The 57,671-nt window shown below is 50.9% G+C and carries 45 protein-coding genes, 1 tRNA gene and 1 riboswitch (2 of these 47 running past the window's edge); of the genes, 13 read left to right on the forward strand and 33 right to left on the reverse strand.

The window, feature by feature from the left end; genetic code table 11:
* A protein-coding gene (locus MKY82_RS24540) for an NAD(P)/FAD-dependent oxidoreductase (RefSeq protein WP_339296715.1) crosses the window boundary here: on the reverse strand, window positions 1–1,130 show its 5' portion. The gene continues 307 nt to the left of window position 1, outside the view; only the first 1,130 of its 1,437 coding nucleotides appear in the window; it begins with the start codon at window positions 1,128–1,130; its stop codon lies beyond the left edge, outside the window.
* A 77-nt stretch (window positions 1,131–1,207) separates the two neighbouring features.
* Window positions 1,208–1,307: riboswitch (purine riboswitch) on the reverse strand.
* Window positions 1,308–1,596: 289 nt separating this feature from the next.
* Here MKY82_RS24540 and MKY82_RS24545 point away from each other — a divergent pair.
* Window positions 1,597–2,193, forward strand: coding sequence for a helix-turn-helix transcriptional regulator (locus MKY82_RS24545; RefSeq protein ID WP_194543914.1), 597 nt, complete (start codon window positions 1,597–1,599; stop codon window positions 2,191–2,193).
* A gap of 168 nt (window positions 2,194–2,361) precedes the next feature.
* Window positions 2,362–2,553, forward strand: a complete 192-nt coding sequence (locus tag MKY82_RS24550) for a hypothetical protein (RefSeq protein ID WP_194543915.1) — start codon at window positions 2,362–2,364, stop codon at window positions 2,551–2,553.
* 99 nt (window positions 2,554–2,652) lie between these two features.
* Here the strand turns inward: MKY82_RS24550 and MKY82_RS24555 are convergent, their stop codons facing one another.
* The 3 genes from MKY82_RS24555 to MKY82_RS24565 form a co-directional block, all read right to left on the reverse strand.
* Window positions 2,653–3,378 carry a hypothetical protein gene (locus tag MKY82_RS24555; protein WP_339294566.1) on the reverse strand — a complete coding sequence of 242 codons (726 nt, stop codon included), beginning with the start codon at window positions 3,376–3,378 and terminating at the stop codon, window positions 2,653–2,655.
* Window positions 3,379–3,573: 195 nt separating this feature from the next.
* Window positions 3,574–3,657: transfer RNA gene (locus tag MKY82_RS24560), tRNA-Leu, on the reverse strand.
* A gap of 343 nt (window positions 3,658–4,000) precedes the next feature.
* Entirely contained in the window at window positions 4,001–4,774 is a 774-nt protein-coding gene (locus MKY82_RS24565) for a copper amine oxidase N-terminal domain-containing protein (RefSeq protein ID WP_339294567.1), read from the reverse strand.
* A gap of 246 nt (window positions 4,775–5,020) precedes the next feature.
* On the opposite strand from MKY82_RS24565, the gene MKY82_RS24570 reads away from it, so the two are divergent.
* Window positions 5,021–5,281 (forward strand): hypothetical protein, encoded by a 261-nt coding sequence (locus tag MKY82_RS24570; protein WP_339294568.1) that lies wholly within the window; start codon window positions 5,021–5,023, stop codon window positions 5,279–5,281.
* Here MKY82_RS24570 and MKY82_RS24575 read toward each other — a convergent pair.
* The 3 genes from MKY82_RS24575 to MKY82_RS24585 are packed head-to-tail and all read right to left on the reverse strand — an operon-like array spanning window position 5,276 to window position 9,333.
* Window positions 5,276–6,397 carry a GerAB/ArcD/ProY family transporter gene (locus MKY82_RS24575; protein WP_194543918.1) on the reverse strand — a complete coding sequence of 374 codons (1,122 nt, stop codon included), beginning with the start codon at window positions 6,395–6,397 and terminating at the stop codon, window positions 5,276–5,278. The genes MKY82_RS24570 and MKY82_RS24575 overlap by 6 nt on opposite strands.
* 14 nt (window positions 6,398–6,411) lie before the next feature.
* Entirely contained in the window at window positions 6,412–7,626 is a 1,215-nt protein-coding gene (locus tag MKY82_RS24580; RefSeq protein WP_339294569.1) for a Ger(x)C family spore germination protein, read from the reverse strand.
* A 21-nt stretch (window positions 7,627–7,647) separates the two neighbouring features.
* The gene (locus MKY82_RS24585) at window positions 7,648–9,333 is read right to left on the reverse strand and encodes a spore germination protein (RefSeq protein ID WP_339294570.1); all 1,686 of its coding nucleotides are present in this window, start codon (window positions 9,331–9,333) and stop codon (window positions 7,648–7,650) included.
* A 150-nt stretch (window positions 9,334–9,483) separates the two neighbouring features.
* On the opposite strand from MKY82_RS24585, the gene MKY82_RS24590 reads away from it, so the two are divergent.
* The gene (locus MKY82_RS24590; RefSeq protein ID WP_194543921.1) at window positions 9,484–10,167 is read left to right on the forward strand and encodes a lysoplasmalogenase; all 684 of its coding nucleotides are present in this window, start codon (window positions 9,484–9,486) and stop codon (window positions 10,165–10,167) included.
* Between the two features lie 227 nt (window positions 10,168–10,394).
* On the opposite strand, the gene MKY82_RS24595 is transcribed toward MKY82_RS24590, so the two are convergent.
* The 5 genes from MKY82_RS24595 to MKY82_RS24615 form a co-directional block, all read right to left on the reverse strand.
* On the reverse strand, window positions 10,395–11,108 hold the full coding sequence (locus tag MKY82_RS24595; RefSeq protein ID WP_071223150.1) for an MgtC/SapB family protein: 714 nt from the start codon (window positions 11,106–11,108) through the stop codon (window positions 10,395–10,397).
* Between the two features lie 43 nt (window positions 11,109–11,151).
* Window positions 11,152–11,757, reverse strand: a complete 606-nt coding sequence (locus MKY82_RS24600; RefSeq protein ID WP_071223375.1) for a glycerol-3-phosphate responsive antiterminator — start codon at window positions 11,755–11,757, stop codon at window positions 11,152–11,154.
* Window positions 11,758–11,824: 67 nt separating this feature from the next.
* On the reverse strand, window positions 11,825–12,637 hold the full coding sequence (locus MKY82_RS24605) for an HAD-IIA family hydrolase (protein WP_339218895.1): 813 nt from the start codon (window positions 12,635–12,637) through the stop codon (window positions 11,825–11,827).
* A gap of 337 nt (window positions 12,638–12,974) precedes the next feature.
* Entirely contained in the window at window positions 12,975–14,738 is a 1,764-nt protein-coding gene (locus tag MKY82_RS24610; protein WP_339294571.1) for a glycerol-3-phosphate dehydrogenase/oxidase, read from the reverse strand.
* Window positions 14,739–15,063: 325 nt separating this feature from the next.
* Window positions 15,064–15,921: an AraC family transcriptional regulator gene (locus tag MKY82_RS24615; protein WP_194543925.1), complete on the reverse strand. Its 858-nt coding sequence runs from the start codon at window positions 15,919–15,921 to the stop codon at window positions 15,064–15,066.
* 126 nt (window positions 15,922–16,047) lie between these two features.
* On the opposite strand from MKY82_RS24615, the gene MKY82_RS24620 reads away from it, so the two are divergent.
* From MKY82_RS24620 to MKY82_RS24630, 3 genes are read left to right on the forward strand one after another with little or no spacing between them, the layout of a single operon-like run.
* Window positions 16,048–17,106, forward strand: a complete 1,059-nt coding sequence (locus MKY82_RS24620) for a Gfo/Idh/MocA family oxidoreductase (RefSeq protein WP_113060683.1) — start codon at window positions 16,048–16,050, stop codon at window positions 17,104–17,106.
* Window positions 17,103–17,960 (forward strand): sugar phosphate isomerase/epimerase family protein, encoded by an 858-nt coding sequence (locus MKY82_RS24625; protein WP_113060682.1) that lies wholly within the window; start codon window positions 17,103–17,105, stop codon window positions 17,958–17,960. The genes MKY82_RS24620 and MKY82_RS24625 overlap by 4 nt, the downstream gene beginning before the upstream one ends.
* A gap of 49 nt (window positions 17,961–18,009) precedes the next feature.
* Window positions 18,010–18,906 (forward strand): sugar phosphate isomerase/epimerase family protein, encoded by an 897-nt coding sequence (locus tag MKY82_RS24630; RefSeq protein ID WP_194543927.1) that lies wholly within the window; start codon window positions 18,010–18,012, stop codon window positions 18,904–18,906.
* Between the two features lie 146 nt (window positions 18,907–19,052).
* Here the strand turns inward: MKY82_RS24630 and MKY82_RS24635 are convergent, their stop codons facing one another.
* Both MKY82_RS24635 and MKY82_RS24640 read right to left on the reverse strand, forming a co-directional pair.
* Window positions 19,053–20,084, reverse strand: a complete 1,032-nt coding sequence (locus tag MKY82_RS24635) for a Gfo/Idh/MocA family oxidoreductase (RefSeq protein WP_339294572.1) — start codon at window positions 20,082–20,084, stop codon at window positions 19,053–19,055.
* A 24-nt stretch (window positions 20,085–20,108) separates the two neighbouring features.
* Complete coding sequence (locus tag MKY82_RS24640; protein ID WP_194543929.1) at window positions 20,109–20,996, reverse strand: sugar phosphate isomerase/epimerase family protein; 888 nt, start codon at window positions 20,994–20,996, stop codon at window positions 20,109–20,111.
* 219 nt (window positions 20,997–21,215) lie between these two features.
* On the opposite strand from MKY82_RS24640, the gene MKY82_RS24645 reads away from it, so the two are divergent.
* Window positions 21,216–22,121: an AraC family transcriptional regulator gene (locus tag MKY82_RS24645; RefSeq protein WP_339294574.1), complete on the forward strand. Its 906-nt coding sequence runs from the start codon at window positions 21,216–21,218 to the stop codon at window positions 22,119–22,121.
* Here MKY82_RS24645 and MKY82_RS24650 read toward each other — a convergent pair.
* The 10 genes from MKY82_RS24650 to MKY82_RS24695 all read right to left on the reverse strand — a co-directional run bounded on the left by MKY82_RS24650 (window position 22,107) and on the right by MKY82_RS24695 (window position 36,683).
* Complete coding sequence (locus tag MKY82_RS24650) at window positions 22,107–23,312, reverse strand: aminotransferase class I/II-fold pyridoxal phosphate-dependent enzyme (protein WP_339294575.1); 1,206 nt, start codon at window positions 23,310–23,312, stop codon at window positions 22,107–22,109. The genes MKY82_RS24645 and MKY82_RS24650 overlap by 15 nt on opposite strands.
* Before the next feature lie 6 nt (window positions 23,313–23,318).
* On the reverse strand, window positions 23,319–24,236 hold the full coding sequence (locus tag MKY82_RS24655) for a D-alanine--D-alanine ligase (protein WP_194543932.1): 918 nt from the start codon (window positions 24,234–24,236) through the stop codon (window positions 23,319–23,321).
* Between the two features lie 90 nt (window positions 24,237–24,326).
* The gene (locus tag MKY82_RS24660; RefSeq protein ID WP_220684315.1) at window positions 24,327–25,781 is read right to left on the reverse strand and encodes a PLP-dependent aminotransferase family protein; all 1,455 of its coding nucleotides are present in this window, start codon (window positions 25,779–25,781) and stop codon (window positions 24,327–24,329) included.
* A gap of 373 nt (window positions 25,782–26,154) precedes the next feature.
* Window positions 26,155–27,819, reverse strand: a complete 1,665-nt coding sequence (locus MKY82_RS24665; RefSeq protein ID WP_339294576.1) for a DUF4091 domain-containing protein — start codon at window positions 27,817–27,819, stop codon at window positions 26,155–26,157.
* Window positions 27,820–27,992: 173 nt separating this feature from the next.
* Entirely contained in the window at window positions 27,993–29,420 is a 1,428-nt protein-coding gene (locus tag MKY82_RS24670) for an alpha-L-fucosidase (protein WP_339294577.1), read from the reverse strand.
* 20 nt (window positions 29,421–29,440) lie between these two features.
* A complete protein-coding gene (locus MKY82_RS24675; RefSeq protein ID WP_339294578.1) occupies window positions 29,441–31,069 on the reverse strand; it encodes an ABC transporter substrate-binding protein in 1,629 nt (542 codons plus the stop codon).
* A gap of 135 nt (window positions 31,070–31,204) precedes the next feature.
* Window positions 31,205–32,101 carry a carbohydrate ABC transporter permease gene (locus tag MKY82_RS24680; RefSeq protein WP_339294579.1) on the reverse strand — a complete coding sequence of 299 codons (897 nt, stop codon included), beginning with the start codon at window positions 32,099–32,101 and terminating at the stop codon, window positions 31,205–31,207.
* Window positions 32,102–32,111: 10 nt separating this feature from the next.
* Complete coding sequence (locus MKY82_RS24685; protein ID WP_071223168.1) at window positions 32,112–33,092, reverse strand: ABC transporter permease subunit; 981 nt, start codon at window positions 33,090–33,092, stop codon at window positions 32,112–32,114.
* Between the two features lie 293 nt (window positions 33,093–33,385).
* Complete coding sequence (locus tag MKY82_RS24690) at window positions 33,386–35,632, reverse strand: helix-turn-helix domain-containing protein (RefSeq protein ID WP_194543939.1); 2,247 nt, start codon at window positions 35,630–35,632, stop codon at window positions 33,386–33,388.
* 514 nt (window positions 35,633–36,146) lie between these two features.
* The gene (locus MKY82_RS24695; protein WP_339294580.1) at window positions 36,147–36,683 is read right to left on the reverse strand and encodes a hypothetical protein; all 537 of its coding nucleotides are present in this window, start codon (window positions 36,681–36,683) and stop codon (window positions 36,147–36,149) included.
* Between the two features lie 226 nt (window positions 36,684–36,909).
* On the opposite strand from MKY82_RS24695, the gene MKY82_RS24700 reads away from it, so the two are divergent.
* The 5 genes from MKY82_RS24700 (at window position 36,910) to MKY82_RS24720 (ending at window position 43,707) form a co-directional block, all read left to right on the forward strand.
* Complete coding sequence (locus tag MKY82_RS24700; RefSeq protein ID WP_339294581.1) at window positions 36,910–37,875, forward strand: sugar ABC transporter permease; 966 nt, start codon at window positions 36,910–36,912, stop codon at window positions 37,873–37,875.
* Window positions 37,872–38,708, forward strand: coding sequence for a carbohydrate ABC transporter permease (locus MKY82_RS24705; RefSeq protein WP_194543942.1), 837 nt, complete (start codon window positions 37,872–37,874; stop codon window positions 38,706–38,708). The genes MKY82_RS24700 and MKY82_RS24705 overlap by 4 nt, the downstream gene beginning before the upstream one ends.
* 162 nt (window positions 38,709–38,870) lie before the next feature.
* On the forward strand, window positions 38,871–40,664 hold the full coding sequence (locus MKY82_RS24710) for a sensor histidine kinase (protein WP_339294582.1): 1,794 nt from the start codon (window positions 38,871–38,873) through the stop codon (window positions 40,662–40,664).
* Complete coding sequence (locus tag MKY82_RS24715) at window positions 40,639–42,258, forward strand: response regulator transcription factor (RefSeq protein WP_339294583.1); 1,620 nt, start codon at window positions 40,639–40,641, stop codon at window positions 42,256–42,258. The genes MKY82_RS24710 and MKY82_RS24715 overlap by 26 nt, the downstream gene beginning before the upstream one ends.
* A gap of 159 nt (window positions 42,259–42,417) precedes the next feature.
* Window positions 42,418–43,707, forward strand: coding sequence for a sugar ABC transporter substrate-binding protein (locus MKY82_RS24720; RefSeq protein WP_194543945.1), 1,290 nt, complete (start codon window positions 42,418–42,420; stop codon window positions 43,705–43,707).
* 194 nt (window positions 43,708–43,901) lie between these two features.
* Here MKY82_RS24720 and MKY82_RS24725 read toward each other — a convergent pair whose 3' ends face one another.
* The 9 genes from MKY82_RS24725 to MKY82_RS24765 form a co-directional block, all read right to left on the reverse strand.
* The gene (locus MKY82_RS24725) at window positions 43,902–45,074 is read right to left on the reverse strand and encodes a glycoside hydrolase family 88 protein (RefSeq protein WP_339294584.1); all 1,173 of its coding nucleotides are present in this window, start codon (window positions 45,072–45,074) and stop codon (window positions 43,902–43,904) included.
* Window positions 45,075–45,107: 33 nt separating this feature from the next.
* Window positions 45,108–47,477 (reverse strand): helix-turn-helix domain-containing protein, encoded by a 2,370-nt coding sequence (locus MKY82_RS24730; RefSeq protein ID WP_339294585.1) that lies wholly within the window; start codon window positions 47,475–47,477, stop codon window positions 45,108–45,110.
* 145 nt (window positions 47,478–47,622) lie between these two features.
* A complete protein-coding gene (locus MKY82_RS24735) occupies window positions 47,623–49,323 on the reverse strand; it encodes an alpha-L-fucosidase (RefSeq protein ID WP_339294586.1) in 1,701 nt (566 codons plus the stop codon).
* 10 nt (window positions 49,324–49,333) lie between these two features.
* Complete coding sequence (locus MKY82_RS24740) at window positions 49,334–50,212, reverse strand: carbohydrate ABC transporter permease (protein WP_194543948.1); 879 nt, start codon at window positions 50,210–50,212, stop codon at window positions 49,334–49,336.
* A 15-nt stretch (window positions 50,213–50,227) separates the two neighbouring features.
* Window positions 50,228–51,175: an ABC transporter permease subunit gene (locus tag MKY82_RS24745; protein ID WP_194543949.1), complete on the reverse strand. Its 948-nt coding sequence runs from the start codon at window positions 51,173–51,175 to the stop codon at window positions 50,228–50,230.
* A 96-nt stretch (window positions 51,176–51,271) separates the two neighbouring features.
* A complete protein-coding gene (locus MKY82_RS24750; RefSeq protein ID WP_220684304.1) occupies window positions 51,272–52,879 on the reverse strand; it encodes an extracellular solute-binding protein in 1,608 nt (535 codons plus the stop codon).
* A 230-nt stretch (window positions 52,880–53,109) separates the two neighbouring features.
* Window positions 53,110–56,412, reverse strand: a complete 3,303-nt coding sequence (locus MKY82_RS24755; protein ID WP_339294587.1) for a M60 family metallopeptidase — start codon at window positions 56,410–56,412, stop codon at window positions 53,110–53,112.
* Between the two features lie 166 nt (window positions 56,413–56,578).
* On the reverse strand, window positions 56,579–57,148 hold the full coding sequence (locus tag MKY82_RS24760) for an XRE family transcriptional regulator (RefSeq protein WP_339294588.1): 570 nt from the start codon (window positions 57,146–57,148) through the stop codon (window positions 56,579–56,581).
* Window positions 57,149–57,181: 33 nt separating this feature from the next.
* Window positions 57,182–57,671 carry the 3' portion of an NAD-dependent epimerase/dehydratase family protein gene (locus MKY82_RS24765; protein WP_339294589.1) on the reverse strand. Its footprint extends 479 nt past the window's final position, so only the last 490 of its 969 coding nucleotides appear in the window; the start codon falls outside the window, past its right edge; its stop codon occupies window positions 57,182–57,184.

Below are 57,671 nucleotides of genomic sequence, written 5' to 3' on the forward strand. Positions count from 1 at the left end.
GGCTCCAGAAACCCTTCGCGAATTCGGCCCTCGGTGGATCTCCGGCCGCGGAGCACGTCGCCGTATTTCTGTACAATAACCCCGCCGCTGGATAGGTCGTTAGCCCGCTTGCATATTTCACGCGCATATTCGTTCGGCTTGTCAAACGGCTCCGTAAACTTATGGGATACGAGCAGCGCAAAGTTCGTATTGGCTGATCCCAATGCCGGATCTTTATAAGAATGGCCATTGGCTGCCATAACCCCGCTATGGTTCTCAATCACAACATGACCGGAAGGATTGCTGCAGAACGTACGCACCCGGGTTCCCACCGAGGTGTTAAAGATGAATTTGCCTTCATACAAATGCTCATTGATCTCGCGCATGACCACATCCGAGGTTTCAACCCGAACGCCCACGTCCACCTGGTTATTATGCATTTTCAATCTGCGTTTTTTCAATACACTGGTCAACCAGGCAGAGCCGTCACGGCCAGGGGCGACCATCACCAAATTCGCCTCATGGACCTCCCCGCCTTTCATTGCGATGCCGGTAACGCGATGGGCTCCGTCTTCTTTGACGGTGACAATGTCCTCGACCTCCGCCCGAAAAGCCATATCAATTCTTGTCTTCAAATATTCATATATCGACTTCAGTATCTCCAAATTCTGCTCGGTTCCAAGATGTCTTACCTGAGCGCGAAGCAGCTTCAGGCCCGCTGCGTATCCACGCTGTTCAATATCCCGGATCGCATTTGTTGTCGGATCCGTGATGGCAGGTGTTGCTCCGTGCTCCAGATTGATGGCGTCCACATATTCGATGAGCTCCATGACTTTGGAGCCTGGCAAATAATCGGTCATCCAGCCGCCAAACTCCGTGGTTATGTTGAATTTGCCGTCGCTGTATGCTCCTGCCCCGCCAAATCCGGCTGTAATCGAGCAAGCCGGCAAACAACCGGCAAATTCCTTACGTCCTACTGCCGGTGGACAGAGCTTAATCTTCTCCTCCAGGATCGGGCAGCTTCTCCGGTAAATATCATGTCCCTTGTCAACTAATAGCACCTTGCTGCCTGGTGACTTTAACGTCAGTTCATAACAAGCGAAAATACCGGCCGGACCGGCACCAACAACGATAACATCATATTTGCTCATCATATCCCCCTGTGTGTTTGACTGTCGCTTTGCGCACACCGCTTTTCGGGCACAAAAAAATCCTGCTCCGAATAGGTATGCTTGCGCATCCTATTCGTAGTCAGGAATTTAAGGTCCCTTGTAGAAACCCCTGAACCTTATTTTCAGGGATATACGAATAAGCATCTTTTTTTCTTCATCAACCATTGTTAATATAAAACGAATTCACGAATGAGTCAAGTGGTATTTCATGAATCGTTCGTGTTTAACTCCAATAAATCTCGTTTTAAACGCCAATCGCCCCTGTATTATCCACCAAATAGCGAACAATGCTTTATAATAATCAATCAAATGAGTAGGTCTATCGGACCAATACGTCCGACTTATAAATCAGGTAACAACGAAATGGAAACAATTGTTTTATGATTGGCTATTGAAAAGTGAGTGTCGAATATTGTAGTATTGTGTTAAAAAAATCGGAGGAATTATGCCTACACAACTGCAGCAAGAAAAACACTCCATTGAGGCGTGGTCCCTGATCAATCGTAAATATTTGGGGAAAGGTGTGCGAGTCAAGCGCTTTCGCCGGCCGACCCGCTGCCAAATTCGCAACCGCGTCCTACTAGCCGTACTTATGGCCAACGATATCAAATTGTCGCAATTGGCCGAGGAACTGGGAGTATCCTCCCGTAGTGTCAGCGCCTGGGTATATGAGGGACGCGTTCCCGGAAAAAACAACCTGGAGAGGGCCTGCGACTATTTGGGTTATCCCCGTCACATTCTCTTCAGGGAGGAACTGCTGGACAAGTCACCTTTAATCTGCCAGCCGGCACCTTCCCGCTTCATGAAACGCACCCTGACACGCTCACCCGTTAGCAATCGGATTCTGACAGGCCTGTGCATGGTTCATGACTTGTCGGTAAGCGATGTTAGCCGCTGGATCGGCGTACATCCCGGCACATTCCGCAAATGGCTGCACCAGGGCACCGTACCATCCGCAGCGTTCCAGGAAAAAGCGGAACAGTTCTTCCGGATCCCTAAATCTGTTCTATTTGCAGATTGCGCACTAAAGCAAAATTCATAATTAAAACTGCTGTTATAACGTAACCATACTTATGATTCCAACCAATGCTCAGCTTGCCGGGTCGATCCGGCTAAGCCGGGCTTGTTTTCTGTAATGGCATATTTCCAGACGATCAGGGAATACAAGTAACATTCCGTTCGCATCATCCAACAATTGAGGTGAGTGAGTATGAGGTTACGTCATAAGCAGATTGGCGCTGCACTGGGATTGCTCACCGGAACAACCATGGGAAGCGGTATTGGATTCCTGCTTGGTTGGCACTCCTTTAATCTGATCGTCCTGGTGGCCCTCTTCGGCTTATTCGGAGTTGCCGCTGGTCTATGGCTGGGCTCACGAATGATATTCAAAGAGCTGCCTTAATGAACGATATGATGTTTATCGTTCTGCCTCTTTCTTGCTGAGATTGGAGGCATAACCACAAAAAGAAGACCGGAGAGCTCCGGTCTTCTTTGTTATGAATCAGTTATGGGATTTCGTGTTAACAACATACAACGATCCTGAAACAGCCTCTTCGTTCTTGGGAGCTCCTTCAGCTTCATCGGTGATAGCTCCCGTGGCAGGACTGCTGGCGGTCGTATCCGGTATATCCAGGTTGCTCCAGGTTTGGCCCCCGTCCTCGGTTTTGGCTTGCCCGCTGAATCCTGTTTCAGGCGAAATGAAATGAAGAAATCCGGCATTCGGCGTGCTTCCAATCCGAATCCACGTCTCACCGCCATCCGTTGTGCGGTACAGATCGTTATTCTCCATCACAGTCCAGGCCTGCTTGCCATTCAGTGCAAAGATTTGGCGTACGGTGCCTTTTGGCTGAGCCTGAACCTCCCATTCCGTGCCACCGTTATCACTAAAAGCAATCCAGCCTTCTCCACCAATCCAGCCCGAGCTATGATTAATGTGCCGGACCGCCGTCACATCTGCTAAATCCACATCGGGTTCAGCGGCCTGATTATCTGGAGCAACGTCCGTATCATTCTGTTCTGCGACCGCACCGCTTCCTGCGGCGTCGCTCCCTCCACCTAAATGATCTTCTGATCCGGAAGAGAGCTCTGTCTTCTGAGTATCCTCCTTCGAAGCTTCCACCGATCGCTCAGCCACATACCCCTCATCCGATGGTTGACATCCAACAGACAAACTCACAGCTACGAGCATCAACAAAATAAAGCCCAGCCCTTTTCGAGGTTTTCTCACAGGATCACACCCCTTGTATTCAAAATAACCCGCCAGTGACTTCTGCTAACAGGCCAAATATTATAAATCCACTCCATTCACCCTAAAGCTGAACGGTTCCTCCAGTTTAGTATAACGCGATTTCCACATGAAGAGGAACGAAAAAAGCTGTTCTTCAAGTTAAATTTCACTTGAAAAACAGCTTTGCTTCATAGATGCGGTCGAGAGGACTCGAACCTCCACGGGGGTTAGCCCACACGGACCTGAACCGTGCGCGTCTGCCAATTCCGCCACGACCGCATGTTATGTAAGTCGTGATCGAGTTGATCACCGTAATTAAGAGTATATAATGCACAAAGTTAAAAAGCAAGCATTTTTTTAAAAAAATTGTCGAAACCATCAGACTTCATATGGTTTCGACAGAACAGGTCTATTCTCAGATCGTCCATTGATCATGTATCACGCCAGATAACACCCAATCCTCCCCATATTGTTCAAATACAAGCCGGAGGCTTTCCCAATCCATCCCCGCATAATCAGGATGAACTCCTTCGTAATAATACTCGACGATGACAGCTGCCTTATACTGGCTGCTTGCATTATTCAGCGTATTTCCTTCGCTCTTGGATTGGTTGTAAACGATTCATGGCGCAGCGGCAAAATCAAGGGTATAGACGAATTTATGATAATAGCTCTCAAAATTCATGGAGATCGGTTCTCCGCTGCCATCATACTCGCCCCAGCGGTATAAGGTGTCGTGGTTAAATCCATTCCCCAGCTGCTGCTTGCTAAGTGTGACATCCTTCTGCCGATCAACATGCGCATAAGGGGAGAAGGTAATCCCGTTTGGATGAGCCAGCTCGGCAAGCTTCTCAAAATCCTTGTTTTTCAAAAGTGTTATCGCCTGATTACTCTTCTTGGACAGGGCAGCTTCTGCCTCCTTCGGTGTGAGCAGCGGATAGATCAACGCTTCTTTAACCTGGTTATTCCAGACAACCTTGCCTCCAAGACCCTCTGCCGAGAAGCGGAGCGGGATATAAACACGTCCCTCCTTGAGCAGAGGCGGGGCATCCAGAGTTACAGCTTTGCTGTCCTTAACGGCGTGATTCTGCCCCACGGTGTAGCTTGTCGTATGTTTACCATTACTCACAATGGCCGTCTGCTTGGCTTGATCCCAGCGAACTTCGGCTCCCATCGCTCTTGAAATGCCACGGAAAGGCACCATCACCCTGCCGTTATGAATAAAGGGAGGTGATTCCAGCAGAAGCCGACCTCCATTCACTCGAACTTCGATAGGTCTGCCTGAGGATGTGTCCGCAGCCCAAACATCTCCTCCATATGACATGTAACCGGTTATCCCTATCACTGCCGTCATGATACCGGCCAGCAGCCTTCTCACGCCTTGACGTTTCTTCATCACAAGCTCTCCCTCCCCAAGCTAAAGTTCACTATCCATTTCCATTATAAAAGATCTATAACCCTTAGGCCCATCCATAAACGGCATATTCTTCTGTTCCTGTCGGTTCATATACGCCCCTTTTCATCGCTTGGTTCAATTGGATACAACTCTCCTTTGTATGTTTATTCAATAAACCCTTCATACTAATACAACACTGTCATGGATTGGCAAGTCATAAACCATAGGAAATGCGAGGAAGTAACGATGTATATCAAAAAATATGCGATCACCCTGCTGTTAGGTACTCTCTGCCTGTCTTATACCGTGCTTACAGATTGTCTGTTCGGGTTCCCATGGTACAACTTTATGATCAATTGGCAGTTTACTCTATTCTCCATCGTAGAGAAGCTAACGGTTACGGTGCTGCTATGCCTCCTGATCCTTCCTGATTGTTACCGAGCATTCAAAAATAAAAAGCTCCGTGATTCAAGCCAAAGTCCTGGAAACGCGGGACATGGTTCATGATCCGGAGCTAGAGTCGGACTTGGTTTTTCCCTTGGAGCTTGCTCTGCGAATCAAACCGATCACGACAAGCACCAAGGGTACAGCGATTGAAAATATAGGGAGAACCATATATAGATGCTGGCTTCCTTTCATGAGATGCTCACTATACGAACGTGCGAGAATCATCGAGTTTCCAAGCATGATTAAAGCGAAAGGATAGATCAATTTTTGATAGGGAATGTTGAACAGCTCGGATGCAGAGATCAATGCGGCATAATAATACAGACTTATTTTAAAAAACACACCAATAATCAGAACCATCACGATCAAAATTTCCGTCCGCTCAATGAACTCCGAAATATTGGCTTTTCCGACCATCGTCAGCAAAGGAAAAACCGAACGCTCCACAATGTTCTCGCCAAGGACGGAAATGGTAACGGCAGAGGTTAGCGCCAGCATCGTTCCGCTGAATAAAATAGCCCAATACCCCGCCTTGATCCCGCTCTTCCGCCGGCTCAGATGTGGAAGGAGAACTGTAGCAACAATCAGCTCCCCAAATGGGAAGTGCATATTTTTTTTCACTACGGATTGAATGATGGGTTGTACGCCGTTACCCAGAACAGGAAGCAAGCGATGGACTTCCACGATTGCGGAAAATACGATAACCAGGGCGCTGAATACGCTGATCAGCAGAACAATCGCCAAGAAAATCAAAGCGGTGCGTCCAAGCACCTCCATTCCTTGGTGCAGCACAAAAGCGACGGTCATCACCATGATCAAATTGACAACGAGGAGCGGGGTCTCCTTAAGGGCTGCCGATGCCATTACCAACAGCCCTCCATCTACGATATCTCTGGAGCCTGTATACAGGTAAAACACGCAGTATGATACTCCCACCAATCCCCCTAAATATTTCCCAAGCAATATTCGATAATAAACCGTCGGCAGATGATCAGGAAACATGGTGTACAAATAAACATTCAGCGAATACATCATCGTTCCGATCACCATGCCAATCAGCAGCCCAATCCAGGAATCCTTACCGGCCTGCAGGCCCATGTTCACGACAAGCGTCGTTCCGAACTGAAATAGAACCAGCAGCGAGAAGAACTGCAGCGGACTGATTTTCACCTTCACCTTTAAGCTCCCCTTTACTGGTTGTTCATGTTGTATTTAAAGGAGCGATCTCTCATCTGAGAGTTACGCACAACGGATTTCACATGATATTCCACTTCCAACTGCGGAAAGATCACATCCCATCGACCCTTCATTTTGTGCCAGGCTTCTGGTCTGGCGCGTTCTACCGTTTGACCGAATTCGAGGATATCACTATTCGCTTTCTGACACTTCTTCACGGCTGATTTCAGAATACGACCCACCTCTTTGTTAGCAGCTGCTTCAAGCGTTCTCATCGAACTCGGATTCCGCAGGTCGATGTCGCTAATCACTTCCCGGATCGAGAAATTAGGCTCGACGAATATGTGGATAACGGGTTGAAGCGGTTCTTTAAATTTCACTTCCAGCCGGGTCTTCGATCGCATGACATCCAATGCAATTTCGCCTTGTCCGTGTTCAAGACTTATATTTAATGGCGTTGTATGCATTTTATCCTTGATCCACACGGTTCCCTTGCTCTCTTCCCTGGTCATCCAATCTATAAGTTTGTCTCCTTTAAAAATAGCCAGATTAGAAATAACACCCAGGCCTGCACTCTTCGAGCTTTCGAGATTGGATTTCTTTACGGCTTGCTGCTCATCTCCTTCGATCATGACGCCGTTAATGACAGGCCCGCCGCCGGGAACGAGCAGATCCCGAATGACATCGTCTACCTCAACACGGAAGTTCTCGCTTAACTGTCTTGAGGTTAACTCAATCTTCTGTACAAGCGCAAAAGCCGTAATCTTTCCGATAGGCGTCAGTACGGCAACCACGTCTTCTGCCTTTTGTCCTTCCGCGGCAACCAAAATTTCGGTTGTCAATCGAATATCGGAATCACGATCCAAATAATCGAATAGATCGATAATTCCGTTCCTGGCCACTTCGTCGGATATGACGATCAAACCCGTGTGGGCTAGCGACAGGATACGCGGCAATTTGCGGGACGTATTACGCATCGCTTCAACGATCGTTTTTCCGGATGACTTGTATATGGATGTAGGTGTCGCTCCCCTGCCTGTTTTGCCGGATATTTCATCCGCGATGATGGTCTGGAAGGAAATCATATATTGCTGCTCTTCTTCCTTCCAGTCAATGCCGATACCGGCGACAATGGCCCGCTTATTCAATTCAGTCGCATCCCAGCAGCCCGTTATCGTGCTCAGGCAGCAGCACAGGAGAATGCTAACCAACCATCTGAGTCTGAACATTTTCCGGCTACACCCCTAACGTTAATTACGATTGGACTCAACGGCCGGAACAGCCGTTTTCTGGTCCCCCGTATCACTGTTATCCCTTCCGGCACTCCGATTGTATAAACCGGATGATAGATTCCCGGCTTCCTGTGATGCGGCTTCCCCCGATGTACCTCGATTACTGCCCGAATGAGATGCGGACAAGGCTTCCGCTTGGAGCGATTTGAAAGGCATTCGGATGACAGCGTCTTTTTGATTCCGCAATCGAAAAGGACTGATCGGCGATAAATAGGGAACTCCGAACGAACGGAGACTATTCATATGGGCAACAAGGATGATTAATCCCAGCGTCAACCCGTAAAATCCGAACAAGCCGGCCAGTACCATAAAAGCGAACCGAATCAAGCGTCCGGCGATGGATAGGTTATAGGCCGGTATGGCAAAACTTGCAATACCGGTTAAAGCCACGACAATGACCATCGCTGGCGTAATCAGGCCGGCTTCAACGACTGCCTGCCCCAGGATCAAAGCACCTACAACCGAGACGGTCTGTCCGATGGCTCTGGGCATCCTCACCCCGGCCTCACGCAGAATTTCAAATACGATTTCCATCAGCATCGCTTCGACAAAGGCGGGAAACGGCACCCCTTCCCGTTGAGCAACCAAACTGATCAGCAATAAGGTCGGCACCATTTCGTAATGAAAGGTGGTGAGGGCTATATAAACCGATGGGCCCAGGATCAGAATAATAAAACTGAGATAGCGGACAATCCGCATCACAATTGCAATATCAAATCGCTGTGCATAATCTTCGGGGGATTGGAAAAAGTGAACAAATACCGTTGGAAGGACCAGGACGAAGGGGGTACCATCAACCAGGACGATGATCCTGCCTTCCAGCAATTTACTGGCGGCATCGTCAGGACGCTCCGTATTATAGATCGTGGGAAAAGGGGTTACCGTTTTATCCTGAATAAATTCTTCGATATAAGCCGATTCCAGTATCCCTTCAATCTCGATATCATTCAGCCGTTCTTTAATCTCCTTTACGATCCCGGGATCTGCTTTTCCCTTCACATACATAAGAGCCACGTGGGTATGGGTTACGGATCCGATTTTCATGGTCTCCAGCCAGAGATCGGGGGATTTCAGCCTCCGCCGGATAAGGGATATGTTGGTAGCGATGGACTCCACGAAGCTATCCTTGGGTCCGCGAACTACAAGCTGGGAGGTCGGCTCGGTAACGGATCTCCATTCTCCGCCCTGCGTACCCGCTACGATGGCTTTCTCGGCACCTTCCAGCAGGATGGCCGTATCCCCTGACAGAATGGCCAACATCATGTCGTTCCATTCGGTCATTATTCTGGATTCGCCCATCGACAGCCCATCCTTCATGATGTTGTCCAGGTAGGCATCGGGCCCTTCACCCTTATATAAATCAGGGGTTAAACGCAGGAGAGAATCCATTACGAAATTGTTGACCATCTCAGGATCGCTGAGTCCGTTCAAATATACAATGGCACAGTTCTCCTCTGGCTCACCGCCCAGCTTCAAGCGGCGGGTAACAATATCCGGGCTGTCTCCGGACTCGGTCCGAATACGATCGAGCAGCTCTTCTATATGACCAGAAATCACGGATGACCCTGACTTCGAAGATACCACCTGCTCCTCTGATTTCTTTGCGGGAATCGAGCGGCGGTTTCGAGATCGGTAGCGTATCATGGTGTCGGTACCCCCATCCTTCAAAGCTCAAGTTAACTCCATTATTTGCTTTACATTCCTTTTTCATGCGAAAGATTAGAAAGAGGGATTGGGACGCTGTAAGAAGAATTGTCTAAACATGAAGATTACATTGTGTGGGGAGGTTTATAGTTGAAACGATACGTGCTGCCATTTATCATCCTGATCATGAGTCTGCTTTATATTTTCTTCATTCCGTCCGAGCCGTTGCTCGTGAAACTCCTGTTCAAGCTCATTCCGATGTGGCTCATCATCCTGTTTGCCTATCGGCAATTCCCGCCCCATACCTCTAAAGTTCACTATCTTCTGTTATCGGGACTGTTCTTCTGCATGATCGGTGACGGCACGCTCATCTGGTTTGTCGTGGGCCTTACCGCTTTTCTGATCGGTCATCTGTTCTATACAGCTGGCTTTCTGGGGCACTGGCGATATTCACTTCCCCGCCTCATCAGCATCGTACCGATTGCGGCCTATTCGGTATGGATGGGCATTCCATTGGTGTCCTCTCTCAAGTCAAACGGGGAGCAAGCTTTGATGATTCCCGTCATCGCTTATATCGCAGTCATTTCGTTCATGCTCTGGACAGCCATCATGACCGGGAATCGGTATGCGATGGTTGGAAGCCTGCTCTTTGTCATCTCGGACTCGATCTTGTCTTGGAACATGTTTGTTGCCGATATCCGCTATTCGAACGTCTGGATTATGACCACTTATTACGCGGCCCAATTCCTGATTGCCAGAAGCATCTCGGCTTTTGACAGTCCTCGAGTACAGGCCTTAGGAAGCTCGTCCTTGAATGCATCTGCCGCCCCATAGAAAACATAAGAAAAACGTCTATCGACGTACTTTTCAGTAGACAGACCGCACTTAGCGGAAGTTTTTCTTGCGGGATAAGGATGCTAAGCCCCGGATGTTTATACTTCCTTCTCTCGTTAAAAAGCCGAGCCCGGGTCCACCCGGGCTCAGCCCTGTACAACATCATGGTCCAATCATAGGGAGCTGATCATGTAACATTTTTGCTCATCAAACCATACAAGAAATTCTTAATCCCGCCAGTTCATACGAACCTGCTTAATGCCCTCTACCTGCCACAACTGCTCGAATAATCCGTTAATTCCCTTGCTGTTAAAAGAATACACCCGGAATTCCATCGTCACCTTGGTCGAATCGTCTTCCGTCGTGTCATTATTCACGATCATGCCTTCCACCGTCATATTGGCCTTTTGCAGCAATTCGGTAATAGTACTCACATGAACCGGACGGTCTCCGGCCTCAATGATGATCTTCAAGCTGCCTGACTTTTTGATAAACAGAAATTTCGATTCCAATTTATTTAACACCAGCGTGCTGACCAGAACGATCGCCGTCGTTATGATCGCCGGCCAGTAAAAACCGGAGCCGACACTTAAACCGATAGCAGCCGCCACCCAAAGAGTTGCCGCCGTGGTAAGACCTGAAATGATATGATTGGAACGCCGCAATATAGCCCCGGCACCAAGGAAACCGATACCGCTTACAACTTGTGCCGCCAGCCGGGCAGGATCAAACCTCGCATTGGGATGATTAATCAGCGCAGAATCAAAACCGTAAATGGAAGTCAGCATAATCAGCGTTGATCCAACAGCCACCAAGAGATGGGTTTTTAAACCGGCCTGCTTATTTCTGCGTTCCCGCTCCCAACCGATTAAACCGCCAAGCAATGCAGCGAACAGCAGCCGCATCAGCATGGTTTGCGTATCCAGTTGAAACACATCCATTCCCTAATCTCCACCCATCTTTGTCATGTAAGGCGGCTCTTCGCTATACCATATGTTCATCCTGCCAGCGCCATAGCTCTTTGCTGGAGGTGGATATGCCAATTACACCGCTCTTCAAAGCCGTATCAAAATCCTCCAAATCGATCATGAGTCCTCCAGCGATGACGGGCACGTCCACTTCTGCACGAATCCGTTCCATGATCCGCTGACACACCATGCCCGGCAGCACTTCAATGGCATCCGGATTGGAGGCCTTAATCATCTTGATCCCGTTGTCCAGAGAAACGGAATCGAATACAAACAGACGCTGGACCGTCAACAAGCCCAGTTTCTTCGCTTCTACAATCGCCGTGTTTTTTGTCGTGACAATACCGTCGATGCCCACCTTTTCAGCTAAATACTTAACCCCCGTTTTGTCCTTACCGATCCCTTCAATCAGATCAAAATGCACAAACGAGAGTTTGCCCGCCTCCCGAATCTGTTCAACGATCGATTCGATGATAAAAATATCGGTTTTGAGAATAAATACGATATTCGATTCGGTCGCCAGCACAGCAGGGAGTTCATCGGCATTCATTAATGAAGTAATAATGGGCTTACGCTTCAAGCAATACGAAATTCGTTGTGCACCTTCAACACTGGTTTTCATGTCTTCACCTCGTTGCCGCCGCAACATCTCCAATTCTCCCGTTGCCCCGGCATATTTTTGTTCATGCTCATGACTTTGCTTCATCTGCCTGCTTCACGGCAGTACCGCTGAGATAAATATCGTAGACCGAATTCAATACATAGGTGGGCTTCACGCTGCTGTCCATCAGATCGTCCCTGCTCGATACGCCGGTCAGCACCATCGCCGTACTCATCCCTGCCTGATTTCCCATCTTGATATCCGTCTCCAGCCGATCCCCTGACATCAGACAATCTTCGGCCTTCACTCCCAAAATATCAAGAGCGGTCAATGCCGTCAAGACGGAGGGCTTGCCCATGATGGTTGTGATTGTAATGCCGGCGGTGCCTTCGATGGCACCGATCATGCCGCCGCAATCCGGGACATCGCCGCCAGGCATCGGACATGTTCGATCCGGGTGGGTGGCAATCACATCAGCGCCCCGTTTAATCGCCTGATATGCAAAATCCAGATGGCGGTAGTGAAAATCCCGGTCCCATGATACAACCACAACGTCGGTTTCCTCCGGCGATGAGGCGAATCGTATGCCATTGTCCAGCAGCTCATTCTTCAATATATCCTCGCCAATGACATACACGTTTGCGTCCGGATGATGCTTCTGAAGATAATGAATCGTAACGAGCGCAGGGTTCAATATGTTGTTCAGCTCAACTTGAATGCCAAGCTTCCTTAATTTCTTCAAATAGTTTTCCCTGGAATCTATCGTTTTGTTGGTCAAAAACAATAGTTTCTTACCCAGTCCCTGCAAATAATGAATGGTCTCCACCGCACCATCAATGGCCTCAGCCCCAAGATAAATCGTACCGTCCAAATCAAAAATATACCCTGAATAATGATCCATGTTTCGTTCTCCTCTGCATGTTCAATCTGTAATTTCGCCCGATTGTAAACATAAATTGGACATGTTCTGGCCAGATCAGTTCTGTTATGGACCCACAGTCCCCATCCGTAAAGTATACATATGACGGTGCCATGCCCTTTAGTCCTTGGACAAGCGGTTCCATGCGGATACAAAAAAATGAGAAGCACTTTGCATTGAAAAAGCCTTCATTCATCACAAATGAAAGTTCTCGTTATGCAAAGGGCTTCTCATCATCTCTGCCCAGCTCTATAACTTTATATGGTTATACTACATCCACATTTTACATTTGACAAGACGATCCTGATAAATAAGATCCCTATCGATTCATCGCCGACACGGCGGAGGAATGCTCGGCTTCCTGGTCGGAACGCGATCCGGTGACGTCTACCCGATCCGGCGGATCCGTATACCGTTCCATCCTGCTGCCTTCCGCCACTCCCCATGCCAATTGCAATTGATCCTGCAGCAGCTCCCATTGCCTGTCGACTTCCTCTTGATTCCACTCTAAATATTCACGCATCAGCCTCATGACGGGAGCAATGGTTCGCTCGGTTTTTTGCCGGTCGAATAATAACCAGCCCGTTCTTCTTAACAGAAAATCGACTGCGGTCATCGTCATCTCATATTCGATGGAATACTCGATTTCCGCACGTAACAATCGAAGCTCGGTCGTTTCCGCTTCCTGCGAAGAAGAAGCGACCCGGTTCATCAGCTCCATCGTATTGGAGCCGTACCTGTTCATGAGGCTCAGAATGTCTTCGGGCCTGATACTAAGGGATTCACCCTGCTTAATCAACTTCTTCTGAAGCTCCTTATAGGTAAGGCCGTTCAGGTCGCCCCCGCTGATGGGAACCCGATCCGTCGTACAGGGAGGATAGATGGTGCCATCGGCGTCTTGAAGCTGTCTGGCTGCAAGGTTCACTACCTTTTCGGCCATTTTCCGAAATCCGGTCAGCTTTCCTCCTGCAATGGTGATCAACCCGGAATCGGATATAAACATCTCATCTTTTCTCGATAGTTCAGAAGGTCCCTTTCCTTCCTCACGGACGAGCGGCCGTAAGCCTGACCATCCGGATTCGATATCGTCCGGCCGCAGCCTTGACTCCGGGAAAGCATGATTCACCGCATCGATCAGATATCGCCGATCCTCCTCGGTAATACCAGGCGTCTCAATCGCCCCCTCGTAAACGGTATCAGTCGTTCCGATGTAGGTCTTGCCCTCTCTTGGAATGACAAAAATCATTCGGCCACCCGGTACATCGAAATAAGCAGCTTGCCGAATGGGAAGCTTGGCACGATCCACCACCAGGTGAACGCCTTTTGTTAAAAGCAGGCGCTTTCTCTTGAGCGAATTATCCTTGAGCCTGACCTGATCCACCCATGGCCCGGCGGCATTGATGATCTTTTTGGCGTTTATCGTATAGGTCTTGCCACTCACTTGGTCTTCTACATGAGCTCCTACTACTTTTCCTCCTCGATACATGAATTCCTGGACTTTGGCATAATTCGCGATGAGCGCTCCCTTGGCCCTTGCAGACTTCATCACTTCCACCGTTAATCGAGCATCGTCGGTTCGGTATTCATAATAATAACCGGAACCTTTCAATCCCTCCTTTCGAAAGAGCGGTTCAAGGGTCAGGGTACTCTCGCGCCGGAACATCTTGCGCCGTTCGCTGCGTTTGACCCCTGCCAGCCAGTCGTACAGATACAATCCGATCGCGCTGGCAAGGTAACCATAAGTGCCTTTTTTATAAATTGGGAGCAGCATCGGAATAGGCTCCACCAGATGTGGAGCGTTCCGGTGAAGCAATGCCCGTTCAGAACCCACCTCACGTACCAAGCCGATCTCTCCTTGCTTCAGATACCGAAGACCGCCATGAATCAGCTTCGTTGATCTACTGCTCGTTCCCGAAGCAAAATCATTCATTTCCACCAAGCCGACGCTCATCCCTCTGCAGCTGGCGTCCCAAGCAATTCCCGCACCCGTGATACCGCCGCCAATCACCAGCACATCCAGCTTTTTTGCCGACATGTCCTGCAAATATTGGGTCCGCATCTTGGCGGATAAGCTTGTGTCCACCTGACATTCTCCTCTCTGAATTTATAATAAAGAACCTATTCCATCATAAGAAGAACGTCTATCGACGTACTTTACCTGAAGACTGACCGCATTTTGCGGAAGTTTTTTTTGCGAGATAAGGATGCTAAGCCTCGTATGATACTTTCTTATCTCTTCAAAAAAAGAACCGCTTCTGCTTGGAATGCATACCAAATACAGTACGCATTTAAGCAAAAGGGTTCTCCGTTATCTCCGCCACTTTATGCAATAAATATGATTATTCATTATAGGTTGCTTTTATACTTATGTCTATATGGAGCCTATTCAGAACCGTTAAAGCCGATTCTCACTTTTTCCGTAAAGCCGATGGAGCCATGCTTTTATATTTCTTGAAGGTTCGACTGAAATAATAAATATCATTAAACCCGGTCGCAGCCGCGATTTCGGATACGGTAAGCGGACTCTCGCGAAGGAGATAATCCGCCCGGTTGAGCCTCGTCTCATTCACATACTCCGTCACGGTCCGGCCGCTGATTTCCTTGAACAGCCGGCTGAAATGAAAGCGGCTGAGACCCGCCATGCCGGATAGGAGCTCCACTGATAAATCCTCCCGGTAATGCTCTTCGATATACTTGAATATCGGGGCAAAGCGCTCCACATTCTTCATCCGCTCGATGTACTCATCCAGGGTAAGAACCGTCGCTACATAACCTCGAACAAGCAGCGTAAGCAGCCGATACAGTTCTGATTTGACGGCCAGCTCATAACCGAATTCCCGCTGTTCCAGCTCATGAATGATAGACAGCATGGAGGCTAGCGCATCATCCCCGCTAATTCGGTTCTCGAAGATCAGCCGATTCTGGGTGATCGGCGTGATGAATTTCATCTCGGTTGCATCCAGCGAATGGCTCTGAAGCAGCGAGAAGTCCGCGATTAACGCATAATAAAACAAATGATCCGACAGGCTGAGGCCGTAATGCAGCTCATTCCGGTTAATGACGATCATATCGCCTTCCTTGACCGTGAAGGTGGACGAGCCGCACTCCAAACTCGCTTCTCCTGATACAATGTATAGAATTTCAAGATGTTCATGCCAATGGTGGTTAAACAAAACCTGTCCCCGTCCATCAAACTCGCAACGATGAACCTTAATCGGAAACTGAGGATCCGGCATGGTCATCGGTTCTCGCAGTGTTTTGTCCAATGTTCTGATCTCCTTCCAGTAAGACAGCACAATTGTACAAACAAACAGCACGGTTTATCATGGTGTCTTCCTCTAAAAGCATTATAATACGAAAGTGTAATGCAGTAAATTCAGAGGAGTGAACTCATGAAATCTATTAATGTTGGCGTCATTGGCACGGGATCGATCTCTGCTATGCATTTGCAATCCTATGAGAAACATGCGAACGCGAATTTGCTCGCCGTGTGCGATTTAAATGAAGAAAGAGCACAGCGTGCAGCTGAAAAATACGGTGCTACCAAAGTCTACACCGATTATAACGAACTTCTGGCTGATCCGGAAATCGATGCAGTAAGCATCTGTACCTGGAACAATACGCATGCCGAAATCAGCATTGCGGCACTGAATGCGGGCAAACACGTCCTGGTTGAGAAACCTCTCTGCCGTACCGTTGAGGAAGCGCTTCAAGTGCAGGAAGCCGTTAAATCCTCCGGCAAACTGCTTCAGGTCGGCTTCGTAAGACGTTACGACCCTAACGCTCAGATGCTCCGCGAGTTTGCAGATAAGGGTGAATTTGGGGACATCTACTTCGCTAAGGCTTCCTCTGTTCGTCGTCTCGGCAATCCAGGCGGCTGGTTCTCTGACATTGAGCGTTCCGGCGGCGGACCTCTCATCGATATCGGGGTGCATGTCATTGATCTGTGTTGGTACATGATGGGTCGGCCAAAACCGGTTTCCGTCAGCGCCAATACATATCGAAAGCTGGGCAATCGCTCTAATGTTCGCAACCTCTCCTTCTACAAAGCGGCTGACTATGACGCGGAGAAGAACACGGTTGAGGATATGGCGAATGCGATGATCCGTTTTGAAAACGGCGCCTCTTTGCTGGTAGACGTCAGCTTCACGCTGCACTCGAAGGAGAATCTGCAATCCGTTAAATTGTATGGAGACAAGGGCGGATTCGAGATTGATCCGGAAGTGGTCATCGTAACGGAAAAGCACGATACCATCATCAACATCCAGCCTCAAACGGACAACAAAGGATTCGATTTCAACGCGGCTTTCCAAAGCGAAGTCGATCATTTCATTTCCAGCATCGAGAACGGCACGTCACCTCTCAGCCCGGTTGAAGACGGCGTTGAGATCATGAAGATTCTGTGCGGGATCTATGAATCCGCCGAAAAAGGGGTTGAGGTTCTCTTATGAAACTTGGAATAAGCTCATACAGCCTGTACCAGGCCATGAATAAAGGCGAAATGACCATTACTGATGTCATCGACTACGTTGCAGAAATCGGCGGAGAGCATATCGAAATCGTTCCACTCGGCTTTAACCTGAAGGAAACGCCGGAGTTGATCGATACCATTAAATCCCATGCCGCTTCCAAAGGGCTTGAGATCTCCAACTATGCCATCGGTGCCAATTTTGCGGAATTGGATGATGCTGCATATGAAGCGGAGATTGAAAGAGTTAAAGGCGAAGTGGACATTGCGGCCGCGCTTGGCGTTAAGCTGATGCGCCATGACGTAGGCTCTTCCAAGGACTTGTCCATCACGCATTTCCTGGAGGAACTTCCCCGCCTGGCCAATGCATGCCGAATCATAGCCGATTACGCGGCAGAACGCGGCATTACAACAAGCGTGGAGAACCACGGCTATTTCATTCAACATAGCGACCGTGTAAAAGCGCTGGTTCAAACCGTTAATCACCCTAACTTCAAAACAACCCTGGACATTGGAAACTTCCTCTGTGCAGATGAGGTGTCAACTGTGGCAGTCAAGAACAACATCGGCTTGGCTTCGATGGTTCACTTCAAGGACTTCTATTATCGCCCGGCTCACCGCGCACCTGGATCCGGTTGGTTTAACACCTCCAGCGGCAACTGGCTGCGTGGCGCGATTGTCGGCCAAGGCGATATCGATATGCCGGAAGTCGTTCGCATCGTGAAGGAATCCGGTTACGACGGCTATATCTCGATCGAATTCGAAGGGATGGAAGATTGCCGTACGGGAGCTAAGTTTGGATTGGAATATCTCCGTAAAACCTGGAATGAGGTTTAAGTTATACGGACGATGGATGACACAAGGATGATATAAGGGGGATATTAGCATGTCGAAGCCTATCATGCCTAACAAAATTGGCGTTATTGTTGACAGCTTTCGCGTTGGAGTAAGAGATGGCCTTCTTAAAGCCCGAGAAGTCGGTGCAGACGGCGTACAGATCTATGCCGTTCATGGCGAAATGGATCCGGCCAACCTCTCTGCTTCGGCGCGAAAAGAATTGAAGGATTACATCGATTCACTGGGACTTGAAATCTCCGCCCTCGTGGGTGACCTTGGCGGACACGGCTTCCAGGACCCTGCTGAGAATGCGGCTAAAATCGAGAAATCCAAACGAATCATGGAGCTCGGCTTGGAGCTGGGAACCAATATCATCACCACGCATATCGGTATCGTGCCGCAAGATCATAACAGCCGCGTATATGAAACGATGCACAAAGCTTGCCTGGAGCTTAGCACATTCGCGAAGTCCATGGACGCATTCTTTGCCATCGAGACAGGTCCGGAGCCTTCGGCTCATTTGAAATCATTCCTTGACGGCCTGGGTTCCAACGGAGTATCGGTAAACTTTGACCCGGCCAATATGGTCATGGTTACCGGTGATGATCCTGTACAGGGCGTGTACAACCTGAAGGATTATATCGTTCATACACACGCGAAGGACGGAATCAAGCTGGCTGACTATATCGATCCTCGTGATGTATACGGCGATTTCGGATACGAGGCACCTGCCCTTGACCATGACAAAATTGCCGATATGGCGGAATCGGGTGAGAAGTTCCGTGAAGTGCCGCTTGGCGAAGGCGGCGTGAACTGGAATGCTTACCTGCAAGCTCTCAAGGATATTGGCTATACGGGGTATCTGACCATCGAACGTGAAGTGAAAGCCAATCCGGAAGCGGATATCAAGCTTGCCGTGGACTTCTTGAAGACGTTCAGAGCTTAACACGTACACGATTCATTCAGAGTTCTTGCTGCAGGATGTCAATGCTACTGCTTGAATAGGAAGCAGTGAACTCATTAACTAAACAAGGCCAATCAGGGAATAACCTGATTGGCCTTGTTTTATATTGTCCTACCTAGTAAATAAAATTAAGATACCACCCGTTTCCCTGATACCGTCTCCAAGGCGCCGTTCGCTCTTGCGGAACGAATCTCGGCTTCAATAATTTCCAGCGACCCGGCAGCGCTCTCAGGCGTACATACCGTTACCGGCTCTCCTTGCGCAACATGCTCAATGAAATACCGGAGCTCACGATAATAACCGGAATCATCGGACAGCTCAGCCGTAAAGCCTGGGGCGTCTTCAGGGTACACCTTCAGTTCGTTATTCTCGAACACCAGCGTTGCCTCTTCCAAATTCACACGGTAACCCATATAAAAACCGTGTTCGCCGTGCAGCGTCCAATCCGCATGCGCGTTAATCACTTTGCCATCCGGGAAACTGTAGTGGGTGGATACGACATCGTACGAGCTTCCTTTAATCATCGTTTTGGCGAAAGTCGATACGCGCTCCGGTTTGCCCATAAGCCAATGAATCATATCCACGTCATGCACATGCATGTCCGTGATACAGCCACCGCTCTTGTCTCCTTCCAGGAACCAGCCTTGAGGCGGCTCCGATCCCCGGAAGAATTCGCCTGCAACGATGCTTCCATAACGACCGTCCTCTACGCATTCTTTTAAATATTCATAAGCTGGCCAGAAACGGAGGCATTGTCCGATCATGAGCGTTTTTCCTGTGCGCTCCGCTGTTTTTACCATGCGCCAGGCTTCCTCGGAGCTGCCTGCGACAGGTTTCTCACACATGACGTGAATCCCCCGCTCCAACAACATGCAGGACATGTCCGCATGCAAATAAGTCGGCAGGCATACATCCACAATATCCAGCTCTTCATGCTCCAGCATTTTGTCCACATGGTCATACAGATGATAAGGCTCCAGGTCGTATACATCACGCTCGGTTGCCATATTCCCGTTGGCTTTGCTGTCCTTAAGCTCATCGATGCGCAAATCGCAAATCGCCACCAGCTGGATGTCCGCGCCCTCCTCGGCTAGTCGAACATAATTGTCGAAATGCATGCGCCCCATAAAACCAAATCCCAATATTCCGATTTTCAGCATCCTTATTCCCTCCGTTATCCCTTGTTATGATTGGCCTTGATGCTGGCGGGCATCCGGCTTGCGCAAAGTTGGCGTGCGTCCAAGAATCGCATCCATTGCATTGGATGTATTAAATATGATCTGCTCCGAGTAGTGGGTATACGCCGGGATCATCTCTGCCGTAACATAGTTGTCATACCCGATCAAGCGCAGTGCTTCAACAACGGCCGGATAATTAACGTCCCCTGCCAACAGGTCGACAAATCCGTGCAATCCGCCTGCCTGTCTGCGGTAATCTTTGAAATGGACTTTTTTGATCCGCTCACCCAAAATCCGAATCCAGTGCTCCGGATAACCGTTATGCACGACATTGCCTACGTCGAAATAGGAGCCGACATATTCGGAACCGATCTCGTCGATGAAGGTCCGCAATTCCAGCGGCGACAGCAGGAATTTATTCCATACATTCTCGATCGCGATGGCAACGCCGGCGCTTTCCGCGTAAGGAACCAGCTTACGAATGGATTCTTGAGCCCGCTCGTAGGCATATTCGTAATCGATGACTGCAGAACCAGGAACAAAATCGACACCGACCGCCCCCGGGATCACAAGGATGGCATCCACTCCGAAAGCGGACGCGAGCTCCAGCTGCTTCTTGCAAATATCCATGGCCTTCTCACGGACAGCCGGGTCATCACTGGTCATCGGATATTCCCAATACAAACCTGTCGCCAAACCCGCAATGTCCAGGTCGGCTTCTTTCAGCTGTTCTGTTATGGCCTGTACCTCTTTATCGCCAGCCTGAAGGCCGAGCTCTCCTGTTTGGTTTAATGACAATTCGATTCCTTCAAACCCGGCTTCCTTTGCCAATCGGATGCAGTCGGAGATGGAAGCATCTCCCGAGAACGACCAGATATTAATCCCTTTCTTCATCGTGAATCCCTCCTAGAATCAATAGGTTAATGTTGTAACACTCGTTTTCTGAAACACATCATTTGACTTTTTCCGTCAAGTTGTAAATAAACCATTTGGATGTAATAATACTTATATAATAAATAAATATTCCGCCAAATGATTTAGATAGAAAAGTGATTATTTGGACTATTCCGTTCTATTTATCATCTCTTAATAACATTTTGGAGTGAGTTTACGATGAGCGAGATGGACCTCAATTTTCCGATAAAACGCGAAGCGCCTTTTCGCGAATGGTCACCCTGCATTCACTATGCGCAGTTTCAACGCATGGCGTCGGGATCACTCCCGCAGCGCAGGTTATACGATTTTGAACTGCTCTATGTATACCAAGGGGAAGCCGCTACAACGATGTACGGGAACCGCTATCGCATCGAAGCCGGTCAACTGATCTTCCTGCCGTCCGGTGTTTACCACCAGAATGAGGTGGTCTCCCATCCTGACGCGCGATTTTTGGGGATTCATTTTGATTTCTTTGATGAGCTGGACATACAGACCGAAGCGGATATGATCGTGAATGAAGCCGTGCTGGATCCGAATAAATTCGCGCATGAAGCGGTGTCCTCCGCTTTTCCCCCGCTCTCTTCCCGTGTCATCTACACGCCCCCGCTGCCTTGCGTTCAGATGATGGAACGAATCGTGGAGGAGTTCACCCTGCGTCCCGCCGGCTATGAGCTTGCCTGCAAAGGGCTGATGCTGGATGTGCTGGTTCAACTGCTTCGGACGCATCCTTCCCAGGCCTTGACGGAGACGTCACCGCACGATGCCAAACTGATTGAACTGATGTCTCAAATCGAAAAAACTCCAGCCAAAGACTGGAGCAACAAAGTGATTGCGGAGCATTTAATGTTAAGCCCGGATCATACCGCCAAATTGTTTAAACGCTTTGCGGGGATGCCGCCAAGTGAATTCGTGCAATCCGTTCGCCACCGCGAAGCGCGCAGGCTACTCCGGGAATCCGATATCTCGATCGAGGCGGTTGGCGAAGGGGTCGGATACCCGGATATTCATTATTTTAGCCGAATCTTCCGCAGACTGGAGGGGATTACCGCTACCGATTACCGCAAACTCTCAAGAATTCTGTAAGGTGTGCAGGCCATGGTCAGCACCTGCATGCGTCCTAAGCCAGCGATCCATTCGATCGAGCGCTTCGCTCAATCGATCGGGCGAAGCGGCATACGAGCAGCGAATGAAGCCTTCGCCCCCGGCGCCAAACACATGACCGGGTACAACGGCCACCTTTGCCTCTCGAAGCAATCGCTCCGCAAACTGCTGGGAGCCCAGACCCGTTCCGGTTATGCTGGGGAATGCGTAGAAAGCACCCTGAGGATCGCGGCAGCTTAGGCCGATATCGTTCAGACCCTGCACAAACATTCTTCTGCGTTCATCATAAGCCTGCTTCATTACGTCCCGATCCCCGAGTCCATTTCTTAAACATTCGAGAGCCGCAATCTGCCCCATGATGGGCGCGCAGAGCGCGGTATACTGATGAATCTTGACCATGGCGCTCACCAGGCGGGAGTCGCCGCAGAGGTAACCGACCCGCCAGCCCGTCATGGCAAAGGCTTTGGAGAAGCCGCCGATGACGATGGTGCGCTCCCGCATCCGAGGCAGCGAAGCAATGCTGGTATGCGTGCGGCCGTAGGTAAGCTCGGCATACATCTCGTCTGAAATCACCACCAAATTGTGCGTAACCGCAAGGCGCGCAATCGGCAGCCAATCCTCGTAGGTCATCACGGCGCCTGTCGGATTGCTTGGAAAGTTAACAACGATCGCTTTCGTCCGGGGGGTAATCAACTTCTGCAGTGCAGCCGCAGTCAATTTGAACTTATGCTCTGCGGAAAGCTCCAGCTCAACGACAGTTCCCCCGTTCAATTGCACAAGAGGAGCATAAGCGACATATCCCGGCACGGGAATAATAATTTCATCCCCCGGCGAAATGAGCGCCCGCAGCGTAAGATCAATCGCTTCGCTGCCGCCAACCGTGACCAGTATCTCCCTCGACGGTTCATATTGCAGCTGGAATCCGGTATCCAGATATTTCGCAATCTCTTCCCTTAGCTCCATCAGCCCTTCATTCGGCGTGTACATCGTGCGGCCATGGTCCAGAGCTCGTTTACAGGCCTCAATCGCACATGCAGGCGTCACAAAATCCGGTTCCCCTACACCGAGAGAAATGACGTCATCGTCCGCTTCGGCCGCATTAAAAAATTGCCGGATGCCGGAAGGCGGCAAAAGTTGCACCGTTGATGTTAGAAAGCTGCTCGTTGGATTCATATGCTTCTACTCCTTGCCTTCGCTTTTTCGTTCCGATAATGAAGTTTCAATGATGGCATCCAAAAGTCCGCTGAACGAATAGCCCGCCGCTTCCGCGCTTCTTGGAAGTAAACTGTTCTTCGTTAAACCCGGGAGCGTGTTGACCTCCAAAATATACGGAATCTCTTCCTTCAGGATGATATCGATCCGGGCATACACACTGCACTTCAGCGCCTTATAGCATTGAAGCGCAGCCGTACGCACCCGCTCCTGAAGTTTGGCGGGAAGCTCAATCACTTGCTCATCCGCTTCGCCTTCTTCGTATTTGGATGTATAATCGAAAAATTCGGAGTTCGGCTTGATGGACACAATCGGGAGCATCTCACCGTTCAAAACCGGGCAAGTGATCTCTTCACCCTCGATCATTTGCTCGATCATCACGGAGCGGTCCCATCGCAATGCCTCTTCTACGGCGGAGGCAAGGGCAGCCGCATCACGCACGATCCGAGTACCAACACTGGACCCGCCTGCGTTCGGCTTCACTACGACAGGATAACCGAGTACCTTCACGTCAGCGGCGGCCAACTCCTCCATACTGCTGACCATGATCCAATCGGCTGTAGTCAATCCCTCGTACCGCAGCAGCTTCTTGCTCAAATCTTTATCCATGCAGACGCTGCTGGAAAGAACGCCGCTGCCAGTATACGGAATGCCCAGGGAGTCGAGTGTGCCCTGCACCGTCCCGTCTTCCCCGTATTGCCCGTGCAGGGCAAGTAAAGCCATATCGATGCCTTCGGTTTTGCTGATCAGCTCGCGTTTATCGTGAATTTCGATCGGATAAACCTCGTAGCGGTTTTTATCCAGATGCGCGATCATCTCTTTGCCGGTCATGAGCGAAACTTCCCGCTCGGATGATACGCCTCCCATGATGACGCCAACTTTCATGATGTAGACCTCCTAAAAAATTTCTTCAAGCTGATTGCCTATGCATCACTCCGCATGCGGATGATTCTTCCGATCTCTGTTGCAGCCCGTTTACACCAGCTTCCTTGCCGCCTCGCCGATGATGCGGATCCCCTTCTCGATGTTCTCATCGGAGACGCGGGAGAATCCGAGACGCATGGTGTGCTGGCCGCCGCCATCGGTAAAGAAAATGTCGCCCGGCGTGAATACCACGCCCTGGGCTGAGCAGGCTTCCAGCAGCTCCCGGGTCCGGATGTCGGGACCGAATTCAACGAACAGGTGAAGCCCGCCGTCACCGGACAACCGCTCCATCGGGAGCCATTCCTCGCAGCAGCGGATCGCAAGCTCATATTTTCGCTTGTACTCGGCCTTCGCTCTCTTTAAATATTTCTCGAAGTTGCCGTTGTACAAATATTGAAAGAGCAGGGACTGATCCAGGGTCGACGTATGAATGCTGCGGGCGCGCTTCACGCTTTCCAGATAATGAATCAGGGTCTTGTCGGCCAGCACCCATCCGACTCGCAGGCCGGGAAACAGAATCTTGGAGAAACTGCCTAAATAGATCACGCTGTTGTTCTCGCCGCCTGCACATGCAACGAGAGGCGCGATGTGTGAGCCCGAATAGCGCAGCTCTTCGTTGAAACCATCTTCAATAACGGGAATTTCGAACTCATTCAGCAGTCGGAGCGCTTCCAGCCTCTTCTGGTGAGACATGACGATTCCTGTAGGATTATGATAGGAAGGCACAAGGTAGGCCATGTCGTACGTCCGCTCCGACAGCTCGCGTGCGAGCCCTGTCAGGCTGATGCCGTCTGGCTCCATCTCGACGCCGGTAATGGCATACCCGTGCATTTTAAAATTTTTAATGGCTGTATGATGGGTGGGATTCTCGCACAGAATGCGGCCATGCCCTTTGTTCAGGGCGGATAGCACCAGACTTAAGCCTTCCGTAAAACCACTGGTGATCAGCATATCCTTACCTTGAATATTCACGCCCTTGTTCTCCATATAACGGAGGAGGTAATCGATAAGGGGTTTATAACCCTTGGCGTAACCGTAGTTAAGAAGTACATCACCTTCAAGCGACATTCGGTCCAGAAATGCGCGCTTGACATTTGGCAGATCGAACAGCTTCTCATCGGGGGCGATGCTGGTAAAAGATATAGAGTCCTTCTCAGCGCGGATGCCGTGTTTCATCAAATCATTGGCTTCCGCAAGCCTGGCGTATTCGTTCAGGCGAGGCCCCCAATCCAGCCGTTTGCCTTCGGGCTGCATGGGTGCTCCGCTGATCGAAGGGACAACAAAGTGCCCTTGCCCTTTAACCGCATAGATATAGCCTTCGTCCTCCAAATCCGAGTATGCGCTCAGCACCGTATTACGGCCCACTCGAAACAGCGCGCTTAGCTCACGCGTGGAGGGGAGCTTCTGATCGGCTTGCAGCGCCCCGGTTGTCATCAAGCGCTTCATGTAATCCTTGACTTGAATATACGCCGGGCGGTCATTCGCCAACTTGAAATCCAAATACATCGTTCATTTCCCCCTTGCTCTAATGATGGCATAATTTCGGCGGCACCACTAGAACCACAGCAGGCCTCTTTCGCCTCGGGCGTGGTTTGCCGATAATCTTGGCAGAACCCAGGCTATGTCATCTCTAGGATCGGACTGCCCTTTGCGCCGATATACCTGAATACATGCACTTTCTCTTTATCATGGAACCATACGAGGTCATGCACAAGCAAGAAAGAACATGCTTGGTATTCATCTGGCGAGAAAAGCAAATCGTGATGCAAATCAAACGGCCCCACCTTCTCAAAGGAAGATGGGGCCGTTTTTGCATAGAATTTATGCGGTCTGATTGACCATGATGAATAGGCTTTATATGTCGTAAGCGCAGGTGCGGTTACTTCACAACCAAACTTTCCTTGATCTTCTCGTTGATCCACTGCCGCTTCGACAGCAGCCACTCCTGCTCCCTCGGATACGCCTTAAAGGTGATCGGCTCGTCAAGCCCTTCCTCCAGCGCCTGGAGCACAGCCTCCCTGCCGATCTGCGTCTCCAGCAGCTGAAGCGCTCTCAAATCCTGAAGCGCTTCCTGAAATACCTTCAGCCGAATGGATTCGATCGGTCCTTCCTCGCCTGGGTATACCACGAAAGCATCCCCGGAAGGAAAACCGCAATCCGCATCCGTCACCTTGAACGGGTCAATGGCGCGTTTCGAGTATTGCGAATTCCAAAAGTTATATCCCCAGTGGAGAAATCCCTCGATGTTAAACTTATACAACTGGATCCCGATGATCCGGTTTCTTGCCGAGGGCAGATTGAAGAATCGGTTGGACACATCCTTGTACTGGGAACAGCAATAATAGGTCCACAGCGGCGTTACCTGCTGATCCAGAAAGGGCTCGATGTGGTTGCTTGCAGGAATCGGGCGCTTCACAAGGCCTTTCTCATAAAACGAAATATCGGAGAGCGCGTCAATGATCGGGTAATCCGGCAGCAGCTCGTTCATCAACCGGCTTGCATGACCGTAAGCCTCCAGATGGGACACGGACGGCTCATCGGAAACATGGAAATAGCAGCGCTGCTTAAGTCCCCGGCCTTCAATCCAGCCGGTCAAGGCCGGTATGAATTGTCTGATGAAGGCATGATACTGTTCTCCTGTCGCATCCGTCTCCCATCCGAACAGCTTCTCGGGCTTTCCGTTCACATTAACGATAATCTTCGGCGCATGCCCGGCTCCCCACTGGGTGAAAAGATGCGAGAATTCCAGGTACTGAATCCCATTAGAATCACACAGGTCTGCCCACCGGTCCAGCTTACCAAACCCAAATGCATACGCTCCATCCGGGGTTACGGCGACATCAACCAGCTGCACCGTTGGCCGTTCTCCCCCCACTTCCGTATCCAGCGGAGGCGTAAACAATGGGGTCAGGATCATATTGATGCCATTCTGAGCGGCGGTCTGCATAAACTGACCGATCAACGCCCAGTGCTGTTCACTAAATATCTCCACCTCGTAGTAATTGGCCAAGCAATCGGCATGGAACCATTCCGTATGAATCAGCGTCTGGTCAGGCAAGGATGCCGGAATCACTTCGAGCGTGAACACCTCTTCTCCAAGCGACTCGCCCGATTCCGCTTCAAAACGGATCCGGATTTCATATGTACCGCCCTTGATCTCACCCTCAGGCTGTACCGTAAACCACAGACTTCTCCACTGGTTCGGGCATCCGGTTACTACAGGCTCTGATGCCAGAGGCAGCAACGGGTCCGGATACAGCCCGGGGGCAGCTCTTAAGATAAACTCGTCATGATCATGATACGTAGGCAGCTCCGATGGAACCAGGCCTACAGAACGGATGGTAATCCGTTCACTCAATGATGATTGCAGATGAACCCGGATGTTTTTTAACAAACGATTGGAACGGTATGCAACTTGAAACGAGTACGTCTCATTGCCAAACGAAGACCCTCTGTCATACGAGGTTTGGGACAGTTCTTCATCGGCAAATACTTTGGACAAAGAGCTTAACAGCCGGGTCTCAAATGATACGGAATGGCTCATGCAGGTTACATCCTCTCTACAATGAAATGGGATACTTTCACGTACATCTTACACTAATCTGGATGGAACGGAAGGTAAATTTTGCGTTTTCGAAAAAAAGGAGCCACCGCCTTTTTGCGATGGCCGCCTTATTATGGCACCATACCGAAATTCTGCCGAATGTTAGAATTCTTTCACCAATCCGTCGAACTCCGATATACTTCAAAGCCGGACAGACGCGGACACCATCTCGATTCCAAAATGGTAAGCCGGATATATTGAGCCCGTACAGCGGGAAAGCGGCAGATGCGTTTGCGTCCGATTACCGTCCCGGATTGAATCGTGTGCCAGTTCCCGTTTTCCATATATTCAAGCTCGAAGCGCTCGATCCGCTGCCCATACCGGTATTCAGCCAATACGATATGATCAAAATCGATCGCCCGCCCGAGGTCCAGCTCAATCACGGCGTATTCCGTGCCCTCCTCAGGGCTCCAATACGTATCCTTGCTGCCATCGACAACAAATCGAGTCTCCAGCCCTGCCTTCGTCTCGGATGCCGTAACATCCGCATCAGCAGCCAGATTGGTTTCAAATGTATTTCGAATGGCGTCACCCAGTTCCTGCAGACGCTGCAGATCGTTCTCATGAACAAGTCCGCGGGTATCGGGCGGAATATTGAGCAGAAAGGTGGCATTGCCGCCAACCGAGCCGTAATAGATATGCAGCAATTCTTCCAGCGATCGGACTTTATCGTCTTCGGACGCATGGTAGAACCAGCCGGGACGGATCGAGGTATTGACTTCGGCCGGATACCATACCAGCTCCTTCTCGCCCTGAATGACGCTCCGGCTGCCGAGATCCTCTTCGCTCGATTCATAGCGCCGCGCAAACTCCCGGTCATCGGTTTGCTGCGACTTTTCCTGGATCGCTTCATTCTGACGCAGCGACGCCGGAACGACGCTCCACTCCGACTCCCTGCAATGCCCCGCTTCATTCCCGCACCAGCGAATGTCCGGTCCGCATACCGAGATGGCGGCATTTGGCTGCAGTTCCCGAATCAGGGCGTAATACGACTCCCAATCGTATTCCTGACGCTTGCCATTCGGACCTTCGCCGCAGGCGCCGTCAAACCAGACGCTGAATATCTCCCCGTAGCCGGTCAGGAGCTCTCTTAGCTGATTCAGAAAAAATTGATTGTACCGCGGCGAATCCCCATATGACGGTTCATGCCGGTCCCAGGGGGACAAGTAGATGCCGAACTTGATTCCCCCTCTCCTGCAGGCATCGGCAACCTCCTTCACCACATCCCCGCGTCCGTTTCGCCACGGGCTGCTCTTCACGGAATGCTCCGTATACTGACTCGGCCATAAACAGAAGCCGTCGTGATGCTTGCAAGTCAGGATCAAGCCGCGCATGCCGGCACTGACACAAGCGCTTACCCACTGATCCGCATCCAGCTGCTCCGGATTGAACAGGGCAGGATCTTCTTTTCCCGAGCCCCATTCCATATCCGTGAACGTATTGATGGTAAAATGAAAGAAGGCATAGAACTCCATCTCCTGGACGGCTAATTGACGTTCCGAGGGCTTAATATTGGCCGCGTATTCAATAAATTTGTGCAAGCGATAAACCTCCTATACCTCTATCCTTGGTTGTCTAATGCTTTCTGATGGATCTCCAGATACTTATCCAGCTGCAATCCTTTAAATCCGCTGACATAGGCATCCCAGTCCTTCTCGATGTCCTTGCTGCCGGTTACGAATTGGGCCAGATTCGATTTCACGTAATCCTGAATCGTCTTCTGAATCTGCGCGATGAAGGTTGCGTCTTTCGGATCGATGAACACGTCCGTCGGGTACACAAGCTCCGGTTTGGCAAATGGCTCGTATTTCTTCGCAGCCAGCCACAAGCGATATTCGTAGGCTCCGTTGCCGAGCGGATCTTCCGGAGCGACAAAGGATTCACGGAGGGAATTGACCATCAGCATCGTACCGAGCTGCCACCAGGTTACGTCAAGCGATCCCTCTGGCACATCCCGCTTCAGCGCTTCATATGCAGCCGGCTCGCCGTTGTAATCAAGGGCGCCGGACTCCGCCTTCCGCCATCCTTCTCCTTCAAAGCCCCAGGAGGTCATCACGGTGCCTTCTTCGGAGAACAGGTAATCCGCCAGCTTAATGGCCGCGATCCGCTGCTCCTCCGTCGCTTTGTTCGTGATGACAAACGATCCGTCCCCTGCTCCGACGCTATAACCTGCAAGCTGCACGCCGTTCGGTCCTTTCAGCGGCGGAACAACATCGTATTCCTTATGGCGGGGCTTCGCGTCGGTCGGCTCCAGCACGCTGCTGATCAGCGCATAACCAACGGCGCCGACCACATTGTCCGCTTTGTTCCCGAGCTGCTTGACGGCATCGCCGTTTTGCGTAAACGCTCCTTTGTCAATCAGTCCTTCACTGTACAGCTTGCTGAGATATTTCAAGCCTTCCTTCCATTCGGACTCAGCCGCGGACAGAATCACCTTGCCATCCTTCACGCTTAGATAGGTCGTGCCATTGTTATATATAAAAGCATTCATCAAAAAGGCATCAACTCCTCCTCCCCACACATCAAGAGAAGTGGTCATCGGAATTTCGTCGGCCTTGCCGTTCCCGTTCGGGTCCTGCTCTTTAAAGGCTTTCAGCACTTGATAGAATTCATCGGTCGTGGTTGGCATCTCTAGACCTAACTTCTCAAGCCAGGTCGTATTGATCCACATCCGCTGGCCATACGTGCAGTGCAGGCACTCGTTCACCTTCGGAAGCGCGTATATATTGCCGTCCGGCGCGGTCATCGCCGATTTTAAATAGGAGACTTCCTCCAGCGCTTTTTTAATGTTAGGTGCATGCTGGTCGATTAAATCATTCAAGGGAATAAAGGCCCCCTGCATACCGTACTTGATCTGATCGGCCTTGGATATGCCGGCATTCATAATGAGCGCCGGATAGTCACCGCTTGCCAGCATCAGCAGTTTCTTATCGTTAAATACCGCGTCAGGTGTCGTATTCCACTTAAATGTAAGCCCCAGCTTCTCTTCGATATGCTTGGAGAATGGATTGACATCAAGACTCTCGATACCGGCGGACTGAGGAGCAAATACCGTCAGTTCAACAGGTCCCCCTGACCCCGGAGGGCTTGCCGGTCCTTCAGTTCCTGTTTCACTCGTCTTGCCGCAAGCGGATAGAGCCAGCACTACCACGAGAACCAGACATAAACCTAATCCAGTGAACCTTTTCAAATGAATTCCTCCCTAATATGGAATACCTGCCCTTACTTCGTAAGTGAAACCGTGTTTGCATATACCCCCTATATGTCCGAACATCGGAATTACCTATTCTATAGTGCCGGCATCACCTCCTTCACGGAATAGGAATCACCCTTTTAAGGATCCGATCATTACGCCTTTGACAAAATACTTCTGCACAAACGGGTAAATGATCAATACCGGGGCGCTTGCCACCACGATCAGCGAATACTTCAGCAAATCCTTCAGCCCTTCACGGACCAGCAGCTCGTTGACGTTTGTCACCATCTCGGCGCTGACGGAATTCAGGATCAGAATATCCCTCAGGAAGATCTGAAGCGGAAACAGGCTGCTGTCCTTCAAATAAATCAAGGCATTAAAATAGGAATTCCAATGGCCAACGGCATACATGAGCGCGAGCACAGCCAGAATCGGCTTGGATAGCGGAAGAACGATTTTCAGGAAAAAGGTAATGTCGCTGCTCCCGTCCATCTCGGCCGCTTCGGCCAATTCATCCGGAATCGTCGTCTGAAAAAAGGTTCTGGCGATGATGACCTGAAACACGGCTAGCGCCCCCGGTATAATCATGGCCCAGCGCGTATCGAGCATGCCGAGCGACTTCACGAGAAGATAGTTCGGAATGAGCCCGCCGTCAAAAAACATCGTAAACACCAGCACCATCATGATGATGTTGCGAACGTAAAACGTTTTGCGGGCGAGCGGATAGGCAAGCATCACGGTGAATGCGACATTTACGATCGTGCCGACAACGGCATAGAACAGCGAATTGCCAAACCCGATCAGAATGTTGGAATTTTGGAATACCGCTTTGTAGCCGATCAGGGTCACATCCACCGGCCACAGCCACACTTTGCCGGAGGACACTGCGCCCGGAGAGCTAAAGGATGCGCTTACAATATGCAGCAGCGGAAACAGGATGACGATCAGTACGACAGACAGAAACAAATACACGATACCAAGGAAAATCCGGTCTGCAGCGGACTCCCGTACGGTTGATCTGCTCATGCGCTACCTCCTACCATAGACTTGTTGATGAAACTTTTCGGGATACGTAATTGACAATGACCAACAGAATGAAATTGATAATGGAATTGAACAGGCCGATGGCGGCGGAGAAGCTGAAGTTGGCTCCGAGCAGGCCGACCTTGTACACATAGGTAGAGATGACTTCGGACGTGTTCTGATTGAGCGGGTTTTGCATAAGATAAATTTTCTCAAAGCCTAGACTCATCAGATTGCCCAGGTTCAATATAAGCAAAATAACGATGACCGGAAACAAGCTGGGAATATCGATATTGATGATTTTTTGAAGCCGGGTTGCCCCGTCCACTCTTGCCGCCTCGTACAGATCCGGGTTGACTCCCGCCAAGGCCGCAATATAGATGATGGCACCGTAACCGGTGAACTGCCACACATCAGACCAGACATAGATTGACTTAAACAGTTCCGGCACGCCAAGGAAATCAACGGTCTCAAGCCCCAGTGCCCGGAATAGATTGCTCATCAGCCCCGTGTTGGGCGAGAGGTTCACGATCAGAATCGAGACGATGACCACCGTTGATATGAAGTACGGTGCGTATGTCACCATCTGGACGGTTTTCTTGAAGCGGCCGTTTCGGATTTCATTCAGTGCCAGCGCTAACAGAATGGGGGCCGGGAATCCGACCAGCAGGCCGTACAGGGAAATCTCGAGCGTGTTGCGGACATACTGCCAGAAGAACGGAGCGTCGAACAATTGCTTGAAATAATCGAACCCTACCCAGGGACTGCCGAATATCCCCTGTACGACGTTGTATTCCTTGAATGCAATCAAGACGCCGAACATCGGAACGTATTTGAAGAGGATGATGTAGACTAACGGGAAGAACACGAGCAGATAGAATTGCCAATGCTTCATCAGCTTCTTCCTCGTTCGGTTCATGGGCTTGTTTGGTGGTAAATTCGTTGGCGCCTGTGCATCTGCAGGTACTGGGATTGCGCTGCTCATACGAGCCACTTGGGTCACCCTCCTTCGCTTTGTGTTGATCCCAAGTCTAGGGCCGACAACGCCATCCGATCAATAAACAAGATTCTCCGAATCAACGTATTTCCGCGAGCAGAGGGAACTTCAGGGCCGACAGGCCGTAAGGGCGAATAAACCTTTTTCCGTCGCTAAACCTATCTCCGTTTACAGCAAAAAGCCCGCGGGACGGTTCATCCGCAGGACTCTTTTGCTTGGTTATATATGCATGACCTAGTCAGAAGATTCTCTACTAGATTCAGTTATGCATGAAGCAGTCAGAAGGATCGTTAGTTCCCGTAATTCTGCTGCTTATAAGCAGCCTGCTCACGGTAATCCCCCGGTGACATCCCCATCAGCTTTTTAAACATCCGGCCAAACGAGATGGCATTGGAATACCCAACTTCGGTCGCGATATCTTGTACAGGCAGCAAGGTCTCCTCGAGCAGCTTCCGTGCATGGTTCATCCGCAGCTCAATTAAATAATCCACGAACTTCTGACCGGTCTCCTCCCGGAACAGCTTGCTCAGCGTCTTCCAGTTCATATTGAAGCGTTCGCTTAAATAATTGAGAGACAGATCCGGATTGCTCGAGTTCTGCTCCATAAACAAGCGCACCTTCTGAATCGTGTCCGCATGATTCCGGCCCTCCATGAGAGCGAGCATACTGTCGTACAGAGCGGATAAAGCCTCCCCGAACTCCTGTTCCAGCTGCTCCAGTGTATCGGATGATTGGAGCGCGTTCCGTAACGCAGGCTGCCCCTCTGTCAGCCACAAATCCTGAAATTCTTTTGCCATGCACGACATTTCACGTCCGAGCGAGTACACCATGTAATCCACCAGGTTCACCACGCCGTCCCGGTCCAGCATGTTTTGACCAATGTTATGGATGAGAGCATTGTATTTCTCCTGCCAATCCCTGTTGCCGAGCCGGAAGGATTGAGCCATCGAACGGATCAGGTTCAAGAAATCAAAGGCATGGCCCCGCTCCTCCCCGGATACTTGGGTGTAATGAATGATTCGGTTCTCGCCGAGGATCATTTTGTATTTCAATGCGGTGCGTGCCTGCTCATAGGAGTCCGGGATATCCGTATATCGCTCCGTTTTCTCCCCGATACCAACGGTTATGGTCAGCTTCAGATGCTGCTCCACCCACTGGCGGGTCTGCTCAAGCAGCGTGACTACATGCTGTACTGCGTCCTGGTCGTCCGCCATCGCCATCACGCCCAGCTTCGAAGCGGATATCCATTCTGTCCAAACACTCGTTTCCTGCCCGGCTGCAATTTCTTGAACGACGCTTTTGAGGGCAAATTTGATCAAATACTGGTCCTGCTGCGGGTACTGCTCGCAGAACAATGGATATTTATCGATTTCGATGACATTGACGATCTGTGATTCGGACAAGTCCGGCAGTCCCATGACATCCCGCTGCTCGTTCCACTGCTCCATATGGGACGGGTACTGTCCCTCCATCAGCTGCTGGAACAGATACGCTCTGCGTAGCAGCAAATCCTCTCGATGCTGCTGTTGAAAACTGCTCGCCTGTTCCAGCATACTTTCGAGTGCCGATTCGATAAATGCGAACTCATCCTGTTTACTGTTATGGATCAGCGCGCTCGTTTTAGACTGCGAATAATTATGAATCCGGGACACGATGGCTTCAATCGGCTTATAGTTTCGGCGCGTAACCAATACGATCCAGACCACCCCGGCAAGGCACATGAGCAAGCCAACGATAAACCAGATATTGTACAGCTGGCTGACGATACCGACCACTCTGCCTTGAGTAAGACCTCCCTCATATACCCATCCGGTATAAGGCGAAATCGTCTTAGAGACAAGCTCACCACTCTCTGCCATGGAGGTACCGGAGAGCATGGACTGCCCCTGCGTATCCTTCATATGAATAAAACTAACATCGGGATTTACCATGCCCTGAATCATGTTATGTATGGCGTCCACCTTGATATTAACGGCAATAACGCCTTTCCCATGGGTAACGAAGGGTGCATCTCGAACCAGGGTTACCACATGCTGCATGCTGTTGAAGCTGAACTCCCGGAAATTCCGCATAGAACTCCACTCTGCTTCACTATTGACCTGGCCCAAATAAGGCTTGAGAAAGTCATAATCCGCATAATCCGGCAAGTTGAACGAGGACGAAGTACTCAACACGAACTCATCCTGGGTCCGCACGAGCACCATGGAATCCACAAGCGGATTGGACACCTTGAACTGCTTCATGGCCTTCACCGCCTGCATGTTCAAATAGACGTTGTCCTGATCCTCATGATTGAAAAATCCCGACATATCGGGGTTGAACAACAATTCCTGCACGAGCATCTGATCGATGGCCTTCAGCGAGTTGTCCACCGAACGCATCGCCTGATGAATCATCGTCTCATTGGCCTGAATCGCACCTTGCCGGGACTGTTCCCCGAGCATTTGGAAAAAGACAAAAAACACAAAGGAAATCACGATAAAGAAGACCGGCATATACGATAAAAGCTGACGGTAAAACCACGCTTTTCTTCCCATAGGCATCCCCCCGAGCGAATAATTCCTTATCTCATCGTCGATTTGAAGTAATTTCATCATAGAAGAATGAGCGGAGTTTACCAACACTTTTTTAAAGCGCGGAAGAAAAACAAGTCTAAAGCATCACGACTTCCATAGCATGGACGGGGTCATTAACCATATGTTATTTGGTTTTATGCATGTAGACAGAAATATTAACCAATCTGCTAAAAAACAAGATTATCTCCAAACAATTGTAGAAACTAATACAAAACCCTGGCATACATCGCCAAGGTTTTTTCCTTAGTCCTCTTGGAGAGAATTATGTCCTGTAAAATCATCCTGGATCTTTTTCATTCTTTTAAGGTGTGGTTTCAACTGCCGTAGTATCTCCGCTTTGTGTGACTCTATTTGATCTTGGAAAAACATGTGATGTGCGTCACCCTTAATCGACGTAATCGTTTCGTTTAACGCACGGAGCTCAGTCGCCAATGAGCGCAAGGTTTCTCTAGTCTTGGCGTCTATTGTTTTAGGATTAGACTTCCCAATACAAATAGCTTATATGGTATAACGGTGGCCATGTCCTTGCCTGAGTTGCAAGATAAAACATATCCTGCTGCATATCCGTTGTCATTGCCGCATTATTAACTGAAAGCTGTGGAACAGCATTGTTTCTGAAGGTATCGCTAAATTCAATGATTGTTAACAGTAACTCATCGATTTCTTCCGCTTGGATCTTCGCCCTATCGATCAATTGCCGAATCTTAGCAGGATCTTCATTTTCCTTCGACTCACTGATCGCCATCAAAGTATCGGCAAACGGATTCGTTTCAGAAGCGTGCTTTACTGAATAGACAAATGCCGAGTCATTCTTCTGCTGATACAGTGAATAGAGGTCATTGTATTTTACAGATGATTGGTTTTCCAAATGTCTGTACATCGCAGCGTTTATTAATATGAAAATAATAAGCATTAGTGCGTAGATCTTCATGTGCTTGGGCAAAGGGGACTTCCTTTCTGAAACATTTAATTGTCCTGCTATCGTAAAACATTCAAAAAAATAGTTTAGCATGGAATTCACCACCCATAAATGGATAATATATTCCACTAAACTGCCCGTTTGCTTTAATAGGATGCCAAGATGGATTGACCTTAGGCAACCTTGTAATCGGGTATGCTTTCTCCTGAACTTACTCCGTAATCATTCAATAATGAAAGAATTTGTACATCTTTCGCCTACAGGCCTGATTTTCATCAGGATACAATGAGAGCTATCAATAGGCGAGAGGTGATTAATCATGAATGCACAAACGGTACAGCCGGCGGGCAAGGCCAGGCTGGACAAGAATATGAAAGCGGTTGTCAAGACGTTCAAAAGGCGCTGGAACGCTCCGTTAGCCGGCTACCTGTTCATCGCGCCCTGGCTGCTGGGCTTTCTCATTTTGCAGCTGTGGCCCATCATCCAGTCCTTCTATTTATCCTTCACCGAGTATTCGCTGCTGGAGCCGGCCCGCTGGATCGGACTCAAGAACTACCAGGATATCGCTCACGACCGGCTCTTCTTCAATTCGCTGAAGGTGACATTTCTGTACGTGATCGCTTCCGTGCCGCTGAAACTGCTGGTGGCGTTGGCTGTAGCCCTGCTGCTGAACCGGAACATCCGGGGCATATCCTTCTACCGGACGATCATTTACCTGCCCTCTCTGATCGGTGGGAGCTTGGCGGTAGCCGTGCTGTGGCGCAATATTTTCGGTCTGAACGGCTTCATTAATCAGCTCGTGATTTTGGTCGGGATCGACCCCAAAAACTGGATCGGCACCCCCTCCACCGCCCTCGGCACCCTCGTGCTGCTGACGGCCTGGCAGTTCGGTTCATCGATGATTATTTTCCTTGCCGGTCTCAAACAAATCCCTAGTGAATTATATGAGGCCGCCTCCGTGGACGGGGCCTCGCCGCTCCGCAAGTTCATCCGGATTACCCTGCCCATGTTGTCCCCGGTCATCCTGTTTAATCTGATCATGGGCATCATCAACGCATTCCAGATGTTCACATCGGCTTTTGTTGTCACGAATGGAGGACCGGTTAATTCAACCGAAATGTTTGCCCTGTTCCTGTACAATAAAGCCTTTGGATCCCTTCAGATGGGCTATGCCTCGGCCCTGGCCTGGATCTTGCTCGTTATCATCGGCATCGTCACGGCGCTTAATTTTATCGCGTCCAAATACTGGGTCTTCTACGAAACCGAAACGGAGGGTCGCAAATGACAGGTGCTCATAATAAACAAAACTGGCTGGTCCATGTGCTGATGATTGCATTCTGTTTTGTGATGTTTTATCCCGTCCTGTGGTGGATCGGCGCCTCCTTCAAATCAACACCGGAAATCAGTCTACCCACTCTGTTCCCCAAAGTATGGTTGTGGCAAAATTATACGGAAGGCTGGATGGCACTGCCCAAGTATACATTTACACGCTTCTTTATGAACAGCCTTAAGCTCAATGTGGCGACCACGATCATTCATGTCATTTCAGCCAGCCTGGTGGCTTTTGGCTTCGCTAGGCTGACCTTCCCGCTGAAGGGGTTATGGTTCTCCATCCTGCTGATGACCCTGATGCTTCCGGGACAGGTCACCCTCATCCCGCAGTATACGATGTTCCATTCCTTCGACTGGATCAATACCTATCTGCCGCTGATCGTCCCGTCAGCCATGGGCGGAGCCTTCTTTATATTCCTGATTGTCCAATTCATCCGTGGCATTCCGCGGGAGCTCGATGAGTCAGCAAAAATCGACGGCTGCACCTGGTTCGGCATTTATCTGCGCATCATCATGCCGCTGACGCTGCCGGCGCTCATCACGGTTACGATTTTCTCGTTTATTTGGGGCTGGGACGAATATTTTGGGCCGCTGATTTATCTGAATACCGTGGACAAGTATACTGTCCCGCTCGCGCTAAGAATGTTCATCGACTCCCAGTCGGCCGTTCCGTGGGGGCAGCTGCTTGCCGTATCTCTGCTCTCCGTGCTGCCGCCGGTGATCATTTTCTTTCTCGCACAAAAGCATTTCGTGGAAGGGATCGCCACATCCGGGCTGAAAGGTTAGGTTTCAGAGCGGTAAACGGATACTGTGCCGTGTTCTTCCAGCTCTTCTTCAGGCAGCGGCCAAGCCGGACGATTTCAAGCATCCGGCTTCCGCCAACAAGGACATTGAGGCAGCAGCGCGAATGCAGAGTCCTCATGGCTTCTTAAGGGGAGGGGAAAACGCATGAATCCGTTTCGTACGTTCCGTATCGATTACGTTTTTTTCTTCAGCTTTGCCGGTTTTATCGCGGTTCTCATCACGATTATGATGATTGTCAGCTATCGGTTTACGGCCGATGAGCAGGCGGACAGCGCCTCCATGTACCAGCAGGCGGTGCTGCAGCAGCTCAACAAGCAGCTTACCGACCAGATGAGCGCTGTAGAGCAAACCTCGCTAGCCGTGTCCATCAACTCGCCTCTGGTCAACTATGTAACGATGAAAGGAGATTATTATGCACGCAAGAAAGCCAGGGACGAGCTGAACCGGGATTATTTGGCGCCGATGCTGAACAGCTCGCGCTCCATGTTTTCCTTTCAGATTTATATGAAAGATCCGCTTCAGGTCGATCCCAACGCCAACATTCAATACCTCCCGCTCGCCTCGGCCGGCGGGGAGAGCTGGTATCCGGCCGTCGACAAATCCGATTTTCTCTGGATCGGCCAGCGCGAGGTCGGTTCGCCGCAGGGAAAGCAGCAGGTGATCAGCTTCGTCCGTAAAATCACCACGCTGGATGGCGTAAACCGGGGAATTTTAATCATCAATGTTCGGGTTAAATTTTTGCAGGAAATTCTGACGGAAGACAACTCCTCGGCCAGTCGGCTGCTGCTCGACTCCGGCGGCCGGATGATCATGCACACCCGGATTGCTCCGCCCCCCGGGGAAATCAACGCCATCCTGGAGCGGGTCAGCGGGGACACCGGCCATGCGCATCAGCTGCTGGCCGCCGCCGGCTCGCTCCCGGAGAAGGACATGCTCACCGTGTGGTCACGAACGTCCCCGGGCAGCTGGATGCTGGTGGAGCTTACGCCCTGGAAGGTAATCACCAGCGGGAGTGTCCGCCTCGCGTGGACGATGGCCGTGGTTGGAGCCGCCGCCATACTGCTGTCCCTGTTCTTCACGTTGTTCCTTTCCCGAAATTTCACACGGCCGATTCGGAAGCTGGTTCAGCTGATGCAGGCGTTCAATCCCGGGAAACGCGGGCAGACGCTGCCGACGGAATACCGCAACGAATTCGGCAGCCTGTTCAGCGGCTACCGCAAGCTCACAGAGCGGATCGAAACGCTGTATGAGTCGCTGGAGCAGCACTATAAAGCGCAGCGCGAAGCGGAGATCAAGGCGCTTCAAGCGATGATTAACCCCCATTTTCTCTACAATACCCTGGACCAGCTGAACTGGATGGCGCTTGAAGCCGGCCAGGAGAAGATCAGCCACCTACTCGAGCTGATGGGGCAGATGTTCCGCATCGGGCTGTCGGGCGGCGAATCCATGATTTCGATTCAGGAAGAGCTTCTGCACGTTGATTGCTATCTGAAAATCCAACAGTTCAAGTGGGGTGAAGGATTGGAATGGCACTTCGATTGCCCGGAAGATTTGCGGCAGCTGATGATTCCGAAACTGACCCTGCAGCCCTTTGTGGAAAATGCCGTTATGCACGGTTTTCATGGCAAACGCCAGGGCCGGATCCATCTGACTTGCGCGGAAGAGGACCGAGGCATCCGGATTCGGATTCGGGACGACGGCATCGGACTGCTTGAAGACTGGAAAACGCGCAAACGCCATCCGACGGGCGGATATGGCATTCGCAACGTGACGGAGCGCATCCAGGTTTATTTCGGTCCGCCCTTTGGCGTTTCGCTTCGAAACCGTACCGATGCGCCAGGCACCGAAGCGGAGATCTATTGGCCGAGGCTAAATCAGCAGTGGGGTCAGGATCAGGAAGGGGGAGGAAACCATGTGGACCATCGCTATCGTGGATGACGACCGCCAAGTGCTCGGCGGCATGTCCCGGCTGATTCCCTGGGAGCAGCTCGGAGTTCGGCTCGTAGGGGAGGCCATGGATGGTGAAGAAGGACTGCGGCTGATTGAAGCAAGCCAACCCGACATCGTCATCACGGATATTTATATGCCGGTGATGAACGGTCTCGACATGATCGAACAGCTCCGTAAGCAGCAGTACGCCGGCAAAATCATCATTTTGAGCGGGTACTCGGATTTTGATTACGCTCGTAAGGCGCTGCAGCTTCAGGTCGACGATTATTTGCCCAAGCCGGCCTCACCGACCACGATCCGCGAGGTGCTGCAGCGCGTCACCCGCGAGCTAACGGAGCGCCGTGCGCTGGAAAATAGAGAGCGGGAGCTTCAAAGCCAACTCATGGAGTATGAGCCGTATCTGGAGAGGGAATGGGTCAAATCCATCCTCATCGGAGGGACCTCCTCCCCGCTGACGGATCCCTCTCGAATGCTGGAGCGGCTCGGTTGGAAGAATGCCCAATTCATGATGCTGGCCTTAGAAATCAAGCGCCAGGGACGCATGGAAGGCATCTCCGTCCGGGACTGGCACCTATTCCGCTTCGCCGTAGGCAATACGGTGGAAGAGCTGGCCGGTCAGGACGGGCTGCGCAGCTATTTCCTGGAGCTGCACAGTCACCATATGGCACTGCTGCTGTATAAGCCCCTCTCCTGGCCGACAGAGGCGTTCCGCTCGGAAGTTCTGGCGCTGGCTGGGCGAATCATTTCGTCCGTGCATCGATTCCTCAAGGTCAAGCTGCATATCGGTGCCGGTCTTCGCAAGGACGACTGGCTTGCCATCTCCGACTCCACCGAAGAAGCGTTTCAAGCACTCGCCGAGCGGCACGAACCGGATGTCGCCCATCCTTGTGTTTACGTATATAGCGAAGGAGGCTTCCGGCTTACAGCCCCCCGGAACGTGCGCCCTGTGCGTTTTTTCCAGGAAATGACCGACGCCGTGCGGACCTTTGACGAGCCCAGGGCGCTGCTGGCGCTGGACGACTTCTTCCGCAAGGACGACGGCGCGGCTCAGCTCCAGCCCGATGAGCTTACTGCCATCGGTACGCAGCTGTTCGCCATCCTCTCCTTTACCCTGTACGAGTCCGGCATCCGGCTCGACGATGAGCTGCCTGTGACGGACTTGACCAAGGAGCTCGGACAAATAGAAGATGCCCAGCAGTGGAAAGCCTGGGTAGCGGAAAAAGTGAAACGAATCTGTTCGCGTTACACACCAAATGAAAACCTCAAGCATAAGGAGACGGTCGATTATATCATTCAATACATTCATGAGCATTACGCCGAGAACATCCATCTTCAGGATGTGGCCGACCAGGTGTATATCTCCAAAAACTATCTCAGCACCTTATTCCGCCAGTTTACAGGTGAAACCTTTGGCGATTATCTGACTAGGGTGCGCATGGAAAGAGCCAAGAGCATGGTTCTCGAGAAAAAGCTGCTGATCGCCGAAATCGCCGAGCGGGTCGGTTACCGGAATGTTCCGTACTTCACCACCCTGTTCAAAAAGCATACCGGGCGCAGTCCAACCGAGTTCCACAAAGCCTAAACCGCCGGTCCGCTTTATTCTTGGCGCCTGTGCATCTCGCCCCTTTTTCGATAATCGTAAAATACTGAAACGATTTGTTGTTTTGTCCCCTACGAGAAGGACCCTGGACTTGGTACGTTAAAGGAAGAAGAAGATCAGTTACTTAAGGAGGTTCATCCAATGAGAAATTCATGGCACCGTCTCGCCGCCGGCGCTGCGGCCGTGCTGTCACTGTCCCTGGTTCTCTCCGCTTGCAGCGGGATCAAGAAGGAAGAAGCCGGATCCGCGGAGTCGGGAGACGGCAAATCCATCACGCTCCGAATCATGTGGTGGGGCTCGCAGGCACGGCATGACGCAACTTTGAAAGCGCTTGATTTGTACTCTGAAAAGAACCCGGGCATCACGTTCGAACCGGAGTATCAGTCTTTCGACGGGTATCAAGACAAGCTGTCGACCCAGTCTGCCGGAAAAAACACGCCGGATATTTTCCAAATGGATGCCGCCTGGTTCAACGATTGGGCGTCCAGCGGACGGCTGGAGGATCTCTCCTCCATTCCGGCGGACCATATCGATAAGGCGCTGCTCGAGACAGGCACCTACCAAGGCAAACTGTACGCGATGCCGCTCGGCAACAACGCCTGGGGCATGGTGTACAACAAGACGATGATGGACAGCCTCGGCGTTCAGCCGCCGAAGACATGGGACGAATTTTTCGCCATGGCGCGTGACCTGAAGCCGAAGCTGGCCAAGGACCAGTACCTCACGCGGGATCTCACCGCGGACAGCGCGTTCTACATGTCGTATCAGCTGAGCATGGGCAAAGGATTCTCCATGAGCAAGGACGGAAAATTCCATTATGACGAGGCTACCTGGAAGGATTGGATGAACAAGTGGGCGGAGCTGCGCAAGGACAACCTCGTGACACCTCCTGACGTAACCGTATCGGATAAAGCACAGGACGCACAAATGGACCTGCTTATCCAGGAAAAGATTCTGCTGCGGGGTGCGCATGCTGCGGAATTCGGCGGAACGGATGCGTTAAAGCCCGGCGTGATGGCGTTAACGACCCAGCCAAGGGGAACGCAGGCGGGCGGCTGGCTGAAAGCGTCCATGTACTGGAGCGTCAGCCCCAACAGCCAATATAAAGAGGAAGCAAAGAAGTTCATCGACTGGTTTGTCAACAGCGAGGAAGCCGGAGAAATTTTGGGCACTTCGCGGGGGATTCCTGTCAACAAAACCGTAGCCGATGCCCTCCAGCCCAAATTTACGGACGTCGATAAAAGCTCCCTGGGACTAATCAACGAGGTGTCCAAGGACGGCGTCGCGTTTGACCCCGGCCCCGGGAATAAGGGCGGCTGGGCCAACTTCACGAAGGAATACGACAACATCACGCAGTCGATCATGTTCGGTAAAATCAGCATCGACGAGGGCTGGGACCAGATTGTCAAATTGAGCAAAAGCCTGGAATAATCCATGCCGAAAAGCTGCTGTTATAAGTTTGGATAGAAACCGTCATCGAAGCGGTGGCACGCCAAAAAGCACCTGAAGGAATCGGGTGCTTTTTTCTCGTTTTTATTTTTACAAATCTGAGCAGCATCTCGCAAAAAATCGTCTGCAATTCGTTCTGCCTGTGTAACTGTCTTTTGAATATGGCCTCACGTCATTCACCAGTACATATCCCAATCTTTAAAGACCCTCACCAACGCCTCGAAATAGAAATAGTCCCCCCAAATGCAGCATTCGTCGATGCCGTTGCCAAGCGGCTTTCCGTAGACCGCATGCTGCAGAATGCCGTTGGATTCAGGGAGCGTTGCCGTCGTATATCCATCGCTTAAAGACGCCAGGATGCGCAGTGCCGCGTTCTCGTATGTACGGCGCTGCGGGTGCGAGAGCGGTACATGCTTGGCCAGCTCCAGCATTCCGCATACCGATATGGCGGCTGCCGAGCTGTCCCTCTCTTCCCGCCCTTCGGTGAATATCAAATCCCAATAGCACACATCATCCTCAGGCAGCCGATTCAAATAGTAATTCGTGACTCGCTCGGCATCATGCAGCCGTGTTTCTTCCTTCGTGTAGGCATAGCTGAGCGGCATACCGTAAATAGCCCAGGCCTGACCGCGGGACCAGCACGAATGATCCGCATATCCTTGGGACGTTTGCCCAAACCTTGGTTCTCCGCTCTCAACATCCATATAATACGTGTGGTATGTTGAGGAATCCTCGCGAATCAAATAGCGAGCGGATTGCTGTGCATGGCTTATGGCGGCGCGCCGATACTCCGGTTTGCGGGTTTCCTCCGTCGCCCAATAGAGCAAAGGCAAATTCATGCAGCAGTCGATGATCATTCGGCCGCGCTGTGACGGCCTGTCTAGCTTGCCCCAAGCCTGAATGATCCCGGCTTTCTCGAAATACCGCTCCAGCAGCAGGTCTGCTGCGGCCAAGGCAATCCGTCTCGCTTCTTCATTCCCGGTCAGCTTATAAGCGGCAACGCAGGACAGGGAATACAAAAATCCCAGATCATGCGTCTCGGTGGCGATGCGCTGCTCCACGCGCTCCTTATAGCTGTGGAGCTGAAGCTCCGCTATCGACCGGTACTTCGTTTTCCCCGTGACCTCATAAGCAAGCCACAGCATTCCGGTCCAGAAGGACGAAGTCCATTCCGTATTGCTGATTGGCTCATAAATATGATTGCGGCTTGCAGGAGATGGAAAATGGTCCGAAAATGTGTCTAAATTCTCATCGATCTTATCCAGCACGAATTCGATGGCGGCTTCGGTCCTTTGCCGCGTCCATATCGTTGCCTCGCCGTATTTTAAAGGTTCCCGGATCGCTTCCATGGCTAATTGGCCACTCCTCTCCTCGTTTAAGCGTTACTGCCCGCTTGCGCTCACCCGATATTTGCCAGGGGTGACCCCCTCCAATTTCTTGAATGCCCGGATGAACACAACATCATTGGTATAGCCGACCAGTTGGGCCAGCTGCGCATTGGTCAGTTCCGATTGCTCCATCAATGTCTTCGCCTTCTCAATCCTCGCGCGTGTAATATAGTCGGTGATATTGCATCGATTCATCTTTTTGAAGAAACTCGAGATATACTGCGGCGTCATGCCGAAATGATCGGCAATCATGCCAAGTCCTAAATTATAATCGGTTAAATTCCTGTCGATGAATGCCATCATATCCTGCTGCAGCTGGATGCTGTGATCGCTATGCTCCGTATGAAAGAGACAGGTCAGTTTGTCATATAACCGCTTGGTCTCGGCTTGCATTTCATCACTTGTGGAACAACCGAATATGTGCTTTACGGGATCAAAGCTCGGGCCCAGCAGGCTTTCATGATCCGTGTTCGTCAAGTTCAGTATTTTCAGAAAGGTGCTGATGATATTAAAGAACAAGCATCTTCCCAGTTCCGGGGTCATCCCCGCCGATTTAAAATTCATCGTATAAATATTGTCCAGCAGCTTAGCGACATTATCCGTATCGCCGCCTCTCACATGGTTGACAAGCTGCGTCTCGAATTCGATCGGATAGTAATAATGATGCTTGATGTCGCGCACATGCCCGAAGTGAATGATCGAATTTCTTCCGCTGAACATACGGTAATCCAGGGCGGCCATGGCTTCGAGATAAGCGCTGCCGATTGTTCCGTTTCCTGTGTGTACGCTGCTGACGGCAATCGTCACGGAAATATGGAAACGGTCCTCCAGTACCCGGAGCAATCGCTCTGCAATCTCATGAAGGAAGAGCTCGGCTTCCGCCTCCTCAACCGGATGAAAATTAACCAGGATCGCTACCCGGTCGCGTTCCATATCGACGGCGAATCCCTGGTGACCCGAATTTGCGATTTCCGTGCCGATATTCGAGATAATAAACCGAATTTGCGTCCAACCTTGCTCGGATGGCTCCGGCGACAGCCTTGTAATATCCACGGCTTGAACAATGATTACGGCAAACTTGTCGGACTCGAAGCGGATGCCCATGGTCGCTAATGTCGGACCCCCTTGATCCCCCGCATGATCCGGATCGATGTATCCCCGAATGAGCCTTGACAGAAAATCAGCGCGGATGACGGGCGTCTGCCTGAACAGTCGCTCCCTCAGATGCCGCTGCTCAACGAGCGAGCCTTCGATCGTTTGCAATATGAAATCATATTCGTTCGCGGCCGGCTTATCCTGAATCGGCTTTCCTTGAAGAATGGCATCCACTACCCGTTTGACGGGGCTGTATTGTCGGTATGCAAACCAACAAGCAACAGCCGCCCCTGCGACAAGCGATACGACAAACACCGTCAGCGCCATTCTCTTCAGTTGTGCTACTCGTTCCATGACACTGCCCATCGGCATGACGGACACATATTGCCAGCCGGCCTCCTTGGATTCCGTAAAGGTTACCATGCTGTCCGTGCCATTCAATGCTGTCTTGAACAATCCCGACGGACCGGCCAGTCTTTCCGTCACCTGCGCGGACAGCCCCGAGTCCGATGAGCTTGCAATCACGCCCCGTTCCTTATCGAGGATATAAATCTCGCTGTCGTTGGCGGACTCGATTTGGCGGAACATCTCTTGAAGCTGCTGTCCATCGATCATAATAACCAGCGTTCCGCGGATATTGGACACGTCATGAAGCGGAAGGGATTGCGCATAGGTAATCACATCCGCCGGGTTGCCATTTCCTTGGTTCGGGTTCTGCAGCAGCACATCGGAGGGCAGGAATGCCTTGTTGTGGTAGCTGCCGAGCATCGTCCGCTTCCAAGTTTCAAAGTCCATATGCTCAAACCGGTAATACTTGTCGTAAAAGGTTCTGGCATCCGTCCGCAATCCAGGCTTCAGGATGACGTCTCCGGCCTGCAGATGAACATAGTAGTCTCTCACGAATCCGCTTACAAAAGATTGATAGCGATTTAAGTAATCGCGGACGAATTCTACCTGGCGGTACGCCCCTCCTTGATCATGCCGATCAAGATTCAGCAAATAAGTTAGTTTAGAGTTAAACATGATTTGCTTAGCCAAAATATCCACTTCTTTAAGCTTGCTGTCCACGGAAAGCCGCAGCTGCTCCAGCATCGCCGAATTTGATCGTTCCGCATTGTTTTCCATCACGTTTTCCACCCGTCCATATAGAAAAAGCCCCACGGTCATAGGCAACAAAAGGATGAACATATACGAAACGATCATGGTTTTCAAGACGCGTCCCCGGCTGCTCTTTCGCTTGCCGGGAAGAAGGCCGGGTATCGAGATCATGTCGCATTCCTCCAAGAAAATGTATGGAAACCTATTTCTTGAATCCTTCGCCGAACGGACTAGCAAACCCTTTAATCAATTCGGTCAACCAAGAGAGAAGCGCACCGTTATAAGGAATGTTTACATTTTGGGTACAGCGGGGTATTTAAAGCACCTGAACTAATCGCACGGAACGAAACTTCACGGCAGCCGCCTGCCAAATTTCCGGTCCAAAAGGTTTCGGCTTCGCAAGCTTGCTCGATAAGGTCAACGCATACGTGCCCGGATTCTCTATTACGATCCGCCCGATCGATGAATGAATCTCGGTGTACGGATGCTGACAAGAAATGGAGTCGCTGACGACCTTATCCTCTCGGGGAATACACGCAATCGTCTGTCCAGCTGCCCGTACAGTGACTTCATGATCATATTCCTGTTCCCAAACGGCATCGGATTTTTTGAAATTGACTAGGTTGACTTCATATATGCCGGACGACGCTGCCTTGAAGGTCCACCGGGCCTCGTTCATCCCGTTGCCTGTCGTTATTTCCGACAGTACAAGATCCAACTTAACAGCGCCGTTCGCCTGTTGGATAAACCCCTGATCTACATCGATCCTGCCCTTGAGTTCCAAAACAATAACCGACACATGGTCTTCTGGCGGAAGTTCAGGCAAGCGGATCCGCATCTCGTGATGGTCCGTTTCCGGCCGATAGCTCTGGTGCACAGGAAGACATGTGCTGGAGTCCGTGAGCAGATAAGCTTTTTCAACCGTATTTCTTACACCGTTCAATACCAATTCTTCCGCAGGCCAATAGCGATCGTACACATGTAGGAAGAGCGTATTCCCTTTTACCGTAACCGCTCCCCATTCCAGCTCATAAGGGAACGGGCTTGCGCTTGTGCCGTAGACCGCCTCTCCATTTCGCGCAAGCCATTCGCCGACTTCCTCCAGGCGTAGAGCGGATTTTTCCGGAATGATGCCTGTTTCCGTAGGGCCGACATTGAGCAGCAGGTTCCCTCCCTTGCTTACGATATGCACCAACTTTCGGATCAGAGCATCCGTGGATTTCCACACTTGATCCTTTGTGCTGTACCCCCACGATTGATTTAAGGTCATCGGCGTCTCCCATTCCCGCGTTTCCTCGCCTTGCATCGGGATTTCGTTGTCACCCTTGGATTGGTAGTCACCGAAATCAGGCCAATGGCTTACCCTGCTGTTAATCAGGCAATCGGGCTGAAGCTCGCGGATCATGTTTACCATCGCTTCGCTCTCCTTCTTCGACAATCCCCCGGATGTGTCGAACCAGAGCAGCCCGACCGGACCATATTCCGTCAGCAGCTCACGTACTTGTCCCTTCGCTTTATGGTTCCAGTAACGAAAGAACGCCTTATTCTCCAGCTCATAGTCCCATAGATTGTTAAACGTATCGTGAAGCGCATGCGGGTGATGCCAATCTATGACATGGGAATAGTAGAAGCAGAGCCGGATTCCTTCCTCCCTGCAAGCCTCGGATAATTCCTTCAACGGATCCCGGCCGAATGGAGAAGCATCCACGATATTGAACGGGTCCGTCCGTGAATGATACATGGCGAAGCCATCGTGATGTTTGGCTGTGATGACGATATATTTCATGCCTGCCCTTTTGGCGCAATTGACCCAAGCCTTGGCATCAAACTGCGTCGGATTAAATTCCTTGGCGAGTTTTTCATATTCCTTTACCGGAATTTTGTTGGCATACATGACCCACTCCCCTTTGCCGAGCAGCGAATATACCCCCCAGTGGATGAACATGCCGAATTTGGCATCCTTCCACCACTGCATCCGGCTCTTGCTTTGCGTTACGATATCTAATGAGTCAGCCATCGTTCTCCTCCTATTCCTTAATGGCGCCGATCAAAACGCCTTTGACGAAATATTTTTGCAAAAACGGATACAGAAGCAGTATCGGCAATGTGGAAACGATAATCGTTGCATATTTAATGGTGTCCGCGATCGCCATCCGGTCTCCCGAGGCCTCCGTCATCATGTTGTCGGTCGTATTGGTTATGAGAATTTCCCGGAGCACGAGCTGGAGCGGAAATAGCTCCCGATCCCTCAGATAGATGAGCGCCCCGAAATATGAATTCCAGTGTCCCACGGCATACCACAGAATCATGACGGCGATAACGGGCATGGACAGCGGAATAATGATCCGGAACAGAATGATCAGGTCGTTCGCCCCGTCGATTTTCGCCGATTCCTCAAGACTTATCGGAACGGACTGAAAGGCGGTCCGCATAATGATCATATTGAACGTCCCGATCATCCCGGGGATCAGCATCGCCCAGATCGTGTTCAGCATTCCCAGGTTATTGATCAGCAGATAAGTCGGAATCAGCCCGCCGCCGAAAAACATGGTGATGACGATCAGCATCATCAGGACATTTTTGAAGTACAAATTTCTGCGGGACAGCACATATGCGCCGATCGCCGTGGCCACCAGATTGATGGCCGTTCCTGCCACGACGTAGATCAGCGTGTTCCGATATCCCGTCGTAATCATCGGGTTGTTAAACACCGCCTTATAGGCTTCGAAGTTAATATCAAGCGGCGCGAACAGCAGCCCCCGGTGCTGGGCCAATGAAGCGGGATCGCTGAACGAAGCGAAGGCAACATACACGAACGGATATAAGGTGACGAAGCAGAGGCCCGTCAGGATCAATGCATTCAGACAGACGAAGGTTATCTCGCCTGCGGATCGTTTGTTAGCCATGGACGACCTCCCTCTCTACCACAGTTTATGTTCGCTGACCCGCTTGCTGATGGAGTTCGCGAGTACAAGCAGGATAAAGCTGACTACCGCATTGAATAATCCAACGGCGGTCGTGAAGCCGTAATCCGTCTCCAGAACCCCTCTCCTGTAGACAAAGGTCGAGATCACGTCTGCCGTTTCATAAGTAAGCGGGCTGTACATCAGCAATACTTTTTCGCTGCCAACGCTAAGCATGGAGCCCATATTGAGAATAAAAATGATGATGATTGTCGGCAGCATGCCCGGCAGCGTGATGTGCAGCATCTGTTTCCAGCGGCCTGCGCCGTCCATCTTGGCCGCCTCGTACAGGGTCGGGTCAATGGTGGCGATGGCGGCAAGATAAATGATCGAACCCCAGCCTACGCCTTGCCAAATGCCGGAGCCGACATATATCGTACGGAACCAGCTGGCCTCGCTCATGAACGGAATCGATTCGATGCCGAAAAAGCCCAGAATCTGATTCACCAAGCCATCTCTTGCGAGAAAATCGAACATGATCCCGGTTACCACGACGATGGATACGAAATGCGGCAAATACGATATCGTCTGAACCGTACGCTTAAACAGCCGGCTGCGGATTTCGTTCAGCAGCAGGGCAAGGATAATCGGTGCCGGAAACGCGAAGATGAGCTCATAGATATTGATCAGAACGGTATTGCGCAGAAGGCGTTCGAAATAATAGCTGTTAAAAAAATTACGGAAATGCTCAAATCCGATCCACTCGCTTCCCCAAATACCATCGGCAATGCTGAAATCTTTGAAAGCCATCAACAGACCGTACATCGGTCCATAGTGGAAGACGGCATAGTATAGAATGACGGGAAGCGCCAGTATGTAGACGTATTTGTTCCGTTTCAAATCGTTCGCAATCGTTGTCCATTTCCCTTTGCGATGCTCGAAGGGATACTCCTGGGTTGCTGACAATCGAATCCCTCCCTCCAAATCAATTTATATGGCGCCAAGAGCGGCGGAGTCTGCATGTTTCCGCCACTTAGGACGTTTCCGTTTACCGTCTACCGTTTACCGCTTACCGTAACGCTCCAAGGCTTTCTGCTGTATTTCCAGAGCTTCGGCAAGACCCATGGATTCAATGGTTTTCACATACTTGTCAAACTGATCCAACGGCTCGGCGCCCATGACGAACTTCAAGTACATCTCGTCCTTGTACGTGTTGATATCCGTCATGATGGAAGCGTAGCGGCTGCTCTCGGATTGGGTCGGCGTTGTGCGCGGCATTTTCTTCTCCATGGTCGGCTCTGCCCAGATGACCTTGGACTCCAGCTGATCCGGCTCGGTCGTATATTGTTGATCAAACCGAATATCAAGCATGAACGGCCCGCTGAAGGTTGCGCGGTTATGCTTGGACATGGACTGGATCACCGGCAGTCCCGAAGGGTCCTTCAATACATCGGGCTTAAACATCGGCTTGCCGTCCTCCATCGAGTAGCTGACGCCCTCTTTTCCGAAGTTAAACAACAGGGTGCCTTCCTCGGAATAGCCGTAATCCAGCCACTTCACCGTTTCAATCGGATTTTTGTTGCTGGTGGTAACTGCTGCCCCTATTCCGTTAAATGCATAGTCTTTATATCCCCAAATCTGCTTGTCGCCTTGGTTCATGACAGGGTAGGGGGCTGCCACCAACCTGAAGTTCGGATCTTTATCCTTCATGAGCGTTCCATACTTGCCGATCCCGCTGCCGGTGTATAGAATCGCTGATCCGATCTGCCCGCCCGTAATTTTGGCCTCCAGCATTTTCTCATCGGTCGTCGCAAAGTCTTGATCAAGCAAGCCTTCCTTGTACCACTGGTTCATGAGCGTCAAGAACTCTTTGAACCTCGGATCCGTCGGGCCGTATTTAACCTGACCCTCCTCTTGATAAAATCCGGCATTAATGCCCCATGCCCCGAGAAAAGCGGTCGTTGTATCGACATCTCCTTTCGTCAGATACAGGGGAATCTCATCCGCCTTGCCATTGCCGTTCGGATCTTGCTCCTTAAAAGCCTTCAATACGTTGTACCATTCATCAACCGTGGTCGGCATCGAAAGCCCCAGCTTATCGAGCCAATCCTGCCGGATCGTCGGTCCGAGAAATACCTTAAGCTTGTCGTCGGTGCGGAGGAACGGGAACACATAGATGCTGCCGTCATCGGTCATAATTTCCTTCTTCCACTCCGGATGCTCCTCGAGCACCTTTTTAAAGTTCGGGGCATATTGGTCGATCAAATCATTGAGTTTGATGATTTTACCGTCCTTGATCGCCTTCTCCGGTCCTCCCGGATAGCCGGCCCATGAATATTCGATCACGTCCGGGAGTTTATCCGAGGTCATCATCAGATTGAACTGCTCCGTCGCCTGCTGGCCCTGCGGAGGATGCTGAAAATCCACTTTCACCCCGGTGATCCTCTCCAGCTCCTTATAAGCCTCGATTTCGTTGTAACTCTTCATCGTAGCGGACACCTGGCTAACGATTTGCACCCAATACGTCAGTTCCGATAGAACCGGAGGGGCTTCCGGGTCCGACGCTACCTCCGGTTGTTCCTTGGCAGGGCCGCCGCAACCTGCCGCCGTTATGGCCATGGTGACAGCGAGCAAAACAATCCAGAATACTTTAAACCTGTTGACCTTCATTATCATTTGCCTCCCTTTTCCTTTGTTTGTTGTGCGAATTTCTGGTTTGTTAAGCACCACCTTACTGAACATTTTGTCGATTGAACACCGCCGTGTTTTCTAATTGTGCAATATATTTTTAAGGCAGTACATTGTCTATATTTAATCTTGGACTGATTTATTTCATGATGGATGGCCATTACAGAAATGAAGGGCGGCCGAAACGGCCGCCCTTTTCATTAAGTAAGCTGCTAGGAAGCCGAGCTGCGGCTTCGGATGTAGTCTATGTCTCCAAGAAGCAGCTCCGCGAAGCCGAAATCGAGATGCTTGCCCTGCTGCGCCTTAATGGCATTCTCCAGCGAAGTGATTGCATCCTCAGCTGCTACGCTTCCAGGCGAATGCTGCTGGAGATTCGCAATTTTGGCCAATAAGCTTTGCGTGATGCCGTGATTATCGATCCAGCCTTTCTCTTCCCCTGCTCTTACGATATCGTCGAGCTGTTCCAGATCGACAGCAACCTCGAATGGGTATTCGCGAACCGTGATATTCCCGGCTGCATCTTCTGCCGTTATGCGAAGGATGTGCGGACCGGCAGTCAGCGTTAACGGCTCTATAACCAGCGTTTCCGCAGCTTCCTTGTCATCCAGTTCCACGATGACGGCGGATACGCCGCTTAATGCGTCCGTGATGTGAGGTGACATGGTGAAACGCTCGGTTTGGTATACGGACTGGGTCACGTTTGTCGTGATTTCCGGTCCGCTCCGGTCGATCTTCACCGTCTTAATCGCTTCATTACTTGTCACTCCGGACAGGGCAGCTGCCCGAGCGTATATCGTTGTCTGACCTTCTGTTTCTACAATTATGGGAGCCGTGTAATCGGTCCATTTGCCATTGGAGTCCATTTTGTACTGGTTCCGCATGCCTGCCGCTTCAGCTTCCGGTGTCATCGTGATGGTGACCTTCACTGATTCGCGGCTCCACTCGGAATCCTGATCGACCTTGATCTCGGGAGGAGCATTTAACGAGTGGGTCTCCCTTAAGCGCCAAAGCTCCTGCTTAGGTAAGGGTAAGTTCAAGGCGGCGATACGGGATTGAACCTCAGCCTTAGAATACGGAAGCGCCCATTTATCGAAGAACTCCGTCAGGTTTTCGCCTGCGGTTTTCGAGGCCATGATAACAAACGTGTCGATCTCTTCTTGGTTTGTCGCTGGCAGCTGGGATGCCGGCAGCTCCCGGTACGCCTGATGAAGCTCAGCATAAAAGTCCCATCCGTAAGCCAGGGAAAGCTGGCGGAACATTACGAGATAGCCGAAAAGATCGAGCTGGCCCGAGGTGCCGAACGACTTGCCCGGAAGATCGCTTTCGATATATTCAAACGCTAAGTCATAGAAATCTTTCCCATCGGCATTGCGAATCAATAAGTTGCTGCTGTTGCCGAATTTCTCTTGGACATATAAGGAGTAAATATTTACCGTAATTTCACCCGTTACGTTCCAGTTCCAGGCTCCTTGCTGATATTCGTGACCGGTCTCGTGCCAGAAGCCCCATCCTCCCTGAGTAACTCGGGATATGTCCACGGCGTGGCCCGCCGAAGGATCGATGTGGAACATGATCGGATAGCCGGCATGCATATAACCCGCACTAATTTGGCGATCCGCAACGTAACGGAACGGAAGGTCTATACTTTTGTGCGGCAGCGGTTGATCCGGGGAAAGCCCCGCGACTTCCTCTGTGTAGTCCACGATTGCATCCCACTTCTCCACTAATTGCTGCGGATCTTCAAGCTGCCTGATATACTCGGACGGAAGCGTCAAGATCACTCTGCGTCCCTGAAGCTCTGCCCATGGAGCGGGATGATGCCGAATCGTGTCTTCCCATTCAGCCGAAGAGGTCTCGCCAAGGATATAATACGGAGCGCGAACTCCGCCGCTGATTTCAATATCCTTCGCAACGCCCGGCTGCGGCTTGGTCGGAATCAGGTAAATCAGGCCGCCATAAGGGCTGCGGATCCGGTTCTCGCCCGGAAGGAGCGGCTTCCGCTGTGTGATGACCGGAGGTCGTTCCCATTCCGTTTTACTTGTCAAATTATCCGTGTGAGCCCCTACCTGCACATCTAAATTCTGGGTACCTTCAGGAACATGAATCGTTACCCATTCTCCGGCCGGTGCGTATAACCCCGTGCTGATCCAATTCTTCGGAACCGTCCCTTGGCGTAAATAGTCAAAGGATGAATAATCAAAATTCACGTGAACGGATTGTCCCGACACTCGCGGCGCGTCCCCCGGTACGGTCCCGGGAAATTGATCGGCATAAGGGGATTTGGGGGCCGTCAGGTCATTGCCGATCCGTCCCAATTGAAAAGCTAACAATGCGCTGGTATAGGGCGCTTTGGAACGGTCGAGCGGAAACGTAAGCTGGGACTCCAAATCGCTGGCATCCTGCTCGATCACAGCATATAGCGGACTTTGCGGGGAGATGCTGCTGACGGTTCCGCCGGTCACCGAAGCGATGACTTGCAGCTTCTTGTCAGCGCCGGCGCCAGGCCGTCCGACGTTCACCTGATCCGGTGACAGCGTTCCAGCCTCAATCGCCTCGGCCTGCTCCAGCAGCTTTAGCGAATGGTAATTGGCCGATTGCTCCGGTGTCAATGTGGGCAAGGTTTCCGTTCGAGTCGACGCCGTATTGTTCATCAGACCAAGACCCATCCGGTTCAATAGGCGCTGCACCGGGAAATCTTCACTGAGCCTGCCCGAACGGCCCTGATATTCGTTCCCGAGGAAGACATGCGGATATTGCTCCATCACCCATCCTTTTAAGGGGACAACGACATGACCTCCTTGCGCGACGTAATGCTCGACGGCATCGACCTCGCTATCCTTCAGCGTCCCGTCAACATAAGCTACGGGGTAGCGGGACGGATCCAAATGCTCAGGCGTGAATTGCTCCAACCGGACCAGATCGATCGGCACATCGGTTTCGATGGCATAATTCTTCCACGTTGCCGACAACATGGGCAATCGCCCCTTGCCTTCCAATGCCTCCTGATAGGTCAACGTCTCGGAATCCTCCGTTAACCACAGGAGGATGTTGCGTGCCACCGTCTTCCGCTCATCGGTAATGTCGGAGGTGAATTTGAAATAGGAGTCATCGCCTGCAACAACGACTTTGCCTTTTCCGTAGCGAGCCGCTGCAAGAATCGGCGTCGTGTCGGGGTTGACCGCCAGGACGAAGGCTTGGTCTCCGATGGCCGCGACACCGCCGTTATAGGTGGCCGATACCGTCGGATAACCGGACAAATCCTTATAAATTACATCAAGATCATGCTGGGTTGCCAGGCTCGCTGCGGTATTCGTGCCTAATGCATGAACGTCGGCCTGCTCCGTCATTCCATCCGCCGCCATCAGTGTCTTCCCTGACGGCGGAACGGCTGCAAGCGTGCAAGCAACCGCCAATAACAGCTTCAACCACTTTTTGGTGTGGAAACCCATCAACCGCTCAACTCCTTTGCCGATGATTTCGTAATAGCAACGAGAAACGAACTGCTTCCGTTTCACCTCCCCCTCCCTCCAATTTCCTTTTTCCCTGCGTCCTAAATATAAAACAGCCGCCCGGAACACCATACAGTCGATATTTAAGATCGGACTGTATTTTTTCCGGGCGGCACTAACTTTTTTTAATATTGGGTTGTCGGTAATCAATAAGTGCAGCTGTTTATCAAGATCATCCTCTGGCTGCGGCATCCGCATAGAATATAATCGTGTAAAATTTCGTGGTTTTATTCCCAGGGTTAACGTACCGATGAGGCCGATTAGCCGAGAAATGCACAGAGCTTCCGGCAGGGACGGTATAGCTTTCGTCTTCGCGCCACAGCTCCAGCTCTCCCTGATGCACAAAAATATATTCCTCCACGCCATCATTATGCGCTTCTGAACCATGGTCACAGCCGGGATCCATGATGACCATATAGGACTCGAATTTGGTGCGCAGGTTGTAGGAGAACAAAGGGTATACCCGGTAAGCGCCTTCGGCCTCGTGAAAAGGCTCCACGTCCTCCGGGGATACCACGGTCACTTCGGTTTCCGCCTCTTCGATGAGCGTGGTGAATGAAATGCCGAGGCCGCTGACGATGCGCCACAATACCGAAATCGTCGGGTTGGAATCCCCCCGCTCGATCTGTCCCAGCATGGCTTTGCTAACACCGGTCAACTCGGCTACGTTATCGAGGCTGAGGCCCCGTGATTTGCGGATAGCTTGCAGATTTCTCCCTACCTTTTTATGAATGGGTTCCAAGTGTAACCATATCCTCCTTCTGAAACGAAGCCGTTAACTGATCTTGCTCTGATCCGCTTGCGGCTTCTCCATAAGCTTTGACACCATATCATCGGTCATATGGTTCAAATCATATTGTACATCAAATCCCCATTCTTCGCGTGCCGCAGTTGCATCGATAGAATCCGGCCATTCGTTCGCAATCGCTTGACGGACAGGATCCACGTGATAGTCGAGGCTGAAATCCGGTATATGGCGGCGGATGCTGGCCGCAATCCCCTCAGGGTCGACGCTCATCGCCGTAACATTAAAGGCATTGCGGTGCTTCAGTTTAGCCGGATCCGCTTCCATCAATGCAATGATAGCGGAGATCGCATCCGGCATGTACATCATGTCAAGGTAGGTCCCTTTATCAATGTAGGAAGTATAGCAGCCGCTGCGAATAGCATCTACATACATCTCAACCGCATAATCCGTCGTTCCCCCGCCCGGAGGGGCGGAGTGGGAGATCAGGCCTGGAAAGCGCAATCCGCGGGTATCCACT

This window comes from Paenibacillus sp. FSL W7-1279 (genome assembly GCF_037969845.1).
In the GTDB taxonomy this organism is placed as follows: Bacteria; Bacillota; Bacilli; order Paenibacillales; family Paenibacillaceae; genus Paenibacillus_AQ.

Excerpts from the sequence above, each read along its gene's own strand:
- MKY82_RS24545 (WP_194543914.1), top strand. The coding sequence starts at position 1,597 with ATGCCTACACAACTGCAGCAAGAAAAACACTCCATTGAGGCGTGGTCC.
- MKY82_RS24550 (WP_194543915.1), top strand. The coding sequence starts at position 2,362 with ATGAGGTTACGTCATAAGCAGATTGGCGCTGCACTGGGATTGCTCACC.
- MKY82_RS24565 (WP_339294567.1), bottom strand. The coding sequence starts at position 4,774 with ATGAAGAAACGTCAAGGCGTGAGAAGGCTGCTGGCCGGTATCATGACG.
- MKY82_RS24570 (WP_339294568.1), top strand. The coding sequence starts at position 5,021 with ATGTATATCAAAAAATATGCGATCACCCTGCTGTTAGGTACTCTCTGC.
- MKY82_RS24580 (WP_339294569.1), bottom strand. The coding sequence starts at position 7,626 with ATGTTCAGACTCAGATGGTTGGTTAGCATTCTCCTGTGCTGCTGCCTG.
- MKY82_RS24585 (WP_339294570.1), bottom strand. The coding sequence starts at position 9,333 with ATGATACGCTACCGATCTCGAAACCGCCGCTCGATTCCCGCAAAGAAA.
- MKY82_RS24595 (WP_071223150.1), bottom strand. The coding sequence starts at position 11,108 with ATGGATGTGTTTCAACTGGATACGCAAACCATGCTGATGCGGCTGCTG.
- MKY82_RS24600 (WP_071223375.1), bottom strand. The coding sequence starts at position 11,757 with ATGAAAACCAGTGTTGAAGGTGCACAACGAATTTCGTATTGCTTGAAG.
- MKY82_RS24605 (WP_339218895.1), bottom strand. The coding sequence starts at position 12,637 with ATGGATCATTATTCAGGGTATATTTTTGATTTGGACGGTACGATTTAT.
- MKY82_RS24620 (WP_113060683.1), top strand. The coding sequence starts at position 16,048 with ATGAAATCTATTAATGTTGGCGTCATTGGCACGGGATCGATCTCTGCT.
- MKY82_RS24625 (WP_113060682.1), top strand. The coding sequence starts at position 17,103 with ATGAAACTTGGAATAAGCTCATACAGCCTGTACCAGGCCATGAATAAA.
- MKY82_RS24630 (WP_194543927.1), top strand. The coding sequence starts at position 18,010 with ATGTCGAAGCCTATCATGCCTAACAAAATTGGCGTTATTGTTGACAGC.
- MKY82_RS24635 (WP_339294572.1), bottom strand. The coding sequence starts at position 20,084 with ATGCTGAAAATCGGAATATTGGGATTTGGTTTTATGGGGCGCATGCAT.
- MKY82_RS24640 (WP_194543929.1), bottom strand. The coding sequence starts at position 20,996 with ATGAAGAAAGGGATTAATATCTGGTCGTTCTCGGGAGATGCTTCCATC.
- MKY82_RS24645 (WP_339294574.1), top strand. The coding sequence starts at position 21,216 with ATGAGCGAGATGGACCTCAATTTTCCGATAAAACGCGAAGCGCCTTTT.
- MKY82_RS24650 (WP_339294575.1), bottom strand. The coding sequence starts at position 23,312 with ATGAATCCAACGAGCAGCTTTCTAACATCAACGGTGCAACTTTTGCCG.
- MKY82_RS24655 (WP_194543932.1), bottom strand. The coding sequence starts at position 24,236 with ATGAAAGTTGGCGTCATCATGGGAGGCGTATCATCCGAGCGGGAAGTT.
- MKY82_RS24660 (WP_220684315.1), bottom strand. The coding sequence starts at position 25,781 with ATGTATTTGGATTTCAAGTTGGCGAATGACCGCCCGGCGTATATTCAA.
- MKY82_RS24665 (WP_339294576.1), bottom strand. The coding sequence starts at position 27,819 with ATGAGCCATTCCGTATCATTTGAGACCCGGCTGTTAAGCTCTTTGTCC.
- MKY82_RS24680 (WP_339294579.1), bottom strand. The coding sequence starts at position 32,101 with ATGAGCAGATCAACCGTACGGGAGTCCGCTGCAGACCGGATTTTCCTT.
- MKY82_RS24690 (WP_194543939.1), bottom strand. The coding sequence starts at position 35,632 with ATGGGAAGAAAAGCGTGGTTTTACCGTCAGCTTTTATCGTATATGCCG.
- MKY82_RS24695 (WP_339294580.1), bottom strand. The coding sequence starts at position 36,683 with ATGCTAAACTATTTTTTTGAATGTTTTACGATAGCAGGACAATTAAAT.
- MKY82_RS24700 (WP_339294581.1), top strand. The coding sequence starts at position 36,910 with ATGAATGCACAAACGGTACAGCCGGCGGGCAAGGCCAGGCTGGACAAG.
- MKY82_RS24705 (WP_194543942.1), top strand. The coding sequence starts at position 37,872 with ATGACAGGTGCTCATAATAAACAAAACTGGCTGGTCCATGTGCTGATG.
- MKY82_RS24710 (WP_339294582.1), top strand. The coding sequence starts at position 38,871 with ATGAATCCGTTTCGTACGTTCCGTATCGATTACGTTTTTTTCTTCAGC.
- MKY82_RS24715 (WP_339294583.1), top strand. The coding sequence starts at position 40,639 with ATGTGGACCATCGCTATCGTGGATGACGACCGCCAAGTGCTCGGCGGC.
- MKY82_RS24720 (WP_194543945.1), top strand. The coding sequence starts at position 42,418 with ATGAGAAATTCATGGCACCGTCTCGCCGCCGGCGCTGCGGCCGTGCTG.
- MKY82_RS24725 (WP_339294584.1), bottom strand. The coding sequence starts at position 45,074 with ATGGAAGCGATCCGGGAACCTTTAAAATACGGCGAGGCAACGATATGG.
- MKY82_RS24730 (WP_339294585.1), bottom strand. The coding sequence starts at position 47,477 with ATGATCTCGATACCCGGCCTTCTTCCCGGCAAGCGAAAGAGCAGCCGG.
- MKY82_RS24735 (WP_339294586.1), bottom strand. The coding sequence starts at position 49,323 with ATGGCTGACTCATTAGATATCGTAACGCAAAGCAAGAGCCGGATGCAG.
- MKY82_RS24740 (WP_194543948.1), bottom strand. The coding sequence starts at position 50,212 with ATGGCTAACAAACGATCCGCAGGCGAGATAACCTTCGTCTGTCTGAAT.
- MKY82_RS24750 (WP_220684304.1), bottom strand. The coding sequence starts at position 52,879 with ATGAAGGTCAACAGGTTTAAAGTATTCTGGATTGTTTTGCTCGCTGTC.